Origin of the sequence: Microbacterium sp. TPD7012, assembly GCF_003075395.1 — a bacterium.
Taxonomy (GTDB): Bacteria; Actinomycetota; Actinomycetes; order Actinomycetales; family Microbacteriaceae; genus Microbacterium.
Genome location: NZ_QDFV01000002.1, coordinates 799,321 through 848,885, shown reverse-complemented (window position 1 = coordinate 848,885; position 49,565 = coordinate 799,321). Strand labels below are relative to the sequence as shown.

The window sequence follows — 49,565 nt, the reverse complement described above, 5'->3', positions numbered from 1 at the left end:
CCGGGCCTCGCCACATGGTCGTGCACCCCAGCGGGCACCTGCATGTCGTGACCGAGTACTCGTGCGAGGTGTTCACCCTCGCCGCCGGCGTCGACGGCACCTGGCGCGTCGTGYCGTCGACGCCGGCGGCGAGGGTGAACACCTCGCACGAGTACTCGGTCACGACATGCAGGTGCCCGCTGGGGTGCACGACCATGTGGCGAGGCCCGGTGCCGAGCGGGAGCACCACCTCGTGGTCGAGGATCAACCCTTGGGCTGCCGAGCTCGTCCCCTGGGTTGCTGAGCCTGTCGAAGCACGCCAGATCCGCGACCAGCAGAACCAGACCGGACAGCACGCGCTTCGCCGTGAACAGAAGCATGGGAACCTCTCGGGTCGGAGGGGAAGGGGTGGGCCGGGGCGGACGCGAGCGCCGCCCCGGCCGGAGCATCAGCCCCGAGTGATGTAGCGCAGCGTCGGGAACATCATCCCGACGACCGGCTGCAGCTGGATGCCGCTCGCTGTGTAGTAGATGTTGTTCGCCTGATACCAGACCGACCACCACGCCTGATCGACGAGAGCCTTGTTCAGCTCTTCGATGGCCGCGGTCTGCGCGTCGCCGCGCTCGGTCTGCACCTTCTCGACGAGCGGAGCGATGACGTCGTTCTGCGCGTAGTCGGGCTCGGGGTTGAACCACTGCACGCTGGTGACCTGACGAGCCACCGTCGCGACGTCGTTCCCGTCCATCGCCAGGAAGGAGATGAACATCGGGTAGTTCGGCGCGTTCAGCTGGTAGTCCGGCATCTGCATGTTGTCCCAGGTCACCGTCACCCCGAGCTCGTTGAGCGCCTGCTCGGCGGACGGCTTCCACATCTCGAAGATCGGCGACATGGGCATCGAGATCGCGAAGCCGTCGGGGTAGCCGGCATCCGCCAGCAGCTCCTTGGCCTTGTCCATGTTGTAGGCGTAGGTCTCGTTCAGCGCCGGATCGTTGATGTCGCCGCCGTCGGGGAAGACCTGGTTGGTGGCGACTCCGGCTCCGCTGCCGACGGCGGCGAGGACCGCGGCGCCGTCGAAGGCGTAGTTGAGTGCCTGCCGCACCTCGAGCTTGCCGAGCGGCTCGCTCTTGGCACCGGTGTGGTCGGTGATCACGAGGCCCGCCCAGCCGGAGACGCGCTGGGCGACGTTCCATCCCTGCTGCCCCGCCTGCTCGAGGTTGGCGACGTCGCCGTACTGCACGTTGATCTGGCCGCTGAGCATGGCGTTGTGCCGAGCGGTGGCGTCGGTGATCGGGAAGATCGACAGCTCGGAGAACGGATACGTCGCGGCATCCCAATGGTCGGCGGTCTTGGTGAAGTGGTACTCCGCGCCGGCGACGCTCGTGGTGCTGTCGAGCACATAGGGGCCGGAGCCGATCGGCTCCTTGCCGAGAGACCCGGCCTCGATGGACGCCGGCGACATGACGTAACTGCGGCCGAGACCCATCAGATAGAGGATCGTGTCGTCGCGCTGCGTGAGCCGGATGCTGATCGTGTCGTCGTCGACCTTCTCGAACGAGGCGACATTGAGGTACGCCTCGCCGGAGCGCGGGCCGGCCTTGAGGTATTCGAGGCTCTTCACCACTGCATCCGCATCGACCGGGGTGCCGTCGCTGAAGACCGCGTCGGTCCGGATGTCGAGGTCGATGCTGAGATCGTCGTCGGCGACGGTCCATTCGGTCGCGAGCGACGGGATGGGCGCGCCGTCCTCGTCGAGGGCGATCAGCGCGTCGTAGACCGCAGAGAGGTAGGGACCGTCGAAGCCGATGTCGGCCAGTGACGGATCCCAGGAGGTGACGTCGAGGAAGTTGCCGATGTTGAGAGCGTCGGGTCCTTCGGCGCCGCTGCCGTCGGACGGTGACGGAGACGTTCCGCCGCTGCAACTGGTGAGCGCGAGGGTCGCGGCCACTGCTGCGGCGAGCGCGAGGGGCATTCGTTTCATGGTTCCTTCTCTCGGATGCAGGGAGGGTGAAGAAGGTTCGAAGAGCCGCTGGCCGGAGAGCCGGATCCGACGCCACTTCGATGTGTCGTGCTGGTTAGTCTACATGCGTGGAAAAAGAGCGCAACAGCGATCTTCGCCCGACGACCCAGCGATCATGCCTCCCGACGCACCCGGCTTGTCAGAGCGCGCAGGACTCGTCGGCGAGGACGGGTCTGGCGCTGCTCAGGCGGCGATGTCGAACCGTGCGCGGCCGCCGAGGCGGGGTGTGCGGGCGGGATCGACGCACCGGGGCGGTGTGAACCAGACCCGGGCCGCGATACCCGTGCCGTCGATGTGGATGTCCCATCCGTTGTCGTGGATGCGGTGATGACACGTCTCGCACAGCAGCACTCCGTTGGCGAGATCGGTGGGCCCGTGATCACGTTGCCACCAGCGGATGTGGTGGGCTTTCGTCATCTCGGGCGGCAGCCCGCACATCGCACACCCGCCATCCCGTTCCACGAGCGCCAGGCGTTGCGCCCGGGTGAAGAGGCGTTTCTCCCGACCCCAGTCGAGAATCTCGCTGCGCCCGCCCATGACCCACGGGATGACTCCGCGCCCGGCAGCCATCCGCCGCGCCGCCCCCACCCCTACGGGCTGGTCGAGTCCGTCCACGGTCGCTGATCCGGCCCCGGACTGCAGATCATCCAGGGTGAGCCGGACGATCACGGTCGCCCCGGCAAGCGGCATCCGCGATTCGCATCCCAGGATGTGCGCGCAGAACGCGGCGAGGGCATCGGCCTGAATCATCGCCACTGTGCGGCGATCCGCATCCACCGCCTCCGCATCGGGGGCATCCTTCCGGGCAGCGAACGCCGCCGACACGAACCCGCGGATCGCGGTCACCACCGGTGCAGCGGTCTCCGCATCGAGCACCGCACTGAGGTGCACCATCCCATCGCGTTCGAAGATCTTCAGCGACCGCTTCGCCCGCCTCTCATCCTCCTTCGGCTGCACACCATCGGGATCCAACCAGGCCTCAGCCCGAGTGATCAGCTTCCGCAGCTCATCCAACCCCAACCCGACCGCACGCTCCGTCAGCAGCGTCTCCGCCTCGAGGATCCGTTCCGTCCCCGCCACGACGCGGCACCGGTCCAACAACGCGATGATCAGCCCCGCGGCCGCCACACCAATGACCCCAGCAGCCAACGCTGCCCGCAACACCTCGTACCGGGCGGGCAACCGTGCCCCCAACAGGTCTGTGCGGGGTGCGGTCGCCTCCCCCACCGCCACCAACCGCGACGCATCACCCGACGAGATTCCGGTGGTCGCGGCGATCAACTTCGCCGCCGTCCGGAAGCCGTGCTCCTTCGCCAGACTCCCCGCCCCTAACTCCCGCCGCGACTCGTGAGCGATCCCGGCGGCGATGTCGGCGTGCACAGCATCGGCGCATCGCTGCAGCGCCCCGAGAGCGTCGTTCACGGCGATGAGCTGCTCCCGCGACAACCCCATCGCGTCATCCGCGCCCGCCCACGCCACATCGAGACGGGCGACCGCCTGATGCAATCCGGTGAGCTTCGACATACCCCGATTCTACCGCGCGTCCACTCAAGATTCGAAGCTATGTTCGATTACATATTGGCCTATCGGTATATCGTGAAAGCCTTGAATAACGCCCCAACGCCGACTGAGCCCATCCGAGTCGAGCCTCGTGACGGACCGTTCGCGACCGACGGCTCTCCCATCAAGTGGCGACGGACACCCGATGGCCACCTCAGCCGACCACCACGGACCTAGGCATCCGCAGACACCCCCGCACGCCCCGCGGGAATCCCCCGAGCTCCGGCCACGTTCTCCCCCCTCGGACGCTCCACGAAAGGCGCACGATGACCCCTCACCCCCGCGGTTCGGCCTGGCCGCCGCTGCTGGTCGCCATCGCCCTCGAAGTGTCGGCCACACTCGCCCTGCGCGCAGCTGAGGGCTTCACGCATCCGCTCTGGCTCATCCTGGTGGCCATCGGCTACAGCGGCTCGCTCTGGCTGCTGTCGATCGTGCTGGATCGCGGGATGCCGGTCGGCGTCGCCTACGGGATCTGGTCGGCGATCGGCGTGGTGCTCACCGCGGTCCTCGGAACGGTTCTGTTCGGCGAGCTGCTCGGCCCGGTGCAGATCGTCGGCGTCGGGGTGATCGTGGTCGGAGTGCTGCTGGTCGAGCTCGGATCCCACGCACGCGACGGCGCAGGGGCGGCGTCATGACCTGGCTGCTGCTCGCCCTCGCGATCGCGAGCGAGGTCACCGCGACTCTGAGCCTGCGCGCATCAGAGGGACTGCGTCGCAAGCGCTGGATCCCCGTGATCGTCGTGGGCTACCTCGCCGCATTCACCCTGCTCGGCGCGATCCTCGCGATGGGGATGCCGGTGGGCGTGGCCTACGGCGTCTGGGCCGCCGCCGGCGTGGCCCTCACCGCGGTGCTCGGTCGCGTCATCTTCAAGGATCACTTCTCCGCCATGATGGCGATCGGGGTCGCCCTGATCGCGGTCGGGGTGGCTCTCATCGAATTCGGCGGCGCCCACTGACGCAGGCCGGCCGACCCGCGCGACGTCCGCCGCCGGGTCACCACACACCGTCGGCCCTCACCTCCCGGTCGACCCAGCATCCGGCGAGCGCGGCCCGGACCTCCGCGCCGTGATCGCGGGCCAGCGCCAGCGCCGCGTGGTTCTGCTCGAGCTGCGCGACCCGTGACGCGCCGAACAGCACGTTGGACGTCGCGGGATTCGCCAGACAGAACGCGATGCCGAGGGCGGCGGGAGAGACACCGAACTCTCCAGCGACCCGCTCGACCTCCGGGTAGATCTCGGAGATCCGCTCCCGGATGCCTCCGACGTCCGCGCCGATCTTGCGCTGCGGCGCGCGACCCGTGGCGAGGATGCCGCCCTCGAACACGTCGGACGCCTGCAGGGTCAGCGTGCCGTCCGCGAACAGCGGCCCGTACGCCTGCCCCTCCGCCATCGAGCGCCGGGCGATGCCGTATTTCAGCTGCGCGAACACAGGACCGGCGACCCCCTGGGTCGCAGCCTCGGCCAGGGCCGCTCGCGTGTGCTCGATGCGCCAGTTGTTGATGCCCCAGGAGCCGACGAGCCCTTCGTCGATCAGCTCGTCCACGTCGGCGACCAGGCGCGGCAGGTCGGGCGCGTCGATGTAGTCACCCACGACGAGCGTGTCGAAACGATCGAGGCCGGCGCGGCGGAGCGACTCGACGATCTGCGCCCGGAAGCCCTGGTTCGGCCAGTCCCACAGCCAGAGCTTTCCGCACAGCACGATCTCGGAGCGGTCCACCCCGCTCCTGCGGAGCGCCTCCCCGAAGAGGATGTCCGTCCTCGAGTTCTCCGCGTGCGGACCCATGTTGTAGAAGGCGACATCGAAGAATCCGGCATCGAGGTCGACGGCCCGACGGATCAGCGAGACCGCATCGTCCTGCGACATGCGGTCCCACGTGTTCCAGGACCCGAGCGCGAGCGGCGGCACCGGTGCGCCGCCCGGGCGCAGCGGCCTCCGGGCATATGTCTGATCGGGCATGACGACTCCTTCGGGACGCGCGAACGCGGGGTTGTGTTTTTCTATGTTTGTAGAATATAACGGAGACACCCCCGTCGCGACACCGTCAGTGAGGACGAACATGACCGAATCCCCCCGCCGCATCCTGGTCACCGGAGGCGCCTCCGGGCTCGGTCGCGGCATCGCGGCCGCGTACCGCGCCGCGGGCGCCACCGTCTTCATCGGAGACGTGAACGCGGATGCCGCCGCCGAAGCCGCAACCGCGATCGGCGCGACCGCTCTCACGCTCGACATCGGCGACGAAGCATCCGTCCTCGCCGCCGCCGAGCGGATCGTCGCGGCCGGCGGACTCGACGTGCTCGTGAACAACGCGGGGATCGTCGCCGGCGGAGGCACCCTGCAGGAGGTTCCCGTCGACGTGGTCGACGCCGCGCTCCGCGTCAACGTGCGCGGCACCTTCCTCATGCTGAGGGTCTTCGGAGCCCTCCTCGCCGAGGCCGGTCGCGGCAGCATCGTGAACATCTCATCGATCGGCGCGCGGCAGCCCACACCGGGCCTCGGCCACTACGAGGCGACGAAGGCCGCGGTCGACGCCCTCACGCGTACGGCAGCGATCGAGCTCGCCACCTCCGGCGTCCGAGTGAACGCCGTCGCCCCCGGCCCCGTCCTCACTCCCCTGACCGCCGCGTTCGCCGACGAACCGCAGGCCCGCGCCGCCTGGGAGTCGCGCATCCCGCTCGGCAGGATCGCCGAGGTCGACCAGATCACCCCGCTCGTCCTGTTCCTCGCGAGCGACGCCGCCAGCCACATCACCGGGGTCTCCGTCGCCGTCGACGGCGGACAGCTCCTGGTCTGAACCGACTTCGCCCTCACCGGACAGGACATCATGACGATCCCCACCACCACGCGCGCGGCCGTGCTCACCGCGCACCACGAGCCGCTCACCCTGCAGGATCTTCCCCTGCCGACCGAGATCGAGCCGGGCGCCGCTCTCGTCCGCATCGCGTGCACCACACTCTGCGGCACGGACATCGAGATCTGGGAGGGACGGATGACCTTCCCCGGCATGCTCCCGATGGTGCTCGGTCACGAGATGGTCGGCGAGATCGTCGCCGCCGGCCCGGAGACGAGAGACGCCCTGGGCCGCCCGCTCGCCCCCGGCGACCGCATCGGCTGGTCCGAATCGACCTGCGGCGAATGCCACGGCTGCGTCGTGCTGCGCGAGCCCGTCGCGTGCTCCCGCCGCGGCTACGGCTTCCTGCAGCGCGCGGACGTGCACCCCTTCGCCACCGCCGGTCTCGCCGAGTACGCGTACATCACTCGGGGCGCGGCCAAGCTCCTGCTGCCGGCATCGGTCAAGGACACCTGGGCCTCGATGGCGGGATGCGCCGCGAAGACCGTCCTCCGATCCTTCGAGCGCGGCGGACGCATCCGCCCCGGTTCGACGGTCGTGGTGCAGGGCTCCGGTGCTCTCGGCATCTTCGCCACCGCGGTCGCCAGGATCGCCGGCGCCGGCGAGGTGATCACGGTGGGCGCGCCGGCCGCGCGTCTCGAACTCGCCGCGCGGTTCGGAGCGGATGCCGTCGTCGACTTCCGCGAGGGACCGGTCATCGAGCAGGTCATGGAGCTGACCGACGGTCGCGGCGCCGACCACGTCTTCGACTTCGCCGGCGCTCCGAGCGTCGGCCCCGACGCGATCGGCATGGCCGCCCAGCGCGGCACGGTCGTGATCGTCGGCTCGACCGGCCCGACCGGCGACGGCTTCCCGCTCAGCACGATCATGGGCAAGGAGCTCACCGTGGTCGGCTCCCTCAACGGCGACATCTCCGACTACGCCCGCGCGATCGACTTCTTCACCGCCTTCGCCGGCCGCTTCCCCTGGGACGACCTGTTCAGCGCACCCGTCGGACTGGCCGATGCCTCCGCGAAGATCGCGAACATGCACCACCTCGATGAGGTCAAGGCCGTCATCGACCCGAGACTGTGAGGACCACCGTGACCACTCCCCTCGCTCGCCGCGAGATCGGCCGCAGCGGCATCGACGCCTCGCTGCTCTCGCTCGGCTCCTGGCACACCTACGACCGGATGGACTTCGCCGACGCGGTCGCGATGCTCCGTGAGGCCGTCGACCGGGGCATCAACCTGTTCGATGTGGGCGTGTACTCCGCGCCGGGCATGCCGCCGGTGTTCACCGACGTCATCTTCGCAGGCATGGTCCGCGCAGCGGGGCTCCGCCGGGACGAGTGGCTGCTGTCGTCGAAGCTGTGGCTCGAGTCGTTCGGGGCCGAGGGATTCCGCCCACAGCTCGAGAACGCGCTGATGCGCGTCGGCGTGGAGCACGCCGACCTCGTGATCCTCGGCGACCTCCGTCGCGACGACCTCGATCTGCGCGATCTCGTTCTCGACCTCGCCGGATTGACGGATGCCGGGCTCATCCGCGCCTGGGGCGTGAACAACTGGTCCGCAGCGAGCATCCAGCAGCTGATCGACATCGCGGCGGCCGAAGGGGTCGCGGGTCCCCAGATCGCTCAGCTCAAATACAGCGTATCGCGGCGTTCGATCCCCGATGGGGAGCCGTTCGCCCGCCTGTGGGAGCAGGGCCTCGCGCTGCAGGCATCCGACTGTCTCGAGGGCGGTGTGCTGGCGGGCAAGATCGCCGGCGACCGGCAGATCGGCCGCGACCCCGGCGACATCCGCGAGCGGATCATCGACGACGTCCCCGCATTCACCGCAGCGGCGGCGTCTCTCGACGTCTCGCCGGCGCAGCTGGGCATCGCCTTCACCCTGACCCATCCGGCGCTCACCACCACGCTGTTCGGGGCATCGAGCGTCGAGCAGCTGCGCGCGAACCTCGACGCCGCCGCCCTCGTCGACCGCATTGGGGCGGCCGAGCTGCGCCGTCTCGTCGAACCGTTCTGGGCGGACCGCGACGTGGTCTCGCCCGAAGGACCCTGACCCCCGCGCTTCGACACGCACAGCGAACACCCACGAAGGAAAGAGACCATGACCGCCACCGCCACAGCCGCCGGCCGACCGACCGTGACACCGGTGCCCTTCGACCCCGAGGTGCAGGCCGTGCTCGACGAGCTCGCTCGGAACCCGCAGCCCGCTCTCACACGCGCGACGCTCCCTCGCGAAGGAACGGATCGGATGTTCCCCGACAACGACTCGGTGATCTCCGGTCGCGACATCGACTGGGAGGATCGGGTCATCCCCGGCCGGGCCGGCTCCCCGGACGTGGAGATCACGATCTTCCGTCCCCGCGGCAGCATCGGCGAGGTCCTCCCCGCTTTCCTCAACATCCACGGCGGCGGCATGATCGTCGGCCACCGCTCGTGGGAGACCGCGCGGGTCGTCGACATCGTCGCCGAGCACAGGGTGGTCGCCGTCAACGTCGAGTACCGCCTCGCGCCCGAGCATCCGTTCCCGGCAGGGGTGGAGGACTGCTACGCCGGATTCGTCTGGCTGCATGAGAACGCCGCCGCACTCGGCGTGGACCCCGACCGCATCATCGTCGGCGGCGGGAGTGCGGGTGGTGGCCTCACCGCCGCCGTCGCCCTCATGGCACGCGACCGGCAGGGGCCGGTCATGGCGGGCCAGCTGCTGCTCTGCCCCATGATCGACAACACCAACACCACGGTCTCGAGCCGGCAGTACGACGGCATCGGCACGTGGCAGCGCGAGATGAACCTGCTCGCCTGGTCGTGCGTGCTCGGCGAGGAGCTCGCCTTCAGCGCGGAGGCTCCGGCCTACGCGGCCGCCAGCCGCGCGACCGACGTGTCGAACCTCCCTCCGGCCTTCATCGAGGTCGGCGAAGCGGAGGCGTTCCGCGATGAGGACACCGAGTACGCCCTGCGCCTCTGGGCGACGGGCGGCCAGGCCGAGCTCCATGTGTGGGGCGGAGGCGCGCACGGCTTCGACATGTACATGCCGGATGCCGAGATCTCCCGCGCCGCGCTCGCCGCCCGCGCCTCCTGGCTGCGCCGCACGTGGAGCAGCGGACGATGAGCCTGCCCCCTGTCCCCTACGATCCCGAGCTCGTCGCGGGACTCGAGGCATTCGTGAGTCTCGTCGAGATCATCCCGCTGCGCGCCGACACCATCCACGCGAACCGCGACCACTTCGCCACGATCATCCCGCCGATGTCCGTGCAGGTCGAGGGCCGGGCCGTGAGCTGGGAGGACCGCGTCATCCCGGGGCCGCCGGGAGCGCCGGACATCGAGATCACGATCGTGCGACCGCGCAGAGCAGCGACCGCCCCCGCCCCGGCGGTGCTCTCGATCCACGGCGGCGGCATGGTCCTCGGGACGAGGTTCTTCGGCACGGGCGAGCTGATCGATCTCGCAGAGCGACACGGCGTGGTCGGCATCGCCGTCGAGTACCGCCTCGCCCCGGAGCATCCGGGCCCCGCGCAGGCCGAGGACTGCTATGCGGCGCTGGAGTGGATGGTCGCCCATGCCGAGGAGCTCGGCATCGACCCGGACCGGATCATCGCGTCCGGCGTGAGCGCGGGCGGAGGGCTGTCAGCTGCCGTGGCGCTGATCGCCCGCGACAGAGGAGGGCCACGACTGGCCGGACAGCTCCTCGGCTGCCCCATGCTCGACGACCGCAACCAGACCGTCTCGAGTCGTCAGTACGACGGCTTCGGCGCGTGGGACCGCAACAACAACGACACCGCCTGGGATGCGATCGCCGGGACCGAGCGGTTCACCGACGCGGTCTCGCCGTACACCGCACCGGCACGAGCGACGGATCTCGCCGGCCTCGCGCCGGCGTTCATCGAGGTGGGCGCCGCCGAGACCTTCCGCGACGAGGCGGTGGACTACGCCCTGCGCATCTGGGCGACCGGCGGTCAGGCCGAGCTGCACGTCTGGGCAGGCGGATATCACGGCTTCTCCGGGTTCTCCCCCGATGCCGCCGTGTCGAAGGCGGCGGACGACGCCCGCGAGAGCTGGCTGCGCCGCACGCTCCGCCTCGACGGATGAGCATCCCGGTCTCCGGCGAACCCGGGCGCCCGCGGATGGGCACGCTGCACGCGATGCTCGTGCTGGGGATGCTGGAGGCCTTCGGTCCGCTGTCGATGGACCTGTATCTGCCGCAGCTGCCGCAGCTGGCTGCCTCCCTCGCGACGACCGAGGCACTCGGCCAGGCGACGATGTCGGCGTGCATGATCGGGCTCGGACTCGGGCAACTCGTCGCGGGGCCGCTCAGCGACCGCTACGGCCGGCGACTCCCGCTGATGGCGGGGGTGACGGCTTTCGCGCTGCTGTCGGCGCTGTGCGCGATGGCGCCGAGCATCGAGCTGCTGCTGCTCGCCCGTTTCCTGCAGGGCCTCGCCGGCTCCGCCGGGATCGTGATCTGCCTGGCGATCGCCCGTGACCAGTTCGACGGCGTCGAGCTCTCCCGCATGCTGTCGCTGCTGTTCCTGGTCTCGGGCACGGCGCCGATCATCGCTCCCGTGGTGGGCGGGCAGCTCGCGCGCATCATGGACTGGCGAGGGATCTTCTGGGTGCTCGGCGGTGTCGGGATCGCCCTCCTCCTGGTCGTGGTTCTCGCGCTGCCGGAGACCCTGCCCTCCGCCGAGCGGCACGGGGGCGGCCTGCGAGCACTCGGCGGGCACGCGGGCGCCGTCGTGCGCGACCGCCTCTTCCTCGCCGTGCTCATCGCCGCAGCGGGTGGCGGTGTCGCCTTCTTCACCTACCTGTCGATGTCCTCCTTCGTCCTGCAGGACGAGTTCGGCCTCACCCCGCAGGAGTTCAGCCTCGCCTTCGCTGCGGGGGCGCTGGCCAGCATCGTCGGCGGACAGACGAGCCGCCTGGTCGTGCGCCGCTGGGGACCGCTGAACGTGTACCTCGGCGGGATCACCACGACCCTGGTCGCGACGACGATGTTCCTCGTGCTCGCGCTGATCGGCACCGGAGTCACCGGGGTCGTCGCGGCACTCGTCGGCTTCATGCTGTGCGCGGGGATCGGCGGGCCGAACGGGCAGACGCTCGCCCTCGCCCACCACCGCGCCAGGGCAGGCACCGCGTCAGCGCTGCTCGGGATGGCGACCTTCCTCTTCGGACCGGTCGTCGCGCCGCTCGCCGCAGGGATCGGCGGCACCGATGCCGTGACGATGGCCCTCACCATGACGGTCGCCGCAGCGGCGTCGGCCTTCGCCGCCTGGGTGTTCGTTCGACCGGCGGCTCGCGGCTGAGCCGCGTGGGGCGGCGTCTCAGTACCGCGCCGAGAACGCCCCGTCGGACTTGAGCAGCTGACCCGAGATCCAGCGCCCTTCGTCGGACACGAGGAACTCCACGACTGCCGCGACGTCGGCCGGTCGACCGAGTCGACCGAGCGGGGTCATCTCTCCCAGCTGGGTGCGCGTCTCGTCATCCATCCATCCGGTGTCGATCGGGCCGGGATTCAGCACGTTCGCCGAGATGCCCCGTGGGCCGAGCTCGCGCGCCGCCGAGATCACGAGCCGATCGAGCGCGCCCTTGGACGCGCCGTACGGCAGGTTGCCGGTGACGTGGTCGCTCGTGAGCGCCACGATCGCGCCGCCGTCGTCGCCGATCTGGCGCGCGAACGCCGCGATCAGCAGCAGGCTCGCTCGGGCGTTCACCGCGACGTGCAGGTCGAAGCTCTCAGCGGTCGTGTCGAGGATGCCGGATTCGACGTCGTGCGCATGGCTGAGGATGAGCGCCGAGATCGGTCCGTGCGCGGCGGTGACCTCGGCGATCAGAGCGTCAGGGCCCTCCGCTGTCGAGAGGTCGGCGGGGTGATCCGCATCGCGCAGGTCGCTGGTGACGACGGTCCAGCCTGCCGCGCGCAGACGCGGCACGATGCCGGCCGCGATGCTGTTCGCGCGCGCGGCGCCGGTGATCAGGGCGAGGGGCATCCGGCCACGCTACCGGACCGCATCAGCGGTCAGAACCCGAGGCACATCACGGCGACTCCCGCCGCCATAGCCCAGGACTCGGTCGTGAGCAGGCGCGCGGTGCGCCCGTGGTGCACCGGCTCGACGACCCATTCCGCGACGACCGTCCACAGCACGACGCTGATCACCCCGACCACGACGACGACCGAGAGCAGCCCCGACAGCCCCTGGCCATGACCGTGACCTGCCACGGCGGCGGCCTGCCCGGTCGACGCGCTTTCGAAGGAGCAGATCGCCATCACCAGCGACACGAGCGCGCGGTGGCAGCACGTGGCGGCGGCCGGCGTTCCACGGACCCCCATGGTCCCGAGCATCGCGGAGAGCAGCAGCACCGCACCGAGGATCAGGCCGAGGACGGGACCGCCCTCGCCGACCGCCACCAGCAGCATCACCGCCGCCATCACGAGAGCCGACTGCCTGCCCTGCCAGGGCACGGAGCGCCACGCGGCCACGCAGGCCGCGGCCGAGACGATCGCCGCCGCGGCCATCAGCCACGGCGCCGCCGGCAGGAGATGCTCCACCCGCGAAGTATATTGATCGAGCGCTCAAGATAGCTATACCCCCTCGGATGCGACAGGATGTGAACGTGCCCCGCATCGTCGATCACGATGAGCGCCGCCGGCAGATCGCCGAGGCGCTGCTGACCGTCGCCGCCCGCGACGGTCACGAGAACGTGTCGTCGCGCGCGGTCGCGAAGGAGCTCGGCGTGGCGACCGGATCGCTCTGGCACTACTTCGACGGGTTCGACGACGTCGTGCGCGCCGCCGCCGCCGAGGTCACCCGTCGCACCGACACGCGGATCGCCGACGCCACCGCGGGCCTGCGCGGCCTGCCCCGACTGCACGCGCTCATGCGCGAGGTCCTCCCGGTCGACGAGCGCACCCGCAGCGAAGCGCATGTGGTCGTCGGATTCTGGGGGCGCGTCGCCACCCTCGAGACGACGCCGGATGCCGGGGCACCCACCCTCGCGACATGGCAGGACAGCATCCGCTCCTCCCTCGAGGAGGCGGTCGCCGATGGCACGCTCCGCGCCGAGACCCCGCAGGATGCCGTGATGGCGCTGCTGCGCTCGATCACCTACGGCCAGCAGGTGGTCGAGGTCACCGAGCCTCAGCCGGCCTCGGCGCACCTGGCCGTGCTCGAGGGCATCCTCGCCCCCTGGCGCGCCTGATCCGCACCGCCGCGGCCCGGGTCTTGTGACGCCGGGCGTTCCGTCGTACGATCGTGCCAACCCGTTTATTGAGCACTTGCTCGAAAATAGTGAGGTCGACGATGTCCCACCACCCGCAGCCCGTCATCGAGAAGATCGCCGTCCCGCATCCGCTCGATCCGCTCACCGGCCCGGAGATCGCCGCCGCCCGCGCCGTCCTCGACGCCGCCGGCCTCATGACCGAGACCACGCGCGTGCCGATGCTGCTCCCCGACGAGCCGACGAAGCAGGAGCGCGCCGCCTGGCATCCCGGGGCGCCGATCGACCGGCGAGTCGACGTCACGCTGCTCGACATCGCCACCGGCGTCGCCACCGAGGTCATCGTGTCGATCACCCGCGGCGAGGTCCTCCGCACCGAGCGGGTGCCCAACGACGCGCCGCCCTACGGCCAGCCGCAGTATCTGTTCGAGGAGTACGAGCGCGCCGAGACGATCGCGAAGGCCTCGCCCGAGTGGCAGGCCGCGATGACGCGCCGCGGCCTCGCCGACCACATGGCGCTGGCGTTCTGCGGTCCGCTCGCCCCGGGATACACCGGCCGCGCCGACGAGGTCGGCCGCCGCGTCATCCGCTCCCTCACGTTCCTCAAGAACGACGAGGCCGACTCCCCCTGGGCGCACCCCGTCGAGGGACTGATCGTGCACATCGACCTCACGACGAACAGCGTCATCCGGGTCGAGGACCACGGCGATGTACCGGTCCCCGCCGGACACGGCAACTACTACCCCGAGGCCCAGGGAGCCGCGCGCACGACCCTCAAGCCCATCGAGATCACCCAGCCCGAGGGGCCGAGCTTCACGGTCACAGGCTCCCTCGTCGAGTGGGAGGGCTGGTCGATGCGCGTGGACTTCAACGCCCGCGAAGGCCTCGTGCTGCACGACGTCTCGTTCGGCGGACGCTCGGTGCTGAGCAGGGCGAGCGTGCCGGAGATGGTCGTGCCCTACGGCGACACCGCACCGGGACGCTTCTGGATCAGCTACTTCGACGCCGGCGAGTACCTCCTCGGCAAGAACGCCAACCACCTCGAGCTCGGCTGCGACTGCCTCGGCGTCATCCGCTACCTCGACGGCCATGTGGCCGACGATCACGGCAACCCGGTGCGCATCCCGAACGTGATCTGCATGCACGAAGAGGACTACGGCATCCTCTGGAAGCACACCGACCTCTCCGGCCGCTCCGACGTGCGCCGCTCGCGCCGCTTCGTGGTGTCGTACTTCTCGACGATCGGCAACTACGACTACGGCTTCTACTGGAACTTCTCCCTCGACGGCTCGATCGAGGTCGTCGCGAAGGCCACCGGCATCGTCTTCGCCGCAGCCGGCGAGCCCGGCGTGCGGCAGAGCCACGCGACCGAGCTCGCACCCGGCGTCTTCGCCCCGGTGCACCAGCATCTGTTCTGCGCCCGACTCGACGTCGCGATCGACGGAGACGACAACCGACTCCTCGAGATCGACGCCCAGCGCGTGCCGATGGGTCCGGACAACCCCTTCGGCAACGCGTTCACCTGGTCGGAGACGCTCCTCGCGACGGAGCAGGCAGCGCAGCGCGAGGCCGACACGTCGGTCGCGCGCGTCTGGGAGGTGCAGAGCGCCACGCGGACCAACCGGGTGGGCCGCCCCACCGCGTATCACCTGATCCCCGAGCCGACCGCTCTGCTGATGGCCGATCCGGAGTCGTCGGTCGCCGCACGTGCCGCCTTCGCCACGAAGCACCTCTGGGCGACGCGGCACGAGCCGGGGCAGATCTGGCCCGCGGGTCGCTACCCGAACGCGCATCAGGGCGGGGCGGGACTGCCCGAGTACTCGGCGGGCGATCGCTCGATCGACGGCGAGGACATCGTGCTCTGGCACACGTTCGGGCTCACGCACTTCCCCCGCCCCGAGGACTGGCCCATCATGCCCGTCGACTACGCGGGCTTCTGGTTCAAGCCGAACGGCTTCCTCGACCAGAACCCCGCGATGGACGTGCCGGAGTCCTCACAGGCGCATGCCGCTCCGGCGGCGGAGGGATGCTGCGGCGGAGGCGCCGCCTGCAGCTGCGGTCACTGAACGCGACCGCATCCCGTCAGGCGAGCGCGGCGATCGCGTCGCGGAGGATGCCGTCGGCGTCGACGAGCGCGGATGCCGCGGCCTCGGGCGACGCGTCGACGGCGAGCATCAGCAGGGCGAGCTTCACCGAGCCGTCGGCGGCACGGAGCACCTCCGACGCGGCGTCGACGCCGACGCCGGCGAGCTGCGACACCGTGCGGATGGACCGGGCGTGCAGCTTCTCGTTGGTGGCGAGCAGGTCGACCATGACCCCGCGATAGGTCTTGCCGAGCTTGATCATCGACAGCGTGGTGAGCATGTTCACCACGAGCTTCTGCGCGGTGCCGGACTTCAGCCGTGTGGATCCCGAGATGAACTCGGGTCCGGTGACCACCTCGATCGCGATCTCGGCGGCCGCGCCGATGGCGGAGTCGGCATTCGAGGCGATCGCGACCGTCAGCGCGCCGAGCCCCCGCGCGTACTCCAGCCCGCCGACGACGTAGGGCGTCCGCCCGGATGCCGAGATGCCGACGACCGTGTCGCTCGCGGACAGGTCGAGGTCGCGCAGCGATGCGGCGGCCGCCTCGTCGTCGTCCTCCGCGTTCTCGACGGCGGACCGGATCGCGGTCTCGCCCCCGGCGATCAGCCCCACGACCATCGAGGGGTCCGTCCCGAAGGTGGGAGGGCACTCGCTCGCGTCGAGCACGCCGATGCGCCCTGCGGTTCCCGCACCGATGTAGATGAGCCGTCCGCCGCGGCGGAACCGCGCGGTGATCCCGTCGATCGCCGAGGCGATCTCGGCGGCGCGCTCCGCGACCGCGGCCGGGACGCGGCGGTCCTCGGCGTTCATGCGCCGGATGAGCTCGGCGGTGTCGAGCAGGTCGAGGTCGCCGCGCTCCGTGGTCGACGCCTCGGTGTCGAGGCTCTCGAGCACCGAGAGCAGGGCGGTCAGTCGGGCGTCGTCATTCGGCACGGTGCACGAACCTTTCGTGGGGAAGATCGGCACGGCGCGCGAGGAGCAGCGCGCCGTCGAGAGCGGTGCCGGCTGCGGGGACGGTCTGCCGTCCCGCCGCCTGCAGCGCGGAGACCAGGGCGGCACGGAACCAGGCGTGCTGGGTGAGCCCACCGTGGAGCGCGACCGTGAGCGTGCGGGACGAGGCGGCGACCGCGGAAGCGGTGAGCAGCCGCACCGCGTCGTCGACGATCTCGCCGGCCACGCGATCGCCTGCGGCCGCGGAGTCGAGCACCAGCGGGGCGAAGGTCGCGAGCCGCCGCGCGAGCGGTTCGGGATCCGCCAGCCAGCCGATGATGTCGGATGCCGTGCCGATCCGCGCCTCGATCGCCGGGGCGAGCACGGTGTCGGGCGACAGACCCGCGGATGCGCGGAGCACCGCGCGCAGGGCCTCCCGGCCGAGCCAGGACCCGCTCCCGAAGTCGCCGAGCTCGGGCCCCCATCCGTCGACGAGCCTGGCGCCGTCGGCATCGATGCCGAGTGCCGCGGCGCCGGTGCCGGCGATGAGGAGCACGCCCTCCCCGCCTGCGAGCGCACCGGCGTGCGCGGCGACGACGTCGGACGCGACGGCGACCCTCGCGTGCGTCGCCGTCGCCAGAGCGGCGGCCAGCCGTCGGGCTGCGCCGGGGGCGCTCCATGCGCCCGCGGCGCCGACTCCGACGAGGTCGATGGGGCCGTCGTCCGCCCGCAGCAGAGGCAGGATGGCGGCGGTCGCCGCGTTCACGCCGTCGGCCGCGGCGAGGCCGGGGGCGCCCACGCCCTCGCGGACCACGTCGCCGGACGAGACACGGCACCGGGACTTGCCGAGATCGACGGCGACGGCGGGGCGCGGGGAACTCATGAAAATAGTCTACGCAGAAGCAACTAATCGTGAAACAATTGTTCATCCGGCCGTTTCCGAGCCCAGGAGGGGCATGAGCATCCAGACGACCATCGCGACGGCCGCCGAGACCCTTCCGCCCTCGCTCGCTCGGATCGCCCGCGTCATCGCCGACGATCCCACCACCGCCGTCGAGAGCACGATCTCCGAGCTCGCCGCTCTCTGCGACACCTCGGTCGCCTCTGTCGTGCGCTTCTGCCGCGTCATCGGCCTTCGCGGCTACGCCGCACTGCGGATGGCGCTGGCCGCCGAGCTCGGGCGCGAGTCCGTGCAGTTCAACGCCCCCGCCGGTTTCGGCTCCGAGATCGCCACGGGCGACACCCTTCCGGATGCCGTCGGCAAGATCGCCGCGCTCGAGCTGCTCGCGATCGAGGAGACGATCGGGAATCTCGACTTCGACGTGCTCGCTGCGGCCGTGGAGGCGATCGATCAGGCGGACCGCATCCTGCTCTTCGGCGTCGGCGCGAGCCGCCTGGTCGCCGACGACCTCGGACACAAGCTCCTCCGGATCGGGCGCTCGGCGATCGTGCTGTCCGACGCGCACGAGGCGAGCGCCGCGGCGTCGCTCAGCGCGACGAGAGCGGTCGCGATCGGGTTCTCGAACTCGGGGTCGACGAGGGAGACGCTGCGGTTCCTGCAGGCGGCGCACGGCGCCGGCACGACGACGGTCGGAGTCACGAGCGTCGTCGACTCCCCTCTCGCCCGCGAATCGGACCATGCCCTGTTCACCCACGCGCGCGAACCCCGTTTCCGGGCGGGAGCCATGGTCAGCCGCATCGCCCAGCTCGCGCTCGTCGACTGCCTCTTCGTCGGCGTCGCCCAGCGTCGCCACGCCCACACGGTGCACGCGCTCCAGCGCACGGCCGACGCAGCCAGGGCGCTCCGCGACGAATGACGTCGGCCGCGGCGCCGTCAGTGCGCCGACGCCGCTTCAGGAGCGGGGGCGGGGGTCCGGGGCGACCCGGTCGAGCTCGCCGTGCGCAGGAACACGATGATCCAGCTGAAGATCAGCACGGCCGCAATGAGCTCCACCGCCGTGAGGTTGTAGTAGCCGATCACGAAGAACACCGCCAGCAGCACGATGACCAGCACGTACACCCAGCCGAAGACGACGAAGACGCGGGGGATGCTGCGCAGGAACCACGGGAGCCCGACCACGACCACCGCGAACACCACCGTCATGCCGGTCGCCACCGTGTTGTGCACGAGGAAGAACTCGTCGACGGGGAAGATTCCCACGCACGCGAGGAAGACGCCCAGCAGGATCAGGCCTCCCCGAACGACGAACCGGCCGCGGCGGTCGATCGGATCCGATGCCGGCAGGCCGGCCGTGGCGTAGCGCGAGATCGTCGTCACCATGACGCCGGCGATGATGAGCGTGATGTTGAAGGCGAGTGAGGCGCTGTTGGTGCTCATCCCGAGCGCCGAGAGGTTGTCGCGCCACCAGTGCGGATCGCTCGACGCGAGCATGCTGGCGAAGGCGCCGACGACGAGGAACACCGCGAGCACGAGAGACAGGACCGTCGGCGTGAGCGCGACGGCGCTGAGGAAGGAGACGTAGCCGGTCAGGGCGAAGGCCACGGCCACGAGCACCGCGCCGGGGAACGCGAACACCGGGGCATCCGTGAAGCTCCGCTCGAGCAGCTCGGCGATCCCGATCCAGCCGAGGTAGGCGATCGCCGCGTGGGCGAAGGCGATCGCGACGAGGTCGTACCACCGCAGCCGGTCACCCGGCACGCTGAAGCCGTCGCGAAGCCCGTCGGCGTCCGGCTCCGCCGGCCGCACCGCCAGGCGTCCCACCACGAAGGCGATGACCGCCGTGACGGCTCCCCCGACCGCCGCGAAGACGCCGATGGAGCCGGAGCCGCTGATCGCGAGCTCACGACCCCAGAAGACCGGCAGTCCGATCGCGAAGCCCAGCACCAGGAAGGCCGCGCCCACGATGAGCGCCGTCGCCTCGAAGACGGCATCCGATCTGTCCGCTCCCCGCACCTGCCGCAGGACGAGCAGGATCCTGTCACCGAGAGCTTTCATCGTCCATCCTCCGGTCACATCCTAGGAGCAGTGCTGTGCGGCCGCCGCCGGTGATAACATCGCGGAACGGATCGTATACAACGTCGTCGTTCCACCATCCCGAGGTGATCAGTCATGAACGGTGCATTCGCTGCCCCCGTCGCCCCTGCCGAGTCGGTGTCGTCGCTCATCGCGCGCAACATCAGCGAGTTCCGCGCTGCCGTCTCCCAGTCCTTCGTCCCTCTGCAGGTGTCCAGCGACGGCCCCGATCACTTCCGCGGCGTCATCCGCGGCGCGTCCGTCGATGAGGTGCACGTGACGGAGGTGCGTGCGACGTCGCACGTCGTCGAGCGCACGCCCGAGCTGATCGCCCGCGGCGACCGCTCCTACTTCAAGGTGAGCCTGATGCTCGCCGGCACCGGCCTGCTCATCCAGGACGACCGCGAGGCCGTGCTGCACCCCGGGGACCTCGCCGTGTACGACACGGATCGCCCGTACTCCCTCGTCTTCGACCAGGACTTCCGCACGATGGTCGTGATGTTCCCGAAGCACCTGATCAGTCTGCCGTCCGACATGATCGGCCAGCTCACCGCGGTCCGGATCTCCGGCCAGGAGGGCCTCGGCGGCATGGTCGTGCCGTATCTGACGCAACTCGCCGGAAACCTCGACCAGCTCGCCGGCACCACGGGCGCCCGCCTCGCGCACAGCGCCCTCGACCTCGTGACGACCGTGTTCACGCGCGAGCTCGGACTCGACGAGGTCTCCGCCGACCCGCATCGCGCGCTCGTGCAGCGCATCCGCTCGTACATCGACCGCAACCTGGCGTCGACCGATCTCGGCCCTGCGACGATCGCCGCGGCTCATTTCATCTCCACGCGTCACCTGCACGGGCTCTTCCAGGAGCAGGGGGTCACCGTCTCGACGTGGATCCGCACCCGTCGCCTCGAGCAGTGCCGACGCGATCTGCTCGACCCGATGCTCGCCGACCGCCCCGTCGCCGCGATCGCGGCCCGCTGGGGCTTCGTGGATGCCGCGCACTTCAGCCGCGCGTTCAAGGCGGCATTCGGGGTCTCCCCGAGCGAGTACCGCGCCGCGCACTGACGCCGCCGATCGCGGGTCCTTGCCCGGGAGGGCACGCCGGTTGACTCTCGGCGCGCGATGGTGCCCCCGCTCTTGAGCGGATGCCGCGCCGCGGCTGAGCATGAGGCAAGCGCACCGCGATGACGCGGCGCCCGGAGCATCGATGCTCCGCCACGTGCGATGTCAGGACCTCCATGACCGACACCTCCCTCGATCCGGCGCTCGACGAGTGGCGCACCTACGACGAGTTCGCGGCGGGGATCGACACCTTCCGGCTTCCGAACGTGTCCTTGGCCGGCACCGCGCTCGCCCTCAGCCTCGACGACGGCTCCGCGCTGTCCCTGAGCTTCGACTCCATCGCCGTCACCTGGACCGGATTCGATGCCTCCGGCACCGATCCCTACGATGCCGTCGCCGTGCGCGACGACGTCGTGTTCGTCAACATCCCCCTGGAGAGCCGCGAGCGCGAGGCGCTGACGGTCGTCTACTCGACGACGACGCACCGCGCGACCGTCATCCGCTCCCGCATCGCGGCGGAGGCCGTGGAGGGCGTCCCGCAGGTCGGACAGGAGTTCTGGGCCGCGACGACCGACGCCGGCGAGGCGACGGGCGAGGTCCCCGGCCCGAGCCGCGACCTCATCGGCAAGCGCAACGTCTACCGCTACAGCCCGCACCACCTGTACGAGCACGTCTACGTGTCGAGCACGCGATACGCGTGGCAGTGCCTGGAGGGCGTGCAGCGCGGTCACGGCGACATGGATCTGTCGACCGTGTGGAAGTTCGCCGACGGACTGTACCTGTTCTGCTTCCGCGAGTTCCGCATCGCCGTGGCGAGCGTCTGGCTGCACGACCTCGGCTACCAGCTGATGACCACGGGCATCTTCCTCGGACTCAACGGCGAAGGCCGGGCCGAGCACTCCCGGGGCGGTGGTCACATCTACCCGCTCGGCTCCGTCGCCTATCCCGACGCCCAGCCGGTCTGACCCCCTTCGACAGGCTCAGGAACCCGGAAGAGATCGAGGAGAGCGCATATGAGCAACGCAGACATCATCCGCGGCCACTACGCCGCCAGCGACCGGGGCGACCTCGACGGCATGCTCGCGCCGTTCGCAGCGGACATCCGGTGGACCGAGGCCGCCGGATTCCCGTACGCCGGCACCTACGTCGGACCGGATGCCGTCGCCGCGAACGTCTTCGCCCGCCTCCAGGAGGACTGGGACGACTACACCGTGGCGATCGACGAGGTCATCGACGGCGGAGACGTCGTGGTCGGCATCGGCACGTACTCCGGCACCAACAGGGCCACCGGACGGTTCTTCGCCGCTCGCGTCGCGCACGTCTGGCGCCTGAAGGACGCCGAGGTCGTCGCCTTCGAGCAGTTCACCGACACCGAGATGGTCAGCCGCGCGCTGCGCGACCCGTCGACAGGCTCAGGGACCCCGGCCTGAGCCGCAGCACGACACCGCACGACCCGAACACACGAGAGGCAGGAAGCACATGAACAGACGAGCATCCGGCACCGCGGCGCTCCTCGCCGTGGCAGCCCTCACCCTGGCCGGCTGCGCCGGCGGGGACGGCGGCGGAGGCGACGGCGCCCCGATCGTCGTCGGCTCCGTCAACACGATCAGCGGACCGGCGACGTTCCCCGAGGCATCGCAGGCGGCAGCCGCCGTCTTCGACGCCTTCAACGAGGCCGGAGGGCTCGATGGTCGCACGATCGAGTACAAGACCCTCGATGACAAGGGCGACCCCGCGACCGCCACGGCATCCGCTCGCGAACTGGTGGGCAGCGACGGCGCCGTCGCTCTCGTCGGCTCGGCCAGCCTCATCGAGTGCGAGATCAACGCCAAGTACTACGAGCAGGAGGGGATCCTCTCGATGCCCGGCATCGGCGTCGACACCGGATGCTTCGCCAGCGAGAGCATCTCACCGGCGAACGTGGGGCCGTTCAACGACATGACCCTCACGCTGCAGTACGGATCGGAGGTGCTCGGTCTGGACGACATCTGCATCCTGCTCGAGATCGCCGGCTCCACGCGCCCGACCTACCAGGCCGCGATCGACAAGTGGACGGAGATCACCGGCAAGGAGCCGAAGTACGTCGACGACACCGTGCCATACGGCGCCTCGGATTACACGCCCTACATCGTCAAGGCACGGGACCAGGGCTGCAAGGCGCTGGCGATCAACCCGGTCGAACCCGACGCGATCGGTCAGGTCAAGGCGGCCAACGCGCAGGGCTGGGACGACGTGACCTGGCTCTACCTGACGAGCGTCTACAGCGAGAATTTCGCCGATGCGATCGACGACGCCGGTGCCGGGATCTACGTGCCCGCGGAGTTCTACCCGTTCACCGACGACAGCGAGATCAACGCCGACTGGCGGGAGCTGATGGAGGCGAACGACATCCCGCTCACCTCGTTCAGCCAGGGTGGGTACCTGGCCGCGACGTACTTCATCGAGGTGCTCGAGGGCATCGACGGCGACATCACGCGCGAGAGCGTCTCCGAGGCCCTCAAGGCCATGGACCCGATCGAGAACCCGATGGTGGGAACACCGTACGCGTTCGGCACCCAGAACACCGCGGGGTGGCCGATCATCCTGAAGTCCGGCACGAACGCCTGGGAGCAGGTCGCCGACGACTGGCTGCGCATCGGCGAATAGACACCCTTCACGCCCTTCGTCTCGCTTCGCTCGCTCAGGGACCGGAAGCACCCCCGGTCCCTGAGCCTGTCGAAGGGCCCCTCCCCCTCAGATCAGAAAGGACGCCTCATGCTGCAAGGCGCGATCGCCGGCCTCGCCGCCGGCGGACTCTACGCCGTCCTCGGCGGATGCCTGACGCTGATGTCACGCCTCGTCCGCGTGGTGAACTTCGCGCAGGCCGCGACCGGGATGTTCGGCGCGTTCACGGCGGTGTGGTTCGTCCGCGAGATCGGGCTGCCCATCTGGCTCGGGTCGGTGCTCGGTGTGCTGGTCGCGGGGCTGCTCGCCGCAGCGATCGGCTTCATCGCGGCGACCTGGCTCTCCGAGGCCTCGACCACCACACGCTCCGCGATGACGGTCGGGCCGCTGCTCCTGCTGATCTCCATGTCGTTCATCCTGTTCGGCAACAAGCCCCAGCCGTTCACACCGATCATCGCCGGGCCCGCCTTCTCGTTCGGCGGCGTCGTGGTCAGCCAGGTCACGGTCGCGACCGTGGCGATGGCGATCGTCACCGCCGTCGTGGTGCGGATCGTGCTTCGTCGCACCAGAGTGGGCACGCAGCTCCGTGCCCTCTCGGAGCGGCCGACGACGGCGGAGCTGCTCGGCATCCGTTCGCGTCCGCTGTCGATCGCGGTCTGGTTCGTGACCGGCGTGATCAGCGCGATCGCTATCATCATCGTGGCCCCGTCGCAGTCGAACGACGCGACGAGCCTCGCGATGCTCATCGTCCCCGCGGCCGCTGCCGCCCTGCTCGGCGGGTTCCGGCGTCTCGACCTCGCGGTGATCGGCGGCGTCGTGCTCGGCGTGCTCGGCGGCCTGGTCGCCCAGATCGACGAGGTCGCGCTCGTGCGCAACTTCCTCCCGTTCCTGTTCATCGTCGTCCTTCTCCTCTGGACCCAGCGCAAGGAGGTGTGGGATGCCGCTCGCTGACCGTCCCTGGTTCCGGATCACCTGGCCGTTCGCGATCGCCCTCGCGGGCATCGGGGCCGGCGCGATCCTGAGCGCGGCCCTGCCGGGCTATTTCGTGTTCCTCGCCATCAGCGCCGTGATCGCCGCCATCGCGATCCTCGGTCTCGGCATCGTGACCGGGTCCGCCGGCATGATCGCGCTGTGCCAGCTCACGTTCGCAGCCGTCGGCGCGTGGATCGTCTCGCTGCTCAACGTGCTGCAGGCACCGGGCGGATTCATCGTCTGGCTCGTGCTCGGCGGCATCGCCGCAGGGCTCGTCGGCGTGCTCGTCGGACTCCCCGCACTCCGCCTCCGCGGCGTGAATCTCGCGGTCGTCACACTCGGCTTCGCGGCAGCGGCCGACGTCACCCTCGTGCAGATCCAGTTCCCCGGCTCCGCCGACGGCACCGCGATCGAGCGCCCCACGATGTTCTCCGACGATCGGCAGTTCTTCTTCCTCTCGATCGTCGTGCTCGCACTCTGCGCGCTCGGAGTCTTCTTCCTCCAGCGCGGACGCTGGGGATCGAGCTGGAAGGCCGTCGCTTTCTCCGAGCGCGGCACCGCCGCCGCGGGCCAGAGCGTGCAGATCGCGAAACTCACGGCGTTCGCGGTCTCGGCCGCGCTGGGCGGCGTCGCCGGGGGTCTGCTGGCCGGTCAGGTGCAGCTGCCGTTCGCGTCGAGCTTCACTCCGCTGCAGTCCCTCGCGCTCTACGTGCTGGCGATCATGTCGGGCGCGCACCTGATCGACATGGCCATCTTCGGCGGCATCCTCTGGGTGCTCGTCCCCGAGCTGCTCAAGCGCTGGGGAATCCCGCAGGACTGGGGATTCGTGGTGTTCGGCGTGCTCGGCGTGCAGGCACTCACGAGCGGGACCAACCTCGGTCAGGGGATCCGCAACCTGTTCTACCGGCGCGCCGACCGACGAGCGGCGAACGCGGAGCTCACGGCGCTCCCGCCGGATGCCGGAGCGGATGCCGGTGCCATCACCACGACGACCACCGCCACGGTCGATGAGGCCGCCCTCGACGGAGCACCCGTGCTCTCGGTCGAAGGGCTCACCGTGCAGTTCGGCGCGCTGAAGGCGCTCGACGACGTGTCGGTCGTGATGCCGGCCGCGTCGATCATGGGGCTGATCGGTCCGAACGGTGCAGGGAAGTCGACGTTCGTCGACGCGATCAGCGGATTCCTGCCGAAGCACGGCGGACGCGTGCTCCTCGGCGATCGGGATCTCGGAGGCCTCTCCCCCACCCGGCGCGCACGGCTCGGGCTGCGCCGCACGTTCCAGCAGGATCGCGTCCCACCCGCGCTCACGATCGGCGCCTATGTGCGGTTCGTCGCACGACGCCGACTCGCGGCATCCGACATCGACGAGGTGCTGGAGTTCTTCGGATGCCCGCCGGCCCGCGCTCGCCTGTCGAGCGTCGACGTCGGAACGAGACGACTCGTCGAGGTCGCCGCGAACGTGGTGTCGCGCCCTCGGCTGCTGATCCTCGACGAGCCTGCTGCCGGGCTCTCGCATGACGAGCATCTGGCCCTCGCTGCGCGGCTCCGAGAGCTTCCGGCGCGCTACGGCATCGCGCTGATCATCATCGAGCACGACCTCGATCTCGTGCGCTCGGTCTGCCCGACACTGACCGTCCTGGACTTCGGCCGCGTGCTCGCCAGCGGACCGCAGGCCGAGGTCCTCGCGAACCCCGACGTCGTGAAGGCGTACATGGGAGAGACGGAGCTGCTGAAGTGAGCGAACTCGTCGTGGACGCCGTGAGCGTCAGCCGCGGGGCGGGCGCCGTCATCTCCGATGTCTCCCTGCGGGTCGAGGGCGGCGAGGTGCTGGCCCTGGTCGGTCCCAACGGCGCAGGAAAGACCAGCCTGATCGAGTCGATCTCGGGTGTGACCCCGCACTCCGCCGGCACCATCACGCTCGACGGCGAGCCGATCGACAGGCTGTCGCGGGTCGCGCGATCACGGCGCGGCATCGTGCACATCGAGCAGGGCAGAGCGGTGTTCCCCTCGCTCACCGTGCGGGAGAACATCTCGCTCACCGCCCGCACGTCCGCAGAGCTGGATGCGGCGATCGCGCAGTTCCCCGAGCTGGAGAAGCGCATCGACTCGCCGACCGCCCTGCTCTCGGGCGGAGAGCAGCAGATGGTGGTGCTGGCGCGCGCCTTCGCCGCGAAGCCCCGCATCCTGCTCATCGACGAGATGTCGCTCGGCCTCGCGCCGGTCGTCTTCCTGCGGCTCATGCCGATCGTGCGCTCGATCGCGGACTCCGGCGTCGGGGTGCTGCTGGTGGAGCAGTTCACGCAGGTCGCGCTCGGTCTCGCGCGCGAGGCCGTGGTCGTCGCGGGCGGCCGGGTGTCCTTCCAGGGCACGGCGGAAGAGCTCAGCGCCGATCCCGCCCTGCTGCACCGCGCGTACCTCGGCGGCTGACGGCATCCACGTCCTCCGCCGACCGGGCCCCCTTGCCGCCGACCCGGCCCCCTGTGCGCGCTCTCAACGGGCCGGGTCGCGCACAAGGGGGCCGCTCGCCACGAGGTGGAGAGTGCGCCAGCTAGCCTGGAGAGGTGACCGAAACGATTCGCGCCCGCGCCGTCCTGCTCGACATGGACGGCACCCTCGTCGACTCGACTGCGGTCGTGGAACGGCTCTGGCTCGCCTGGGCGGAGCCGCACGGAATCGATCCCGAGCACGTGCTCAGCGTCGTGCACGGTCGGCAGGGGCACCAGAGCATGTCGATCATGCTGCCGGAGCGCGATCATGCGATCAATCTCCGCGAGAACGACGAGATGCTCGCGACCGAGACGAACGACGTCGACGGGGTCATCGAGATCTCGGGGGCGAAGGCGCTGCTCCTGGCACTGCGCCCCTACCCGCACGCGATCGTGACGTCCGCGAACGTCGCGCTGATGACGGCACGGATGCAGGCGGCAGGACTCACTGTCCCCGCCCTCGCCGTCACGGCCGAGAGCGTCTCGGCATCCAAGCCGGATCCCGAAGGCTTCCTCCTCGGCGCGAAGACGCTCGGCGTCGACCCCGCCGACTGCATCGTGTTCGAGGACTCGGGGGCCGGCATCCAGGCTGGCCTCGCCGCCGGCATGCGCGTGGTCGGCGTCGGAGAGCACGCCGCAGCGCACAGCCCGACCTACCTCGTCGACGACCTCACGCAGGTCGCGGTCGTGGCGACGGGCGACGGCTTCGCGCTCGCCATCGACTGAGCGGGCTGCTACATCCCGGCGTGGTCGAACGCGATCGTCGGCACATCGACGACATGCGATCCGCCGTCGGCCACGATCACCGCGCCCGTGATGTACGACGACTCCCCCGAGCCGAGGAATCGAACGACCGACGCGATCTCCGACGGCTGTGCGGGTCGGCGCAGCGGCACGTCGGCGGTGACCGCCGCATAGGCCTCCTCGCGGGAGGAGAGATCCGCGTGGTTCGCGAACTCGTCCATCTCGTCGTCGGCCATCGGCGTCTGCACCCAGCCGGGGCAGATCGCGTTCACGCGCACCCCGTGCCGGCCGTAGTCGCGGGCGAGCGTGCGGGTCAGACCGATCAGCGCATGCTTGCCCACGGTGTACCCCGCGACCGACGGCCCGGCGAAGAGCCCGGCGAGCGACGACACGATCACGATCTGCCCCTTCGCCTCGATCAACGCGGGCAGCGACTCCCGCGCCATCGTGAAGGCGGTCGTGAGGTTGGCGCGGATCGCCGCGTCCCAGCCGGCGTCGTCGGTCTCGCCGACCGGCGAGAATCCGTGGCCTCCGGCATTCGCCACGAGCACGTCGATGCGTCCGAAGCGCGCCAGCACCTCGGCGACGGCCGCCTTCGCCGAGGCGGTGTCGGCGGCGTCCGCGACGACCGGCACGGCGCCGACGGCGCGCTCGACCTCCTGCAGCGGCTCAGGGCGGCGCCCGACGACCACGACGTGCGCGCCCTCGGCCGCATAGCGCTGGGCGATGGCGGCGCCGATGCCGGTGCCGCCTCCGGTGATGACGACGACGCGTCCGGCGACCGTCGATCCGACTGCGAGTCCCATTTCTGCTCCTTCTGCTGGTCCCGCGCTCGCGCGCGGGGGAATCCTGCCGTGCTGCTCGGTCGTCACGCGGGGAACCCCGAGCGGGCGGTGTATCCGAAGTCGCTGAGCAGCGTCGTCCCGTTGATCGCCCTGCTGAGCGGCGACACCAGATAGGAGACGTGCGCGGCGACGTCTGCAGCGCTCTGCACCGGGAATCCCGGTGCGTCGAACGCGGCGGAGCCGAGATCGCCGCGGCTCATCGGCGTGTCGACGATCGACGGCGCCACCGTGTTCACCCGGATGCGGGTGTCGGAGAGATCGACCGAGAGCGCCCGCCCGAACTGCACGAGTGCGGCCTTCGATGCCCCGTACGGCACCATGCCCGGCGACGCGACGAAGGCCGAGTCGCTTGCGAGCAGGACGACGGATGCCGCCGGCGCGGCACGCAGCGTCGGGAGCGCGTGCTTGAGCACGAGGAACGCTCCGGTCACGTTCACGGAGAGCACGGCATCCCAGTCGGCGAGATCGGTGTCCTCGATCGACGTGCCGACGGGCCCCGAGATCCCGGCGCAGCAGACCACGGCGTCGAGGCGGCCGAGCGTCATGGCAGCGGAGCCCACCGCCGCACGCACCTCGCTCTCGTCGGTCACATCCGCGACGAGGACCAGGGCCTCACGACATCCGCTCGCCGTCTCGCGGAGCGCGGCGGCGTCGCGATCCAGCAGGGCGACCCGCACGCCTTCCGCGGCGAGCGCGAGCGCCGTGGCGCGGCCGATCCCGCTCGCCGCGCCCGTCACGAGCGCCGTCGTACCCTGCAGCTGCAGATCCATCGCACCCTCCGGGGCCGCCGCCGGGCACCGGATGGTGCGGAGAGGACGGCGGTGTCGTCTCGGTCATCCTGCTCCCCCCTCGCGATGACGCGAACCGCCGTCGGCGGGGTGTGCGCGCTCGCACCATCGTCCTTCACTCAGGGTCAAGCGCCCGAGGTGTCGCGCGAGCAGACTCGCTCTATCGACGATTCCCCTCGTCGTCGGTGCCGTGCGAGCACGGCGTCACCGAGCAAAGGAGCCGACGTGGCACCCTCGACCGAAACATCTCACGAGCACACCGCTCTCCGCCCCGGTGCCCTCGGCGTCGCCGGCATCGTCTTCCTCGTGCTCGCCGCGGTCGCACCGCTCACGGGCATCGTGGTCGTCGCGTCCCTGGCGATCGCCCTCGGCAACGGCGGCGGCACCCCGATGTCGTTCTTCCTGGTGGCGGCGATCCTGCTGCTCTTCGCCGTCGGCTACGCGCAGATGTCCAAGCAGCTGGTGAACGCCGGCGGCTTCTACGCGTTCGTCGTGAAGGGCCTCGGCCGCACCGGCGGGCTGATCGCCGGGCTCATCGCGACGCTCGGCTACAACTTCTTCGTCGTGGGTACGATCGGCACCAGCGGATTCTTCATGCAGACGATCATCCGCGACCTCACCGGTCTCGACGTGCACTGGCTCGTATGGGGGCTGCTCTCGATCGCGGTGTGCTTCGTCCTCGCCCGCATCGGCGTCGACTTCAGCTCGAAGGTGCTGGGCGTGTGCCTGGTGCTCGAGGTGCTGATGCTCGTCGTGTTCGACGTGTCGGTGCTCGTGCAGACCGGGTACGACCTCGGTGCGTTCAGCCCGGAGGCGGTGTTCTCCGGCTCCCTGCCGATCGGACTCCTGCTCGCCGCGACCGGCTTCCTGGGGTTCGAGGCGACCGCGCTCTTCAGCGAAGAGGCGAAGCAGCCGCTGCGCACCATCCCCCGCGCCACCTACACCTCGATCATCGCGATCGGCGTGATCCTGGGCGTCACGACCTGGGCCGTGGTCAGCGCGACCGGAGTGGCGCAGGCGCAGGCGACCGCGCTCGAGCACCTCCCGACGGGCGACCTGATCTTCTCCCTGTCGCAGCAGTACCTCGGGGGCACCCTCACCACGGTGATGATGGTGCTCCTGCTGGTGAGCCTGTTCGCCGCGATGCTCGCCTTCCACAACTCGGCGACCCGCTACCTGTACTCGCTGGGACGCTCGCGGATCCTGCCGCAGGCGCTCGCGCGCACCAGGGCCAACGGTGCCCCGCAGCTCGCCGGTATCGTGCAGGCCGCATTCGCCGGCATCATGGCGATCATCTTCGCGATCGCCGGCGCCGACCCGATCCTCACGCTCGTTCCCGCGATGCTCGGCTTCGGCACCCTCAGCGTGCTGATCCTGCAGGGACTCGCGGCGATCTCGATCGTCGTGTACTTCCGCCGCAACCGGGACCCGCGCTGGTGGAGCACATTCATCGCACCCGGAATCGGATTCCTCGGCATCGCGGCGATCTCGGTCCTCGCCGTCGTGAACTTCAACATCGTCGCCGGCTCCGAGGAGCTCGCGATCCGGCTGATGCCGCTGCTGCTGGTCGTCGCGCTGATCGGCGGCATCGCGTACGGCGCCTACCTCAAGCGCGCGAAGCCCGCCGTCTACGACGGACTCGCCACCGACCTGGAGAAGTTCAGCGATCGCTGACGCTCTCCCCGCCTCCCCCATCGACAGATAAGGACGACGCATGACGACCCTGAACCCCGCAGACACCTCCACCTGGCTGCCGCTCGAGGGCCTCGCCCCCGGCTTCGACGCCAACAAGGCGCCGCACACCACGGCGCTCAGCGGCCGTGAGATCGCGGTCGTCGACGCCCGCGGCACCCGCATCGTGCACCGCTTCGGCGACACCACGGTCTCCTGGCAGTACCACCCGGGTGCGGAGGATCCCACCGAAGCCGCAGCGGACACCGATGACTACGAGGCGTTCGAGGTCGACGACGATCTCTACTTCGTGCAGTTCCATCACCGCTACCTGCCGAACGAGGCCGTCTCGCTCGTGCTGGATCTCCGCGCCGGTCGTGCCCTCGCCGTGATCTCGATCATCCTCCCCTCCCCGGAGCAGGGCCGCACCCGCGTGCAGCACGTCTTCGCGCCGAGCGTGATCGAGGGCGCCGACGTGTCGGGCACCGAGGCCGCGCCGACGACGACCCTGATCGGGCGTCGGGTCGAGTGGGTCTACAGCGCCGAGCACGCCTACGAGCACGTGTACCTGTCGTCGCGGTGGTACTCGTGGCAGTGCCTGGCCGGCCCGGAGCGCGGCCTCGCCGACACCGACGAGAACAGCGTGTGGGAGGTGCGTCCCGGCATCTACATCTTCGCGTGGCGCGAGAAGGTGATCCCCTGCGCCTCGGTGACGATCGCGGACCACCGCGACGTGAACGCGATCCGCTCGCACGGCGTGCTGTTCGGGCTCGACGAGACGGGCGAGGTGCCGACGCACTTCACGTTCGGTGCGCACGGACGGCTGCTGTCGACCACGCTCCACGCGCCCGAGCTCGAGCCGGCCGCCTTCGGAGAGGACTGAGGTGGGGACCGCCGCCGACCTGATCGTCACCGGCTCCGTGATCCGAACCGCCGACCGGTCGAACCCGCTCGTCGAGGCCCTCGCGGTCCGCGACGGACGAGTGCTCGCGGTCGGTTCCCTCGCCGATGTCGTACGACTGCGAGGACCGGGAACGCGGATGCTGGACGTCGGGGGCGCGGCGGTCTATCCCGGTTTCGTCGACGTGCACAACCATCACGCGCTGGCCGGCCGCACCGACCTGTTCGAGCTGTCGCTGCCGCCGTCGCTGACCCTCGATGAGATCCTCGCGCACGTGCGCGACAGGGCGGCCGCACTGCCCGCTGATGCCTGGATCGTCGGCGGCGCGGTGCCGACGACGCTGCTGCCTTCGCTGGCGAACACGAACTCGCGCCGGCGACTCGACGACGCATCCGGCGGACGGCCGGTGATGCTCATGGAGGACTCCCGGCACAACCGCTGGGTGAACACGCGTGCGCTCGAGCTCGCGGGCATCACCGCGACGAGCATCCCGTCGTCGGGCGTGACGATGCTCGACCCCGACGACGGCACCCCCACGGGCGTGCTGCTGGAGGCGGCGGGGATCCCGGTGCAGGAGGCCTTCGACGTCGGCGGCGGGCTCACACCGGAGCAGCATGTGGCCGCCTCGCGCCGCGGCGTCGAGCTGCTGAACTCCTTCGGCATCACGACCTTCCAGGACGCGGGTGTCTCGGTCGACATCCTCGGCGCCCTCGCGACCCTCGACCGCGCGGGAGCGCTGAACGCGTGGGTCGTGTCGTCGATGCTCATCAACGACGACATCTTCGGCGTCGCGCCGATCGGCACGCCCCTCATCGAACGAGGAGAGGAGTTCCGCACGACGCACCACCGCCCCGACTTCGTGAAGATCTTCCTCGACGGCGTGCCCCCGGCGCACACGGCCGCCTTCCTCGATCCGTATCCGGCCGACGCCGCACACGGCGCGCACTTCCACGGCGAGACGACGATGACGTTCGACGAGCTCGCCGGCTGGCTGCGCGCGGTCGCCGACAGAGGTCTCGGCGCGAAGGTCCACTGCACCGGCGACGGCTCCGCCCGGCTCGTGCTGGATGTCGCGGAGCGCCTGCGGGGCGAGGGCGTCACCACCCCGATCCAGATCGCGCACGGACAGTTTCTCGCCGACACCGACATCCCTCGGCTGCAGGCACTGGACGTGTCGGCCGACATCTCCCCGTTCATCTGGTTCCCCGGTGTCATCCCCCAGGCGCTCGCCGACGTGCTCGGCGAGCGCGCGGAGCACTCGCAGCCGAACCGCGCGCTGATCGACTCCGGCGCACTGGTGGCCGGCGGGTCGGACTGGCCCGTGAGCGAGTCCCCGAACACCCTGGAGGGATTGCAGGGCCTGGTGACGCGAGCCGATCCGCTCGGGCGCGCACCCGGCGTGCTCTGGCCGGAGCAGGCCATCTCCGCCGAGGAGGCGCTCGAGGTCTTCACGATCAACGCCGCGACGGCGATGGGCCTCGGTGCGGAGACCGGTTCCCTGACGCCCGGCAAGTCCGCGGACTTCGTCGTGCTGGCGCGCGACGCGATCGCCGGGCCGCCGGACGAGATCGTGCACACGCCGGTCATCTCGACGTGGTTCGCCGGCCGCGAGGTGCACTCCGCCTGACGCGAGGACCACCCGTACCGCCGAAACCCCCACCCGCGGTCATCGCGGGTGGGGGTTTCTCGTCGGCGTCGCGCGCGGCGTCTCAGTCCGCGAGCACGAACCCCGCCCCGCGCTCCCCGATCATCGCCGCGGGCGCGTTGGTGTTGCCGGTCGGGACCGTGGGGATGACAGAGGCGTCGATCACCCGCAGACCGTCGACCCCGTGCACGCGCAGTCGAGGGTCGACCACGGCATCGGCATCCGTCCCCATCCGGCACGTTCCGACCTGGTGGTGGTAGGTGATGGCCGTGCGGCGCACCCAGTCCTCGACGTCGGCATCCGACACGTCGGGACCGGGATAGGCCTCCACCGCGCCCCACCGCTCGGCGAGGGCCGGGTGGGCGCCGATGCGGCGGCATTGGCGCACGGATGCCGCGAGCGAGGCGACATCGCGGTCGTCGGCCAGCGCGGCCAGGTCGATGTCCGGTCGATCGCCCAGCCCGGGGCCGGTGAGTGTCAGCGCACCACGGCTGTACGGCGTCACGAGCCCGGCCATCAGGGTGAATCCGTCGTCCCCCTTCGGATCCAGCTCGCCCCACATCGGCACCGAGAAGTGGATGGGCTGCGTGTCGGGCTCCGCGAGGTCGTCGCGACTGCGCCAGAAGAGGTGAGTCTGCGTCACCGAGACACCGGGCTGCGGCGGACCGACCGGACGCGCCGTCGTCGTGAAGACGACCGGCGAAAGGAGGTGGTCGTGCAGGTTCTTCCCGACCCCCGGAGAGTCCTGCACGACCGGGATCCCCAGGGCCTCGAGCTCCGCCGCGGGTCCGATGCCCGATCGCAGCAGGATGATCGGCGAACCGATGGCGCCGGCCGAGAGGATGACCTCGTCGGCGAACACGTCCTCGGAGTCCGCGCCCTCCCCCAGCCGGACCCCCCGCGCCCGGCCGTCCTCGATGATCACCGAGTGGACTTCCCGTCCGGTGATGATCGTCAGCTTCTCAGCGACCGGCTGCGCGTACGTCGTCCAGGTGTTCACCCGGCGACCGTCGCGGATCGTGACCTGCTGCTGAGAGACCCCGTCGAGGACGCCGCCGTTGTAGTTCGGATTGTGCGGCAGCCCCTCCTCCACGGCGGCGGCGATGATCGACTCCTGGATCGGCGAGAGCGCATAGTCGTCGCTCACGTACAGCAGATCGTGCTCGATCGCGTCGTACACGGGTTCGACCTCGGACCAGCCCCAGTCGGTCGCGCCGGCCGTCTCCCACCCGTCGTAGTCGGATGCCGCTCCGCGCACCCAGATCATGGCGTTGAGAGCGTGCGATCCTCCGGTCACCTTGCCCCGGGGCAGGTGCAGTCGACGCCCGGCCGCATGTTCCTGCGGCACGGTGAAGTAGTCCCAGTCCTCGGCCGAGTGCCACAGCTCTCCCGCGCGCGAGGGATCGTGGATGGCCGGATTCGTGTCGTACCCGCCCGCTTCGATGAGGGTCACCGCGACGCCGGCATCCGCCAGCCTCCGCGCCACGATGGCCCCCGACGTGCCGGCTCCGACGACGATGGCAGAGCGCATGGGTCAGCCCTTCCGACCGGGGCCGGACACGACCTGCGTCACTGCCACCGACTTGAGCCCTTCGACGCCGAACTCGAGGCCGTAGCCCGAACTCTTCACCCCGCCGAACGGGACCATCGGATGCAGCCCGCCGTGCGAGTTGACCCACACGGTACCGGCCTGCATCCGCGAGGCGGCCTCACGCGCCGCCGCAGGGTCGCTCGACCAGACCGAGGCTCCGAGACCCACGTCGACCGCGTTCGCCCAGGCGAAGGCCTCGTCGACGTCGGAGTACCGGATCACGGGGAGCGCCGGACCGAACTGCTCCTCCTGCACGAGGGCGGCGTCGTTGTCGATGTCGGCGACGATGGTCGGGCGGTAGAAGAGCTCCCCCAGCTCCGGCGCCGCGTCGCCACCCGTCACGATGCGGGCGCCGCGGCTCTTCGCGTCGTCGACCAGCCGGGTGACGATGTCGAACTGCGCGCGGTTCTGCAGGGGTCCGAGGACGTTGTCCTCGTCGAGGCCGTTGCCCATCGGCACGGATCCCGCGATCTCGGCGAGCGCACCGACGACGTCGTCGTAGACGGAGTCGTGCACGTAGAGGCGCTTCATCGCCGCACACGTCTGGCCGGTGTTGATGAAGGCGCCCCAGAAGAGATCCTCGGCGATGGCGGCGGCATCCGTCCCCGGCAGGACGATGCCGGCGTCGTTGCCGCCGAGTTCGAGGGTGAGACGGGCGAGGTTCCCGGCGGAGCTCTCGATGATGCGTCGTCCGGTCGCGGTCGATCCGGTGAACATGATCTTGGCGACGTCGGGATGCGAGGCGAGCCGTGCGCCCACCTCGCGGTCTCCGGAGACGCCGATCAGCACATCGGCGGGAAGCACCTCGTTCATGACGGCGAGCATCGCGAGCACGCTGAGGGGCGTGTACTCGCTCGGCTTCGCGACGACCGTGTTGCCCATCCGGAGCGAGGGCCCGATCTGCCAGATGGTGATCATCAAGGGCCAGTTCCACGGACCGATCGCGCCCACCACGCCGGCGGCCTTGTAGACGAGCTCGGCATGGAGTGTCTCGTCGTCGACCAGCACCTGCGGTTCGATGACGATGCTCGCGTTGGTGCGCAGCCAGGCCGAGCAGGCGCCCAGCTCGAAGCGGGCGTTCGGGCCGTTCAGTGGCTTGCCCTGCTCGCGCGAGAGCAGGTGAGCCAGCGCCTCGGCGTTCGCGTCGATCGCATCGGCGGCCGCGAGCAGCAGCTCGCTGCGCCTCTCGTGGCCGAGCGCCTCCCAGGCGGGCTGCGCGGCCGCGGCACGCGCGACCGCGTCGTCGAGATCGGCGACGGCGTGCACCGGCGCGCGGCCGATGATCTCGCGGGTCGCCGCGTCGGGGATGTCGCGCCCCGCGCCCTCCGGCGCCTGGATGCGGTCGAGCAGCACGGCGGCTGCTGCGGCGGATTCGGACATCGGTGACTCTCCTTCGAGCGGGACGGGGCCGGCATCGGGGAGGCCGGTCGTCATCTCATTGTCGGATGCCGTTCGGCACGGCACTTGTCCGGGAGCGCGTCGTAGATGTCCGAGTGCGAAGGATGCCGCGGCTCAGCGCGTGCGCAGACCGTCGAGCGCTACGGTCAGCACGTCTCCGGCGAGCGCATCGGCGTCTTCGGCTCCGCCGGGCCGGTACCACTCGACGAGCGAGTTGACCATGCCGAAGAGCAGTCGCGTCGCGACCGAGGCGTCGACATCCGCTCGGACGGCACCGTCCTGCTGGGCGGCGCGGACGATGCGCGTGACCTCCTGGTCGAAGGCACGGCGTCGTTCGAGCGCCCGGCGTTCCACGTCGCTGTTGCCGCGGACGCGCAGCAGCAGGGTCACCGACGGCAGGTACGCGGCGAGCACACGGACCGCGCCCTGGAGCACGGCCGCCAGACGCTCGCTCGGCACGACCGTCCGAGTGTCGGCGAGCACGCCTTCGAGACCGTCCAGCGCTTCGCCGAGTGCCGTCTCGAGGATCTCCTCCTTCGAGGAGAAGTGGTGATAGAGAGCGGCCTTCGACAGTCCGAGCCGGGTGGCGAGGGCGGCGACCGAGGTGGCGTCGTAGCCGGATTCGTTGAAGACGGCGACAGCCGCGTCGAGCAGGCCGCGTCGGTCGTATCCCGGACGGCCGCGCCGGGCCGGTTCGGTCGCGCCGCTCTGACTCATCCCGTCAGTCTGGCAGGTTCGTCCGCCGTTCCCGTGGCAGCTGCGGCGGGTTCAGCGACCGTCGACCCGCCACAGGTGCCACGGGAGCGCGGGGTCAGCTCGGCCCGAAGTCCTCGAAGATCAGCGTCGTCCGTGTCGAGCGGATCGACGGGATCGCCTGGATGTCCTCCAGCACGATGCGACGGAGATCCCGCGCATCGTTGGCCCGCACGAGCAGGATGACGTCGAAGTCGCCGCCGACCAGCGCCATGTGCTCGATCTCGGGAATCGCGCGCAGGCGGTCGCGCACGTCCTGCCAGGTCGCCTGCTCGATCGCCAGCGTGACGTACGCGCTCGCGTGATGTCCCAGCAGCACCGGATCCGTGCGCACCGAGTAGCCGGTGATGACGCCGGCATCCGTGAGCCGCTTGATGCGCGCGTGGGCACCGGCGCGCGAGATGTGCACGGCCTCCGCGATCGCCGTCATCGACGACCGGGCATCCCGGCGGAGCTCTCCGAGGATCGCATGGTCGATGTCATCCAGCACGGTCATGGGAACCCCTTCGTTCGTCCATCGAATTCTGACACTTCGAACGTGGAATCGGCAATTTGCCATGCATCGTCCAGCTTTCACCGCAATCTCTTGGACGACTGAGTTCTGCGAGGCATGCTGGGCTCATCGAGTTCGGCAGTGGCGACGAACAGTTGGAGGCGACGGATGCAGCACACCGACATGCTCCCGCGTGACACCGCGGTGCAGCTGATCGACCAGAACGGCGCTCCCGTCGCCGACGAGCAGTACGCGCTCCCTGAGGCGGACGTGCTGCTGCGGGCCTACCGTGGCCTTGTCGAGGGACGACGGATCAATGATCAGGCCGGCGCCCTCGTGCGCCAGGGCCGTCTCGCCGTCTATCCGTCGTCGCATGGCCAGGAGGCCTGCCAGGTGGGCGCGTCCCTGGTTCTCGGCGACGCCGACTGGCTGTTTCCCACCTACCGTGACTCGGTCGCCGTCATCGCGCGCGGAGTCGAGCCCGCCGACGCGCTGGTCCTCCTCAAGGGCGACTGGCACTCCGGCTACGACGTGCGCGCGCACCGGGTCGCACCGCAGGCGACACCCCTCGCGACGCAGCTCCTGCACGCGGTCGGCTTCGCCCAGGCAGCGAAGCACCGCGGAGAGGACACGGTCGTCCTCGCCCTCTGCGGCGACGGCGCGACGAGCGAGGGCGACTTCCACGAGGCCATGAACTTCGCCGCCGTGTTCCACGTGCCTGTCGTCTTCTTCGTGCAGAACAACGAGTTCGCGATCTCCGTGCCCCTCTCCCGCCAGACCGCGGCCCCCTCTCTCGCCCACAAGGCGATCGGGTACGGGATGCCCGGGCAGCGGGTCGACGGCAACGACGTCGCCGCGGTCCTCGCCGTGCTCGGCGAGGCGGTCTCCCGTGCACGCGCCGGTGGCGGCCCCTCGCTTGTCGAGGCGCACACGTACCGGATGCAGGCGCACACGAACGCCGACGACGACACCCGCTACCGCGAGCGCGCCGAGGTGCAGGAGTGGGTCGCCCGCGATCCCCTGCTGCGCCTGCGGGCCCACCTGACGCAGACCGGCGCCCTCGATGCGGATGCCGAGGAGCGGTTCGCCGCGGGAGCCGAGGAGATCGCCGCCGCCATGCGGACGGCGCTGAACACGGATGCCGACCTCGACCCCGAGGACCTCTTCCGATTCGTGACCGAGAAGCGCTCGCCTCAGCTCGAGGAGCAGTGGCAGCTGCTGCGCGACGAGATCGACCGCTCGCAGCTGGAGACGGAGGGACAGCGATGACCATCGCCCACGACGACGTGCACACGGAGACCGCCGTGCCGCCCCGCGAGGTGACGACCATGAGCATGGCCGCCGCCCTCAACCGAGCTCTCGCCGACGCGATCGAGTCCGACCCCGAGGTGGTCGTCTTCGGCGAGGACGTCGGCGCTCTCGGCGGCGTCTTCCGCATCACCGACGGACTCACCGCGCGCTACGGCGAGGACCGGTGCTTCGACACGCCTCTCGCGGAGTCCGGCATCGTCGGCACCGCCGTCGGCATGGCCATGAACGGCATGCGTCCCGTGGTCGAGCTCCAGTTCGACGCGTTCGCCCTCCCCGCCTTCGAGCAGGTCGTGAGCCACGTCGCGAAGCTCGGCAACCGCACACGCGGAGGGATGCGGATGCCGCTGGTCATCCGCATCCCGTTCGGCGGCGGCATCGGCGGCGTGGAGCACCACTGCGACTCCTCGGAGGCGTACTACGCGCACACGCCCGGGCTCACCGTCGTGAGTCCCGCCACCCCGCAGGACGCCTACTCCCTGCTGCGTGCGGCGATCGCCTCCCCCGACCCCGTGATCTTCCTCGAGCCCAAGAAGCTGTACTGGAGCAAGGGCGAGGTCGACACGTCGATCACGGCGGAGATCGGCACCGCGCGCATCGCCCGCGAGGGCACCGACGTGACCCTCCTCGCCTACGGCGCCTCTGTGGCGCTCGCCCTGGAGGCCGCCGAGGTCGCCGCCGCGGAGGGCCGGAGCGTGCAGGTCGTCGACGTGCGCTCGCTCTCGCCCTTCGACGACGCGACCGTGACGGCCGCCGTGAAGTCGACGGGGCGTGCCGTGGTCATCGCCGAGGCTCCCGGCTATGCGTCGGTCGCCTCGGAGATCCAGGCCCGCGTCTTCGAGCGGTGCTTCGAGTTCCTCGAGGCGCCCGTGCGCCGCGTCACCGGCTTCGACGTGCCCTACGCACCGCCGAAGCTCGAGCACTGGTACCTGCCCGACGTCGACCGGGTTCTCGACGCGATGGACACGCTGCACTGGGACGAGGACGTATGAGCACCGAGCTGAAGAACGGCACCGCGCAGGTCTTCCGTCTCCCCGACCTCGGCGAGGGACTGACCGAGGCCGGACTCGTGCAGTGGCTCGTCTCGGTCGGCGACACGATCGTCACCGACCAGCCCATCGCCGAGGTCGAGACCGCGAAGAGCGTCGTCGAGCTGCCCTCGCCGTTCGCGGGTGTCGTGACCGCGCTGCACGGGGAGGCGGGTGACACGATCAATGTGGGAGCCCCGGTCCTCGAGGTCGCGGGAGCCCCGGAGCACTTGGAGACGGAGTCCGCGCCCGGCGCTGCCGTGGAGCAGGAGGCCTACCGCGAGGAGGAGCGCGCCGGCTCCGGCAACGTGCTCATCGGCTACGGCACCACGGAGCGCGCCGGATCCGGTCGTCGTCGCCGCCCCGCCGCGGTGCGTGCGAAGACTCCCGCAGATCTCGGAGAGACCTCCGTCTCGCGGACCGTCCCCGCGGAATCATCCGAGAAGCCGACGATCGTCCGAGAAGCGGATGCCGCGCGGCGTCGGCCGGTCGCCGTACGCTCTCCGCTCGTGCGGCGTCTCGCGCGTGATCTCGGCCTCGACGTGCACACGATCGCCGCGACCGGACCCGACGGCGCCGTGACGCGCGCCGACGTGCTCCGGGCCGCGGTGGACAGCGCCGTGGACGGCGCGGCCGCGCACCATCGCGAGACGAGCAGCGCAGCGGCTGTCACCGGGGAGACCGTCGACGGACTCGCGGTCCGGACGCGGGAGCGGATGTCGCCATTGCGCAAGGCCGTCAGCGCCAAGCTCAGCCGCAGCAGGGCGGAGATCCCGGAGGCGACGGTCTGGGTCGACGTCGACGCCACCGCCCTCTGGGACCTCCGCGCGCAGATGGCGCCCGAGGGCGGCAGGGCACCGTCGGTCACCGCCCTTCTCGCCCGCTTCGTGCTCCTCGCCCTCGAGGACTTCCCGATCCTCGCGTCGCGTCTCAGCGAGGACGCCGGCGAGCTGATCTCCTTCGACGGGGTGAACCTCGGCGTCGCCGCCGACACCGAGCGCGGGCTGATGGTCCCGGTGATCCCGGGCGCTCACAGCCTCACGGTCGAGCAGCTCGACGTGGCTCTGCGCGAGCTCGCCACCTCGGCCAGGGCCGGATCGCTGCCGCCGGAGCGCCTCCGCGGGTCGACGTTCACCCTCAACAACTACGGCGGGCTCGGCGTCGACGGGTCTGCCGCGATCATCAACCATCCGGATGTCGCCATCCTCGGCATCGGCCGCATCATCGAGCGCCCCTGGGTCGTGGACGGCGAGATCGTGGTGCGGCGCATCGCCCAGCTGTCGCTCGTGTTCGACCACCGCGTCTGCGACGGCGGGTACGCGGCCGGCTTCCTCCGGCGCGTGACCGAGCTCATCGAGCATCCGCTGCGCGCCTTCGGGAGGGTCTGATGACGGAGGCGTTCCTCGTCGGCGGTGTCCGCACACCGGTCGGACGCTACGGCGGAGCCCTCGCCGGGGTGCGACCCGACGACCTCGCCGCTCTCGTCGTGCGCGAGGCGGTCGTCAGGGCCGGAATCCCGGATGCCGCGATCGACGAGGTCATCCTGGGAGCGGCCAACCAGGCGGGCGAGGACAACCGGAATGTCGCGCGCATGGCCGTGCTGCTCGCGGGACTCCCCGACAGCATCCCCGGCATCACCGTGAACCGGCTCTGCGCATCCGGGATGTCGGCGATCGCGATGGCCGCACAGGCGATCCGTGCCGGCGACGCCGACCTCATCGTCGCGGGTGGTGTCGAATCCATGACCCGGGCGCCGTGGGTGCAGGCGAAACCCGAGCGCGCGTGGGCGAAGCCCGGTGAGGCGTTCGACACCTCGATCGGCTGGCGCTTCACGAACCCCCGTCTGGCCGCGCGTGACAAGGCGACGTTCTCGATGCCCGAGACCGCCGAGGAGGTGGCGCGCCGCGACGGCATCACCCGTGCGGATGCCGACGCCTTCGCCCTCCGCAGTCAGCAGCGCGCCGCCGCCGCGATCGACGCCGGTCGCTTCGCCGCCGAGATCGTCGCCGTGCCCACGCGGTCCGGCGATGTCACGGTCGACGAGGGCCCGCGTCGCGACACCAGCCTGGAGGCCCTGGCCGGGCTCCGACCGGTCGTCGCCGGAGGCGAGGTGGTCACCGCCGGGAACTCCAGCTCGCTCAACGACGGCTCCTCCGCGATCGTGGTCGCGAGCGCCGACGCCGTGCGACGCCATGGACTCGTGCCGCGTGCCCGCATCATCGCAGCGACCTCGGCGGCCCTCGCCCCCGAGATCATGGGCCTCGGACCGGTACCGGCCACCGAGAAGGCGCTCCAGCGCGCCGGACTCGAGATCTCCGACATCGGGGCCGTCGAGCTGAACGAGGCCTTCGCCACGCAGTCGCTCGCGTCGATGCGCCGACTCGGCCTGGACCCCGAGATCGTCAACCGGGACGGCGGCGCGATCGCCCTGGGGCACCCCCTCGGCTCGAGCGGATGCCGTCTCGTCGTGACCCTGCTCGGGCGCCTGGAGCGAGAAGGCGTCGAACGCGGTCTCGCCACGATGTGCGTCGGCGTGGGCCAGGGCTCCGCGATGATCGTGGAGCGCGTCTCATGACGCTGCAGGTCGAGGCGCGACCCGACCGCGTCATCGCCGTGCTGGATCGTCCGGAAAAGCGCAACGCGATCGACCAGGAGACCATCGACGCGCTGCACGACCTGTGCGCGTCGCTCGAAGAGCACCCGCGCACGCTCATCCTCACCGGCGCCGACGGCGTCTTCGCCGCCGGCGCCGACATCGCCCAGCTGCGCGAGCGCACGGCCGACGACGCCCGCCGCGGGATCAACGCGACCGCGTTCATCCGCATCAGGGAGCTGCCGATGCCGGTGATCGCCGCGATCGACGGCTATGCGCTGGGCGGCGGCGCCGAACTCGCCTACGCCGCCGACATCCGCATCGGCACGCCCGCGCTGCGGATCGGGAATCCGGAGACGGGGCTCGGGATCATGGCCGCGGCCGGCGCCACCTGGCGGCTGCCCGAGATCATCGGCGAGGCCAGGGCGAGCGAACTGCTCCTGACAGGTCGCACACTCGACGCCGAAGAGGCGCTCGCCTGGGGGCTCGTCTCGGCCCTGCACCCGGCCGAGGACCTGCTCAGCGCGGCGCACGCCCTCGCCGATCGGATCGCCGCGAATGACCCGCTCGCGACCCAGCACACCAAGAGGGCCCTGCGGACGCCGCGCGCCGAGCACCCCGCGATCGAGTTCGCGCTGCAGGCCGAGCTTTTCGAGTCCCCGGCGAAGCACCGTCGGATGACGGAGTTCCTCGAGAGGCGGGCACGTCGATGAGCGGGATCGACGCGCCGGCACACGTCGGAGTCCTCGGCGGAGGGCGCATGGGCGCCGGAATCGCCCATGCCTTCCTGCTCGCCGGATCCCGTGTGAGCGTGGTGGAGCGCGACAGGGTCAGTGCCGACGCCGCCGCCGAGCGCGTGCACGACAGCATCCGGCGCTCGGTCGATCGCGACCCGCTGCTCGACGGATCCGCGCTCCGTGCCCGCCTCGACTGCAGCACCGAGATCGCCGAATTCTCGGCGTGCGCGCTGGTCGTGGAAGCCGTTCCGGAGGACAGGGCGCTCAAGGAGGAGGCGCTGAGCCGCGCCGAGGCGGCGATGCACGACGACGCGATCCTCGCCTCGAACACCTCCTCGATCTCGATCGACGACCTCGCCACGGACCGCGCCCGTCCCGAGACCTTCCTCGGGCTGCACTTCTTCAATCCGGTGCCGGCCTCCGCCCTCGTCGAGATCGTCCGCGGCTCGGCCACGCGGTCCGACGTCGTCGAGACCGCTCGCACCTGGGTGCAGACGCTCGGCAAGTCGCCGATCGTGGTGCGCGACTCCCCCGGCTTCGCCTCCTCACGGCTCGGCGTGATGCTCGGTCTCGAGGCGATCCGGATGCTGGAGGAGGGCGTCGCGAGCGCCGCCGACATCGACGCGGCGATGACCCTCGGCTACCGGCATCCGACCGGCCCCCTGCGCACGACCGACATCGTCGGACTCGACGTGCGACTCGGGATCGCCGAGGAGCTCGCCGCGACGCTGGGCCCGCGCTTCGAACCGCCCGCGCTGCTGCGCGCGATGGTCGCCGACGGAAAGCTGGGCCGCAAGAGCGGCGAGGGCTTCTACAGATGGAACGAGGAGACGCGATGACCGACCACCTTCCGAGCTACGTCGAGGGATCCTGGTGGACGCCCCTCCGACAGGCTCAGGGACCCGTCGCCGGAACCGACGTGCGCGATGCGTCGACGGGCGAGATCGTGACCCGCGTGAGCACCGAGGGACTGGATCTCGCGGCGGCTCTCGAGCACGCCCGCACGGTCGGCCAGGCGAGCCTGGGCGCTCTCACGTTCCACCAGCGCGCCGTGCTGCTGAAGCAGTTCGCGCTCGCGCTGACCGAGCGCAAGGACGAGCTGTACGCGCTGTCCGCTCGCACCGGTGCCACCCGGACGGACTCCTGGGTCGACATCGACGGCGGGATCGGGGTCCTGTTCTCCTACTCGGGCAAGGGCCGCCGCGAGCTGCCGAACAGCACGGTGCACGTCGACGGCCCGGTCGAGCCGCTCTCGAAGGACGGCTCGTTCCTCGGTCGCCACGTCTACACGACCCTGCCGGGCGTCGCGGTGCAGATCAACGCCTTCAACTTCCCGGTGTGGGGGTCGCTCGAGAAGCTCGCCCCGGCCTTCCTCGCCGGCATGCCGACGCTGGTGAAGCCGGCGACGCCGACCGGGTACCTGGCCGAGGCGATGGTGCGGATCCTCGTCGAGTCCGGACTCCTGCCCGCGGGCTCGTTGCAGCTCGTCAGCGGCAGCGTCCCGACCCTGTTCGATCACCTGCGCCTCGGCGACATCGTCGGATTCACCGGCAGCGCATCGACGGCGGAGAGCCTCAAGGCGCACCCGGCCGTGCAGACGGGCGGTGTGCGGTTCACCGCCGAGACCGACTCGATCAACGCCTCGGTGCTCGGCACGGACGCCGTGGCCGGCACTGCGGAGTTCGACGCCTACGTGCGCCAGCTCGTGACGGAGATGACGACCAAGGCCGGTCAGAAGTGCACGGCGATCCGCCGGGCGATCGTGCCGACGGAGACCGCGGATGCCGTGATCGCGGCGGTCCAGGCTCGGATCGCCGAGAAGACGGTGCTGGGTGACCCGCGAGCCGACGGCGTCACGATGGGCCCGCTCGCCTCGCTCGCCCAGCGTGACGAGGTTCTGCGCCAGGTGAAGGTGCTGCAGGACGCCGGCGGGCGGCTCGTCGTCGGATCGACCGAGACTCCCGAGGTGCGTCTCGCCGACGGGACCACCGGTGCGGCGGCGGACGGCGCCTTCGTCTCCCCCGTCCTGCTGCGCTTCGACGATCCCGGGACCGATGCCGTGCACAGCGTGGAGGCCTTCGGCCCGGTGGCGTCGCTCCTGACCTACGACACGACGGCCGAGGCGGCGGCGCTCGTCGGACGGGGCGGCGGCTCGCTGGTCACCAGCATCGCGACGCACGATCCCGTGCAGGCCGTCGACCTCGCCACGCGCATCGCCCCCTTCAACGGCCGCATGCTGCTGCTCGACCGCGATGACGCCCGCTCGTCGACCGGTCACGGCTCGCCGCTCCCCAACCTCGTGCACGGTGGCCCAGGGCGGGCGGGCGGCGGCGAGGAGCTCGGCGGCATCCGCGCCGTCCTGCATCACATGCAGCGCACGGCCGTGCAGGGCTCGCCGCAGATGCTCACCGCGCTCACCGGCATCTGGCACGCCGGCGCCACTTCCCGCAGCGAGGGCCGGCATCCGTTCCGCAAATCGCTGGCCGAGCTGCGCATCGGCGATCAGGTCGTCTCGGCGTCTCGCGAGGTGACGCTGGCCGACATCGAGACCTTCGCGCGGTTCACGGGCGACACGTTCTACGCGCACATGGACGAGGATGCCGCGGCCGCCAACCCGTTCTTCCCCGGACGCGTCGCCCATGGGTATCTGCTCGTGTCCTGGGCGGCCGGGCTCTTCGTGGACCCGGAACCCGGTCCCGTGCTCGCGAACTACGGGCTGGAGAACCTGCGGTTCCTGACCCCGGTGTCTCCGGGCGACGAGATCCGGGTCGAGCTCACCGCGAAGCAGATCACTCCCCGCGAGACCGACGAGTACGGCGAGGTGCGCTGGGACGCCGTCATCCGCAACCAAGCCGACGAGACGGTGGCCACCTACGACGTGCTCACGCTCGTCAGCAAGGAGCCCGCTCCGGCGGCGGTCCCGGTATGAGGCCGATGATGCAGCGCGACCGGGCGTCTGCTGCGCTGGGCATGAGCGTGGACCGCGACGAACCCGGTGCCGCGGTCGTGTCGATGGTCGTGCGCGACGACATGCTGAACGGGTTCGCGATCACGCACGGCGGCCTCGTCTTCGCGCTCGCCGACACCGCGTTCGCCCTCGCGTGCAACGAGGACGAACGCGTGACCGTGGCGGCGGGCGCCGACATCACGTTCCTGAAGTCGACGCACGCCGGACAGACGCTGACCGCGACGGCGGTGCGCCGCGTCGTCAGCGGACGCACCGGCCTCTACGACGTCACGGTCACCGACGACACGGGTGACGTGGTCGCGGAGTTCCGCGGCCGCTCGGTCACGACGAGCCGCCGGATCGACTGAGCGTCCGTCACCCGAAGACGGGCTCGCGACGCGTCGTCGCGTCCTCCACGGTGATCCCGATGATGAGCGATCCGGCGTCGACGACGTCGCGGTCGGCATGGAATCGGAACAGGCGCCCGTCCCGCGTCGCGACGTCGTACCAGTCGTCGCCCGACGAGGCGACGGTGACGGTGGTGCCACCGGGGTAGGCGGCGATCGCCTCGGCGACCGTGTCGCCCACCCGCACGTCGCCCCGGGCCGGGAGAAACGCCCCCGACTGCGCGGCCTCGTCGAAGGTGCGGTCGTTGCCGACCGTGATCGACGTCACGACCGTGCCGCCCTCGTCCGGCTGGATCAGCATCGACGCGCTCGCGTCCTGGTTGACGACCCGCCACGGCCCCTGCTCGAAGGCGGGCTCGAGCGCCTGCGCCCCCGCCGCGGCCTTCACGGCGTCGTCGATCGGGTCCCCGAGACGGACGGGACCGACACCACCGACCGAGACCGCCCACTCGCTCCAGGGCGCGGAGGCATCGGAGGCGGGTTCCTCCTCCGTCGGCGGGTTCGCCGTGAGCTCGTCGATCAACGCCGCGTGGGCGTCTTCCGCGCGCCACAGGAGCAGCTCGGCGATGGCCTCCCCGTCGATCACCGTGTCGCCGACGACGGGCTGCCAGATCTGCACGAGAACGTTGCCGACGGAGGCGACAGCGGAGAACGTGCGGGCTCCGCCCTCGATCTCGGGGAAGGTCAGGACGCCGGCGTACGCCTGCGCGTTCTCCGAGGCGTCCGGGAGCACGGCGTCGAAGCTCGCCTCGCCGTTGTAGTCGAAGGTGCCGCACTGCTCCGCCGCGGAGCGGAGCTGGTCCATGCGCTTCGCCGCGTGGTCCTCATCGGCGAACTGCAGGACGGACAGGCTGCCGGCACCCCGCTGCGCGTCGTCCGGCACCTTCCACGAGACGGTGCGCGACCCCACGGTCCACAACGACTGCTCGGCGAACAGCGCCGCGCAGATCGCGGGTTCCGGGCTCGGGCCGCCCCCGTCGGAGATCTGCTGCAGGACCGACGACGACGCACCCACCTCGGTGCTTCCGGGCAGGAGCTCCGTGATCTCGTCGGGCGTGAGCAGCAGCATGTCGAGCTCGTCGCCCACGAAGACCGCCGGACCCGTGTACGGGGAGGCACCGGGCCCCTCCGATCCTGTGGGCTCCGGGCCCGTTCCCGGTTCCGGCGCGCACGCCGCGAGCAGAAGCAGAGAACCGGCGGCGATGACCCCGACCGCCGTCGTGAGTGAGCGTGAGCGCGACATATGACCCTCCGATGCAGAACCAAGCGTCGTCCGTCGACGCCCCCTGCGGCGAGCGTAGAGCCTGCGTGCGACGCGGCGGAGAATGCCGACCCATGTCGAGATCAGAATGATAAGAAACGCATGCCGCTGTGCGCATACACCCGCGCCTCGGGGCTCAGGACCGGAGCGCGACGCCGAGCTCGGAAGCCGCCGCCGCCCGGGCATCGGCGACGGTGGAGGCCGCGATCGCCGCGAGGGCCGCGCGTCGGCAGGCCGCCTCATCGACATCCGCGAGTGCGGCCGCGACCCTGCCGAGCGATCGGGAGGTCATCGACAGCGAGGTGACGCCGAGCCCGACCAGCACCGGTGCGAGCGCCGGATCCCCGCCGGCCTCGCCGCAGACTCCCACCGGCTTCCCGACCGCACGGCCCGCGTCACCCACGGCGCCGATCAGACGCAGGACGGCGGGCTGCCACGGATCGTTCAGATCGCCGAGCTCGCTGAGCAGACGATCCGCCGCCAGCGTGTACTGCGCCAGGTCGTTGGTGCCGAGGCTGACGAAGTCGACGACCTCGAAGAGCTCGCCGGCGAGCAGCGCGGCGGCCGGCGTCTCGATCATGATCCCGACGCGTGCGATCCCTGCCGACCGGCAGCGCTCTGCGAAGTCACGGGCCTCCTCGACCGTCGACACCATCGGGGCCATCACCTCGACCAACGCCGACTCCGCGTCGGCCGCGAGCGCGAGCGCCCGCAGCTGCTCGTCGAGGAGCTCCGGGGAACGACGGGCGATGCGGAGACCACGCACGCCCAGCGCCGGGTTCTCCTCGTGGTCGGCGTTCGCGAAGGGCAGCGGCTTGTCGCTGCCCGCGTCGAGCGTGCGCACCACGACCTTGCGTCCGGGGAACGCGGCCAGCACCCCGCGGTAGGCGGCGACCTGCTCCTCGATGCTCGGGGCATCCGCCCGGTCCAAGAAGCAGAACTCGGTGCGGAAGAGCCCGACGCCCTCCGCTCGGGCGGACGCGGCGGAGGCGGCATCCGCCCCTCCTCCGACATTCGCCAGCAGCGGGACGGGGTGTCCGTCGGCGAGCGCACCGGCGCCGTCGAAGGCGACGACGACGGCCGCCGCCCGTGCCTCGGCGATGCGCTCCTCGGGAGGATCCACCTCGACCGTGCCGTGGTCGCCGTCGACGAGCAGCAGAGCGCCCGCGACCACGCCCGTCGCACCGGCGACGCCGACGACCGCCGGCAGTCCGAGGGACCGCGCGATGATGGCGGTGTGCGAGGTCGGCCCGCCCTGCTCGGTGACCAGTCCGACGCACTGCCCGCCCTCGAGCGATGCGGTGTCGGCCGGGGCGAGATCCGTGGCGACCAGCACGAACGGCTCGTCGCGCTCCGGCACACCGGGCAGGTCGACCTCGAGGACCTCGGCGATGATCCGATCCCGCACGTCGCGGATGTCCGCGACTCGCTCCGCCATCCGGCCGCCGAGCGCGCGGAGGCCCTTCTCGTGGACCGCTGCGGCCTCCCACACCGCCCGCGCGGCGCTACGCCCCTTCGTCTGCACGAGAGCGGTCGCATCCGCGACGAGCTCCGGGTCTGAGGCGAGGAGCCGCGAGGCGTCGAGGATCGCCCTGGCCTCCCCCGTGGCCTGCGCCGTGCGGGAACGCAGCTGATCGGCGACGGCCACCGCTGCCCACTCGATCGCGGAGACCTCGTCAGCACG

46 protein-coding genes and 1 pseudogene (1 of these 47 running past the window's edge) are annotated in these 49,565 nt (G+C 70.7%); 30 read left to right on the top strand and 17 right to left on the bottom strand.

Going from position 1 to position 49,565, the window contains the following annotated elements:
- Positions 1-127 precede the first annotated feature (127 nt).
- The 3 genes and pseudogenes from DC434_RS08010 to DC434_RS08000 form a co-directional block, all read right to left on the bottom strand.
- Positions 128-250: pseudogene (locus tag DC434_RS08010) on the bottom strand (beta-propeller fold lactonase family protein); the annotation flags it as partial.
- A 177-nt stretch (positions 251-427) separates the two neighbouring features.
- Positions 428-1,957 (bottom strand): ABC transporter substrate-binding protein, encoded by a 1,530-nt coding sequence (locus DC434_RS08005; protein ID WP_243408855.1) that lies wholly within the window; start codon positions 1,955-1,957, stop codon positions 428-430.
- 222 nt (positions 1,958-2,179) lie between these two features.
- Entirely contained in the window at positions 2,180-3,520 is a 1,341-nt protein-coding gene (locus DC434_RS08000; protein ID WP_116634730.1) for an HNH endonuclease signature motif containing protein, read from the bottom strand.
- Between the two features lie 302 nt (positions 3,521-3,822).
- Here DC434_RS08000 and DC434_RS07995 point away from each other — a divergent pair, with 302 nt between their 5' ends.
- Together DC434_RS07995 and DC434_RS07990 are read left to right on the top strand one after the other, a co-directional pair.
- Positions 3,823-4,191, top strand: coding sequence for a multidrug efflux SMR transporter (locus DC434_RS07995; RefSeq protein WP_116634729.1), 369 nt, complete (start codon positions 3,823-3,825; stop codon positions 4,189-4,191).
- Positions 4,188-4,511 (top strand): SMR family transporter, encoded by a 324-nt coding sequence (locus DC434_RS07990; protein WP_116634728.1) that lies wholly within the window; start codon positions 4,188-4,190, stop codon positions 4,509-4,511. Before DC434_RS07995 ends, DC434_RS07990 begins: the two co-directional genes overlap by 4 nt.
- A gap of 37 nt (positions 4,512-4,548) precedes the next feature.
- Here DC434_RS07990 and DC434_RS07985 read toward each other — a convergent pair whose 3' ends face one another.
- Positions 4,549-5,511, bottom strand: a complete 963-nt coding sequence (locus DC434_RS07985; RefSeq protein WP_116634727.1) for an aldo/keto reductase — start codon at positions 5,509-5,511, stop codon at positions 4,549-4,551.
- Positions 5,512-5,611: 100 nt separating this feature from the next.
- Here DC434_RS07985 and DC434_RS07980 point away from each other — a divergent pair, with 100 nt between their 5' ends.
- Genes DC434_RS07980 through DC434_RS07955 form a run of 6 tightly spaced genes read left to right on the top strand, consistent with a single transcriptional unit; the run spans position 5,612 to position 11,689 of the window.
- Positions 5,612-6,346 (top strand): SDR family NAD(P)-dependent oxidoreductase, encoded by a 735-nt coding sequence (locus DC434_RS07980; RefSeq protein ID WP_116634726.1) that lies wholly within the window; start codon positions 5,612-5,614, stop codon positions 6,344-6,346.
- 30 nt (positions 6,347-6,376) lie between these two features.
- A complete protein-coding gene (locus tag DC434_RS07975; protein WP_207769926.1) occupies positions 6,377-7,477 on the top strand; it encodes a zinc-binding dehydrogenase in 1,101 nt (366 codons plus the stop codon).
- 8 nt (positions 7,478-7,485) lie between these two features.
- Positions 7,486-8,445 carry an aldo/keto reductase gene (locus DC434_RS07970; protein ID WP_116634791.1) on the top strand — a complete coding sequence of 320 codons (960 nt, stop codon included), beginning with the start codon at positions 7,486-7,488 and terminating at the stop codon, positions 8,443-8,445.
- A 48-nt stretch (positions 8,446-8,493) separates the two neighbouring features.
- On the top strand, positions 8,494-9,498 hold the full coding sequence (locus DC434_RS07965) for an alpha/beta hydrolase (RefSeq protein WP_116634725.1): 1,005 nt from the start codon (positions 8,494-8,496) through the stop codon (positions 9,496-9,498).
- Entirely contained in the window at positions 9,495-10,475 is a 981-nt protein-coding gene (locus DC434_RS07960) for an alpha/beta hydrolase (protein ID WP_116634724.1), read from the top strand. The genes DC434_RS07965 and DC434_RS07960 overlap by 4 nt, the downstream gene beginning before the upstream one ends.
- Positions 10,472-11,689 carry a multidrug effflux MFS transporter gene (locus DC434_RS07955; RefSeq protein ID WP_243408854.1) on the top strand — a complete coding sequence of 406 codons (1,218 nt, stop codon included), beginning with the start codon at positions 10,472-10,474 and terminating at the stop codon, positions 11,687-11,689. Before DC434_RS07960 ends, DC434_RS07955 begins: the two co-directional genes overlap by 4 nt.
- A gap of 18 nt (positions 11,690-11,707) precedes the next feature.
- Here the strand turns inward: DC434_RS07955 and DC434_RS07950 are convergent, their stop codons facing one another.
- Both DC434_RS07950 and DC434_RS07945 read right to left on the bottom strand, forming a co-directional pair.
- Positions 11,708-12,373, bottom strand: a complete 666-nt coding sequence (locus DC434_RS07950) for an SDR family oxidoreductase (protein WP_116634722.1) — start codon at positions 12,371-12,373, stop codon at positions 11,708-11,710.
- 29 nt (positions 12,374-12,402) lie between these two features.
- The gene (locus DC434_RS07945) at positions 12,403-12,933 is read right to left on the bottom strand and encodes a hypothetical protein (protein WP_116634721.1); all 531 of its coding nucleotides are present in this window, start codon (positions 12,931-12,933) and stop codon (positions 12,403-12,405) included.
- Between the two features lie 65 nt (positions 12,934-12,998).
- Here DC434_RS07945 and DC434_RS07940 point away from each other — a divergent pair, with 65 nt between their 5' ends.
- Positions 12,999-13,583, top strand: coding sequence for a TetR/AcrR family transcriptional regulator (locus tag DC434_RS07940; protein ID WP_116634790.1), 585 nt, complete (start codon positions 12,999-13,001; stop codon positions 13,581-13,583).
- Between the two features lie 101 nt (positions 13,584-13,684).
- Entirely contained in the window at positions 13,685-15,667 is a 1,983-nt protein-coding gene (locus tag DC434_RS07935) for a primary-amine oxidase (RefSeq protein WP_116634720.1), read from the top strand.
- Between the two features lie 16 nt (positions 15,668-15,683).
- Here the strand turns inward: DC434_RS07935 and murQ are convergent, their stop codons facing one another.
- Positions 15,684-16,619 (bottom strand): N-acetylmuramic acid 6-phosphate etherase, encoded by a 936-nt coding sequence (murQ, locus tag DC434_RS07930; protein ID WP_116634719.1) that lies wholly within the window; start codon positions 16,617-16,619, stop codon positions 15,684-15,686.
- Entirely contained in the window at positions 16,609-17,499 is an 891-nt protein-coding gene (locus DC434_RS07925) for a BadF/BadG/BcrA/BcrD ATPase family protein (protein WP_116634718.1), read from the bottom strand. The genes murQ and DC434_RS07925 overlap by 11 nt, the downstream gene beginning before the upstream one ends.
- A gap of 73 nt (positions 17,500-17,572) precedes the next feature.
- Between DC434_RS07925 and DC434_RS07920 the strand changes: the two genes are divergently transcribed.
- Entirely contained in the window at positions 17,573-18,433 is an 861-nt protein-coding gene (locus tag DC434_RS07920) for a MurR/RpiR family transcriptional regulator (protein WP_116634717.1), read from the top strand.
- 17 nt (positions 18,434-18,450) lie between these two features.
- On the opposite strand, the gene DC434_RS07915 is transcribed toward DC434_RS07920, so the two are convergent.
- Positions 18,451-19,572: a DUF998 domain-containing protein gene (locus tag DC434_RS07915; RefSeq protein ID WP_116634716.1), complete on the bottom strand. Its 1,122-nt coding sequence runs from the start codon at positions 19,570-19,572 to the stop codon at positions 18,451-18,453.
- A gap of 114 nt (positions 19,573-19,686) precedes the next feature.
- Between DC434_RS07915 and DC434_RS07910 the strand changes: the two genes are divergently transcribed.
- The 8 genes from DC434_RS07910 to DC434_RS07875 all read left to right on the top strand — a co-directional run bounded on the left by DC434_RS07910 (position 19,687) and on the right by DC434_RS07875 (position 27,497).
- The gene (locus DC434_RS07910) at positions 19,687-20,652 is read left to right on the top strand and encodes a helix-turn-helix domain-containing protein (RefSeq protein WP_116634715.1); all 966 of its coding nucleotides are present in this window, start codon (positions 19,687-19,689) and stop codon (positions 20,650-20,652) included.
- Positions 20,653-20,825: 173 nt separating this feature from the next.
- A complete protein-coding gene (locus DC434_RS07905) occupies positions 20,826-21,614 on the top strand; it encodes a MoaF C-terminal domain-containing protein (protein ID WP_116634714.1) in 789 nt (262 codons plus the stop codon).
- A 48-nt stretch (positions 21,615-21,662) separates the two neighbouring features.
- Positions 21,663-22,079 (top strand): nuclear transport factor 2 family protein, encoded by a 417-nt coding sequence (locus DC434_RS07900; protein WP_116634713.1) that lies wholly within the window; start codon positions 21,663-21,665, stop codon positions 22,077-22,079.
- 49 nt (positions 22,080-22,128) lie between these two features.
- Positions 22,129-23,295: an ABC transporter substrate-binding protein gene (locus DC434_RS07895; protein WP_116634712.1), complete on the top strand. Its 1,167-nt coding sequence runs from the start codon at positions 22,129-22,131 to the stop codon at positions 23,293-23,295.
- Positions 23,296-23,403: 108 nt separating this feature from the next.
- The gene (locus DC434_RS07890) at positions 23,404-24,264 is read left to right on the top strand and encodes a branched-chain amino acid ABC transporter permease (RefSeq protein ID WP_116634711.1); all 861 of its coding nucleotides are present in this window, start codon (positions 23,404-23,406) and stop codon (positions 24,262-24,264) included.
- Complete coding sequence (locus DC434_RS07885; RefSeq protein WP_116634710.1) at positions 24,251-26,023, top strand: ATP-binding cassette domain-containing protein; 1,773 nt, start codon at positions 24,251-24,253, stop codon at positions 26,021-26,023. Before DC434_RS07890 ends, DC434_RS07885 begins: the two co-directional genes overlap by 14 nt.
- A complete protein-coding gene (locus DC434_RS07880) occupies positions 26,020-26,712 on the top strand; it encodes an ATP-binding cassette domain-containing protein (RefSeq protein ID WP_116634709.1) in 693 nt (230 codons plus the stop codon). The genes DC434_RS07885 and DC434_RS07880 overlap by 4 nt, the downstream gene beginning before the upstream one ends.
- A gap of 134 nt (positions 26,713-26,846) precedes the next feature.
- Complete coding sequence (locus tag DC434_RS07875) at positions 26,847-27,497, top strand: HAD-IA family hydrolase (RefSeq protein WP_116634708.1); 651 nt, start codon at positions 26,847-26,849, stop codon at positions 27,495-27,497.
- Between the two features lie 8 nt (positions 27,498-27,505).
- Here the strand turns inward: DC434_RS07875 and DC434_RS07870 are convergent, their stop codons facing one another.
- Positions 27,506-28,321, bottom strand: coding sequence for an SDR family oxidoreductase (locus tag DC434_RS07870; protein ID WP_116634707.1), 816 nt, complete (start codon positions 28,319-28,321; stop codon positions 27,506-27,508).
- A 62-nt stretch (positions 28,322-28,383) separates the two neighbouring features.
- Entirely contained in the window at positions 28,384-29,130 is a 747-nt protein-coding gene (locus DC434_RS07865; RefSeq protein WP_116634706.1) for an SDR family oxidoreductase, read from the bottom strand.
- 243 nt (positions 29,131-29,373) lie between these two features.
- Between DC434_RS07865 and DC434_RS07860 the strand changes: the two genes are divergently transcribed.
- From DC434_RS07860 to DC434_RS07850, 3 genes are read left to right on the top strand one after another with little or no spacing between them, the layout of a single operon-like run.
- A complete protein-coding gene (locus tag DC434_RS07860) occupies positions 29,374-30,822 on the top strand; it encodes an APC family permease (protein ID WP_116634705.1) in 1,449 nt (482 codons plus the stop codon).
- 40 nt (positions 30,823-30,862) lie between these two features.
- A complete protein-coding gene (locus DC434_RS07855) occupies positions 30,863-31,702 on the top strand; it encodes a molybdenum cofactor biosynthesis F family protein (protein WP_116634704.1) in 840 nt (279 codons plus the stop codon).
- A 1-nt stretch (position 31,703) separates the two neighbouring features.
- Positions 31,704-33,347, top strand: coding sequence for an amidohydrolase (locus DC434_RS07850; protein WP_116634703.1), 1,644 nt, complete (start codon positions 31,704-31,706; stop codon positions 33,345-33,347).
- Between the two features lie 82 nt (positions 33,348-33,429).
- Here the strand turns inward: DC434_RS07850 and DC434_RS07845 are convergent, their stop codons facing one another.
- The 4 genes from DC434_RS07845 to DC434_RS07830 form a co-directional block, all read right to left on the bottom strand.
- Positions 33,430-34,896, bottom strand: coding sequence for a GMC family oxidoreductase (locus DC434_RS07845; protein ID WP_116634702.1), 1,467 nt, complete (start codon positions 34,894-34,896; stop codon positions 33,430-33,432).
- A gap of 3 nt (positions 34,897-34,899) precedes the next feature.
- Positions 34,900-36,336 (bottom strand): aldehyde dehydrogenase family protein, encoded by a 1,437-nt coding sequence (locus DC434_RS07840; protein ID WP_243408853.1) that lies wholly within the window; start codon positions 36,334-36,336, stop codon positions 34,900-34,902.
- A gap of 132 nt (positions 36,337-36,468) precedes the next feature.
- Positions 36,469-37,071 (bottom strand): TetR/AcrR family transcriptional regulator, encoded by a 603-nt coding sequence (locus DC434_RS07835; protein ID WP_116634701.1) that lies wholly within the window; start codon positions 37,069-37,071, stop codon positions 36,469-36,471.
- A 94-nt stretch (positions 37,072-37,165) separates the two neighbouring features.
- Positions 37,166-37,603, bottom strand: coding sequence for an Lrp/AsnC family transcriptional regulator (locus DC434_RS07830; RefSeq protein WP_207769925.1), 438 nt, complete (start codon positions 37,601-37,603; stop codon positions 37,166-37,168).
- A gap of 165 nt (positions 37,604-37,768) precedes the next feature.
- Between DC434_RS07830 and DC434_RS07825 the strand changes: the two genes are divergently transcribed.
- The 8 genes from DC434_RS07825 to paaI are packed head-to-tail and all read left to right on the top strand — an operon-like array spanning position 37,769 to position 46,581.
- Positions 37,769-38,869 (top strand): thiamine pyrophosphate-dependent enzyme, encoded by a 1,101-nt coding sequence (locus DC434_RS07825; protein WP_116634700.1) that lies wholly within the window; start codon positions 37,769-37,771, stop codon positions 38,867-38,869.
- Positions 38,866-39,900 (top strand): alpha-ketoacid dehydrogenase subunit beta, encoded by a 1,035-nt coding sequence (locus DC434_RS07820; protein WP_207769924.1) that lies wholly within the window; start codon positions 38,866-38,868, stop codon positions 39,898-39,900. Before DC434_RS07825 ends, DC434_RS07820 begins: the two co-directional genes overlap by 4 nt.
- On the top strand, positions 39,897-41,324 hold the full coding sequence (locus tag DC434_RS07815; protein ID WP_116634699.1) for a dihydrolipoamide acetyltransferase family protein: 1,428 nt from the start codon (positions 39,897-39,899) through the stop codon (positions 41,322-41,324). Before DC434_RS07820 ends, DC434_RS07815 begins: the two co-directional genes overlap by 4 nt.
- Positions 41,324-42,511: an acetyl-CoA C-acyltransferase gene (locus DC434_RS07810; RefSeq protein ID WP_116634698.1), complete on the top strand. Its 1,188-nt coding sequence runs from the start codon at positions 41,324-41,326 to the stop codon at positions 42,509-42,511. The genes DC434_RS07815 and DC434_RS07810 overlap by 1 nt, the downstream gene beginning before the upstream one ends.
- Positions 42,508-43,242: an enoyl-CoA hydratase/isomerase family protein gene (locus tag DC434_RS07805; protein WP_116634697.1), complete on the top strand. Its 735-nt coding sequence runs from the start codon at positions 42,508-42,510 to the stop codon at positions 43,240-43,242. Before DC434_RS07810 ends, DC434_RS07805 begins: the two co-directional genes overlap by 4 nt.
- A complete protein-coding gene (locus DC434_RS07800) occupies positions 43,239-44,105 on the top strand; it encodes a 3-hydroxyacyl-CoA dehydrogenase family protein (protein ID WP_116634696.1) in 867 nt (288 codons plus the stop codon). The genes DC434_RS07805 and DC434_RS07800 overlap by 4 nt, the downstream gene beginning before the upstream one ends.
- Positions 44,102-46,195 carry a phenylacetic acid degradation bifunctional protein PaaZ gene (gene paaZ / locus DC434_RS07795; RefSeq protein WP_116634695.1) on the top strand — a complete coding sequence of 698 codons (2,094 nt, stop codon included), beginning with the start codon at positions 44,102-44,104 and terminating at the stop codon, positions 46,193-46,195. Before DC434_RS07800 ends, paaZ begins: the two co-directional genes overlap by 4 nt.
- On the top strand, positions 46,192-46,581 hold the full coding sequence (paaI, locus tag DC434_RS07790) for a hydroxyphenylacetyl-CoA thioesterase PaaI (RefSeq protein ID WP_116634694.1): 390 nt from the start codon (positions 46,192-46,194) through the stop codon (positions 46,579-46,581). Before paaZ ends, paaI begins: the two co-directional genes overlap by 4 nt.
- Positions 46,582-46,588: 7 nt before the next feature.
- Here the strand turns inward: paaI and DC434_RS07785 are convergent, their stop codons facing one another.
- Positions 46,589-47,863: a sensor domain-containing protein gene (locus tag DC434_RS07785; protein ID WP_165808024.1), complete on the bottom strand. Its 1,275-nt coding sequence runs from the start codon at positions 47,861-47,863 to the stop codon at positions 46,589-46,591.
- Between the two features lie 154 nt (positions 47,864-48,017).
- Positions 48,018-49,565, bottom strand: the 3' portion of a protein-coding gene (gene ptsP, locus DC434_RS07780) for a phosphoenolpyruvate--protein phosphotransferase (protein ID WP_165808023.1). Its footprint extends 936 nt past the window's final position; 1,548 of the gene's 2,484 nt are visible here — the last part of the coding sequence; its start codon lies off the right edge, out of view — the gene reads right to left on this strand; its stop codon occupies positions 48,018-48,020.

Coding starts and splice junctions, on each gene's coding strand:
- DC434_RS08005 (WP_243408855.1), bottom strand. CDS start 1,957: ATGAAACGAATGCCCCTCGCGCTCGCCGCAGCAGTGGCCGCGACCCTC.
- DC434_RS08000 (WP_116634730.1), bottom strand. CDS start 3,520: ATGTCGAAGCTCACCGGATTGCATCAGGCGGTCGCCCGTCTCGATGTG.
- DC434_RS07995 (WP_116634729.1), top strand. CDS start 3,823: ATGACCCCTCACCCCCGCGGTTCGGCCTGGCCGCCGCTGCTGGTCGCC.
- DC434_RS07990 (WP_116634728.1), top strand. CDS start 4,188: ATGACCTGGCTGCTGCTCGCCCTCGCGATCGCGAGCGAGGTCACCGCG.
- DC434_RS07985 (WP_116634727.1), bottom strand. CDS start 5,511: ATGCCCGATCAGACATATGCCCGGAGGCCGCTGCGCCCGGGCGGCGCA.
- DC434_RS07980 (WP_116634726.1), top strand. CDS start 5,612: ATGACCGAATCCCCCCGCCGCATCCTGGTCACCGGAGGCGCCTCCGGG.
- DC434_RS07975 (WP_207769926.1), top strand. CDS start 6,377: ATGACGATCCCCACCACCACGCGCGCGGCCGTGCTCACCGCGCACCAC.
- DC434_RS07965 (WP_116634725.1), top strand. CDS start 8,494: ATGACCGCCACCGCCACAGCCGCCGGCCGACCGACCGTGACACCGGTG.
- DC434_RS07960 (WP_116634724.1), top strand. CDS start 9,495: ATGAGCCTGCCCCCTGTCCCCTACGATCCCGAGCTCGTCGCGGGACTC.
- DC434_RS07955 (WP_243408854.1), top strand. CDS start 10,472: ATGAGCATCCCGGTCTCCGGCGAACCCGGGCGCCCGCGGATGGGCACG.
- DC434_RS07950 (WP_116634722.1), bottom strand. CDS start 12,373: ATGCCCCTCGCCCTGATCACCGGCGCCGCGCGCGCGAACAGCATCGCG.
- DC434_RS07935 (WP_116634720.1), top strand. CDS start 13,685: ATGTCCCACCACCCGCAGCCCGTCATCGAGAAGATCGCCGTCCCGCAT.
- DC434_RS07925 (WP_116634718.1), bottom strand. CDS start 17,499: ATGAGTTCCCCGCGCCCCGCCGTCGCCGTCGATCTCGGCAAGTCCCGG.
- DC434_RS07920 (WP_116634717.1), top strand. CDS start 17,573: ATGAGCATCCAGACGACCATCGCGACGGCCGCCGAGACCCTTCCGCCC.
- DC434_RS07915 (WP_116634716.1), bottom strand. CDS start 19,572: ATGAAAGCTCTCGGTGACAGGATCCTGCTCGTCCTGCGGCAGGTGCGG.
- DC434_RS07910 (WP_116634715.1), top strand. CDS start 19,687: ATGAACGGTGCATTCGCTGCCCCCGTCGCCCCTGCCGAGTCGGTGTCG.
- DC434_RS07905 (WP_116634714.1), top strand. CDS start 20,826: ATGACCGACACCTCCCTCGATCCGGCGCTCGACGAGTGGCGCACCTAC.
- DC434_RS07900 (WP_116634713.1), top strand. CDS start 21,663: ATGAGCAACGCAGACATCATCCGCGGCCACTACGCCGCCAGCGACCGG.
- DC434_RS07895 (WP_116634712.1), top strand. CDS start 22,129: ATGAACAGACGAGCATCCGGCACCGCGGCGCTCCTCGCCGTGGCAGCC.
- DC434_RS07890 (WP_116634711.1), top strand. CDS start 23,404: ATGCTGCAAGGCGCGATCGCCGGCCTCGCCGCCGGCGGACTCTACGCC.
- DC434_RS07885 (WP_116634710.1), top strand. CDS start 24,251: ATGCCGCTCGCTGACCGTCCCTGGTTCCGGATCACCTGGCCGTTCGCG.
- DC434_RS07870 (WP_116634707.1), bottom strand. CDS start 28,321: ATGGGACTCGCAGTCGGATCGACGGTCGCCGGACGCGTCGTCGTCATC.
- DC434_RS07865 (WP_116634706.1), bottom strand. CDS start 29,130: ATGGATCTGCAGCTGCAGGGTACGACGGCGCTCGTGACGGGCGCGGCG.
- DC434_RS07855 (WP_116634704.1), top strand. CDS start 30,863: ATGACGACCCTGAACCCCGCAGACACCTCCACCTGGCTGCCGCTCGAG.
- DC434_RS07845 (WP_116634702.1), bottom strand. CDS start 34,896: ATGCGCTCTGCCATCGTCGTCGGAGCCGGCACGTCGGGGGCCATCGTG.
- DC434_RS07840 (WP_243408853.1), bottom strand. CDS start 36,336: ATGTCCGAATCCGCCGCAGCAGCCGCCGTGCTGCTCGACCGCATCCAG.
- DC434_RS07835 (WP_116634701.1), bottom strand. CDS start 37,071: ATGAGTCAGAGCGGCGCGACCGAACCGGCCCGGCGCGGCCGTCCGGGA.
- DC434_RS07830 (WP_207769925.1), bottom strand. CDS start 37,603: ATGACCGTGCTGGATGACATCGACCATGCGATCCTCGGAGAGCTCCGC.
- DC434_RS07825 (WP_116634700.1), top strand. CDS start 37,769: ATGCAGCACACCGACATGCTCCCGCGTGACACCGCGGTGCAGCTGATC.
- DC434_RS07820 (WP_207769924.1), top strand. CDS start 38,866: ATGACCATCGCCCACGACGACGTGCACACGGAGACCGCCGTGCCGCCC.
- DC434_RS07815 (WP_116634699.1), top strand. CDS start 39,897: ATGAGCACCGAGCTGAAGAACGGCACCGCGCAGGTCTTCCGTCTCCCC.
- DC434_RS07810 (WP_116634698.1), top strand. CDS start 41,324: ATGACGGAGGCGTTCCTCGTCGGCGGTGTCCGCACACCGGTCGGACGC.
- DC434_RS07805 (WP_116634697.1), top strand. CDS start 42,508: ATGACGCTGCAGGTCGAGGCGCGACCCGACCGCGTCATCGCCGTGCTG.
- DC434_RS07800 (WP_116634696.1), top strand. CDS start 43,239: ATGAGCGGGATCGACGCGCCGGCACACGTCGGAGTCCTCGGCGGAGGG.
- paaZ (WP_116634695.1), top strand. CDS start 44,102: ATGACCGACCACCTTCCGAGCTACGTCGAGGGATCCTGGTGGACGCCC.
- paaI (WP_116634694.1), top strand. CDS start 46,192: ATGAGGCCGATGATGCAGCGCGACCGGGCGTCTGCTGCGCTGGGCATG.
- DC434_RS07785 (WP_165808024.1), bottom strand. CDS start 47,863: ATGTCGCGCTCACGCTCACTCACGACGGCGGTCGGGGTCATCGCCGCC.